Source organism: uncultured Winogradskyella sp. (assembly GCF_947498345.1).
GTDB lineage: Bacteria > Bacteroidota > Bacteroidia > Flavobacteriales > Flavobacteriaceae > Winogradskyella.
The window spans coordinates 57672-115342 of record NZ_CANMJY010000005.1 but is presented as its reverse complement, the minus strand read 5'-3'; the positions used below and the strand labels follow the sequence as shown (position 1 = coordinate 115342).

Here is a 57671-nt window from a genome sequence, read left to right as displayed (position 1 = left end):
CACCTTTTATAAAGTGACCACCATTTTCAATAAAGCCTGAAAATGGTACAGCAAAGTAAAACATGGATAGTGTATAAGGATCATCTCCCCAATAAACAATATGTGCTATGAGATCTAATTTTGCATTTTTATTAGTGATGTACTTATCTAGCCAAGAGCCAACGGTATGTTTAGTAGCCTCTACAAGATTAGGATAAAGTAACGGCATTAGTGGATAAATCAACTTTCGTTTTAATGGTGAACGTGGTAGATTGATGGCTTCCTTACGAGTTCCTGCAATTAACTTCATAAAACGTTTGATCCCTTTTTCGTCTTCAGGATATTTGTCGATAAGTGCTTTTGTAGCTGCATCGTATCCATGTGGCATCACAAAATCTTCTTTATTAGAAACTACTCCGTAGAACTCAGGGACTTTTTCAAACTGAACATGCTTATCCACCTCAAGCATTTTAAAAATTTGCGTGATCGAACCATTTTCAGTTAGTCCACTCATTTCGTGTAAGCCGACTTCAATGACAAAATCTCCACGTTTAAATGTTGTTGCGCAACCACCAGGTTTATGGTGTTGTTCTAATAAAAGAACTTTCTTTCCAAATTTTGAGAGCGTTGCTCCGGCGGTTAATCCGGCCAAGCCTCCACCTATAATTACTGTATTGTATTTCATCTCTCTATTTTTTTATTTTTACATTATGCACAACCAACTTGTAGAATTATAGAGCAATCAATTCAACTCAAAGTAATCTCTTACCCAAGCTTTTATTTGTTTGTCAGTCATACTATCCGCTTTTATGACATCTTTTACTTTAGATACCAATGAGCTGTAGTTATCGTTCAGTTCTTTATTAAATTTTTGATTTGTGCCTGCAGGTCCAAAAATGACCAATGCATCAGTATTTTTTATTTTCAATACGATGTCTTTAAAGTATTGTTTGAATTGATGTTTTTCGCGCTCTAGATATTTACTATCTTTTATAATATCTTGCGGTCCGCTTTTAAACCTCTGTCCAGTTCCGCCTTTTACTTTATAAGGCTCTATGTTAGATTTTATGGTTGTAAAGGTTTCACCATCTTTTTCCAGATGTACTATATGTGCTTTGTCTTTGTCTATCCAGACTCCTGTATGTTTCATAACGATAGATTTTAATTTTTTAAGTCGTGCATTGCTAGTATTGGCACATTTAAATGAAAGGATATTTCCTTTACCATTGGATTGGTAAGAATGCTTCCGAAAAAAGTGTGCTTTCTATTTATAAAGGCCACCATATCGCTATTTCTACTTTCTACAAAAATGTTTATTGCAGTTATTACCGCATTATGCGAAAGCATATGAAATTTGTATTTGGTGTCTTGTAAAATTTCTTCTAATAGTGCTTTGTTTTCCTTTTTTGTTTCGCTTAACTTATCTGATTCTTTAACATGTAATACTACAATCTCGGCATCACTTTTTTTAGCGATATCGGTAAGATGTTTAAGTTCTCTTCTTTTGTAATAAGTCTTAAAACCAGTAGGGAATACTATTTCTTTTGGTAATCTTATTTCAGCTTTGTTAGGCACTACAATCACTGGACAATTACGTACCTTTTCCATAACATAAATTGCTGTACTGCCAAAAGCTGTCGATCTTGAATATGTTTCACCCTTAGTACCCATAATTATTAGTTCAATATCCTTTTTATCAACTACCAGTTTTATAGCTTCAATGGTATTATTAAACATTGAAATAGTCTTAAATCGATGTTTTCTATCACTCTTTTCGCGTAGTATGAGTTTTTCTAAAACTTTAGCTAGTCCGTTTTCTGAATCCCATTTTTTAGTTTCGTATAGCTCACTTCCTGGTTCTAAGTTTATGAAACTTTCTATTAGATTGCTCGTAGCTGAAAAGACGTTTAGTATGTAAAAATCTGTTTCTTGTCCCTTATATAACTCTGTGGCATAATTAATAGCATGCCAAGCGTTATCTGAAAAATCTGTTGGCAGTAAAATTTTATGTCTCATAATATTATATTTTCTGTATGGTGATACTTAACTCTTTAAATACCTATTCATCGACTGAAGGAATTACGAAAAACGGAACAGTTGCATGGAAACCTATTCTTTTTATGACTGGCTCATTAATTATACTTTCAATAAAACTGTGCTTATAATTAACCATTACTAGTATGTTGATATTGAGTTCTTCGATAAAATCGATTATAGCATTTGTTTTTTTTGTGTAATCTGGCATCCAGTGAAAGGAATGTGGATAATTTTCTAAGTAGGCTTTTAACATTGCCAAATTATAATCTTGTATATGACTTAGACTTTCTTCTTCATTAATATGTAATACCCTAATTTTAGAATTATATAAACTAGCTAATTGTTTTAATGGTATTAGTTCCTCTCCATAGAACCTATTAAAATCTGTAGGAAATGCAATTTGCTTAGGTTCTTCAAAATCAAATTCGTGAGGGATCAGTAAGATTGGGCAAGACTTTATATGCTTAATCATTTTTACCGTATTACTCCCAAAGAAAATTCCTTTTGCACCAGTTGCTCCTTTAGTGCCCATTATAATAAGGTCTATGTTATGTTTTTTTATAGCCTTTTCTATGGCATCCCCCAGAGTATGTATACTTAATATAATATCAAAATTATGATTAGCATTAGCATCAGAGGTTTCTGCCATTTTTTTTAATTCTAACAAATCACTTTTAGCTTGATTTGCCATTACATCCAATAATTTATTTGAAATATTTGACATTGCTGATGCCTTCATTTTACTAGAATGCAAAAAGTAAAAATTACATTCTTCTTCTGCGTAGAGTTTTAATGCATATACGGTAGCACACCAAGCATTATCTGAAAAATCTGTTGGTAATAGTATATTTTTTCTCATCGCTAAAAACTTTAATTACTCTAGAAATTTACTGCTAACTTTTAGTGTATGAAATGATATTAATCAGTATAGATCTATAGTTTTGAGGGGATTACCAGAAACGGGACATTTAAATGAAAACCTATTTGATTTAGGTTTGATTTAAAGAATAAATTTTCGAAAAACGAACGTTTATTATTTAGCATTACCAATAAATTGATGCGTGTCTTATGCTGAAACTTGTCTATAGCCTCTGGAACATTTTCGTTCTTTATATTATGAAACAAATGTGTGTGATCTTTAAAGTATGCTTCAAGTATATTTCGATTTTGCTCTTTAACTTTAGTCAGTTGTTCTCCGTAGTTAACATGCAATATATTTATACGTATATTATATAAATTCGCAATGTCTATTATAGGCTCAATATGATTTTTTTTGAAGGCTACTTCGTAATCCGAAGGAAATAAAAGGTCGTGAGGTGTTTCAAAATTAAAACCACTCGGAATAGCCAGAACCGGGCATTTCGAGTTTTTGATTACATGCATCGTGTTAGATCCGAACAAAACTTCTTTTACACCCGATGCGCCTTTGGTACCCATTATTGCGATATCTATCTTTTTCTTACTGCATAATTCATCAATATCTACTGTAAGTGTATTAAAAGATAAACGTTTTACAAATTGATGCTTAGGGTTATCAAAATTAGCTTTTATTTTGTCATAGATTTTGTCTAATTTTTGCTTTAATGTTACCTTAACGGCTTCTATGACCTGAAACTGAGGTGTACTAGACTGCATAAATTCAACCTGATAAATTATAGGTGTATAGGTATGCAGTATTGTAAAATGACATGCTTCGTTTTTATAAAGTTGAAGTGCATACTTTATGGCATTCCATGAATTATCAGAAAAATCAGTTGGCAAGAGTACTTTTTTCATAATAGTTAGGTTTTTAATTATTAACTACGTCTAATATTTTGCAAAGCCAAGAATGGAATATCTACATATAGGCTCATTTTGTCTATAGTTGATTGGAACAATAAACTCTCTAAAAATGATTGTCTGGTGTTTACCATTACCAGCATATCTACATTGTTTTCTTTTATATAAGTATAAATTGCATTTGTTATATTCTTATCGCTGACCGTCTTAAAATTCAATTGATTTTTAGATAATTCAGATTTTATAAAGCTTTGGTTGTCTTTTTGCCGCAGGGATAGCTTATCGAATTTTGAAATGTACAGCATATCTATAACTGCTCTATATGGTGCAGCTAATTCGCATAGAAGTTTGAGTTCTCTTCTTTTGTATGGAATTAAATAATTTGTTGGAAACAATATATGTCTTGGTTGAATACCAACATAATTTTCTGGAATGGCCAAAACTGGACATTGCACATATTTTAATACTTGTAATGTATGGCTACCGAAAGCTAAATTTCTGTCGTTGGTCTTACCACGCGTACCCATTATGATGATGTCTATATTTTCTTCATCAACAATTTTAACTGCTTCATCGACAAGCATATTGTTAGAGCATATAATATTATATTTATGTCTTGGGTTTGGTGAAATGGTTTGCAGTTCTTTTAAAATACTCTCTAATTTTATTTGAGCTCTATTGGCTATAATTTTGGTAACCTCGTCTAGAGTTTCTCTAGACCGTAAGGATTTATCTGCATATACTTCGTCTTGATAGGCATGCATAATAAAAAAGATACTCTTGTCGTATTTAAATAGCTCTACGGCATACTTTAGAGCATTCATAGCATTGTCCGAAAAATCAGTAGGTACTAATACTTTTCTCATAACTCTTATTTTTAATAGAATATCTAAAATATCACGTTCGATAAATTCTATCAATGATATTGGTCAGACAATTAGAATACAAGAGCGTGTTTCGCTTATAAAAAACAGAAACAGGAAGTTTTTACTCCCTGTTTCCTTACATTAAATGTTATTATATGCTTTGTTGCAGTTTAAAGATGTCTTTTTTTACCTCAAGAAAACTGAAAGTGCTCAGAGCAACATTATAATTTTTAATGTATTGTCTATAAAATAGACCCCTCAACATAGTCTTAAATTTAAGTTTTAAATACTAATATTTGAATGATAAAAATCAGTTTTAGGATTATTGTTATATCAAAAGTCTAATTGAGATTTGATTTTCTCAATATTTAATAAGGAATAAGCCCATATACTATGTTTAGTAAAAACAGGCCTATTAAAAAGAGTAGTGTATATATGACCTGAACAAATTTAATATTGGTGATTCTTAACCAAGTTACTGTTGGTTTTGGGAAAACAAAAAGTGCCAAACCTACAAAAAGTGATGTCCAACCAATAAGTGTAATTATCAATTTATAGTTGAGCTCCCAAACATTATGAAACATAATGTTAATTAGGCCAACCATTATTGCCATAAATGAGCTTAAAATTAAAAATTTCTCATCTTGTAAATCATCAAATATTTGTCTGATTCGTTTAGGGTTAATACTAAGTACAAAAAAGAAAATGATGAGATACCAACCCCAAAATTTTGCAAATACTAAAGAATTTTCCATAATACTACTCGTTTTTTTCGTGTAAAACTAAAAATGGTCTATCAGTGTGGTAACTAATTTTTTCTACTCGGGTATGAAATAAGATTTGTTGAAAGTAGTTAAGATTCTTTGCTACCATACATATTATATTTATATCTCTACTCTCTACAAAACATTGAATAGCATCTTCTACTTTTCTGTTTGTTAAGTAATGAAAACTATAAGAATGATTACTAAAATAGTCTTCTAAGAGCTCTTTATTTTTTTGTTGCTCGTCACTTAAAGAGCTATCAGTTTTGGCTATGTGTAATATTTTTAATGAAGCATTAAATTGCTCTAAAATATCTACAATTGGTTCTAAAATTTGAAGATTATGTGTTAATGAGTAATCTGTTGGGAATGCAATTTCATTAGGTGGTTTAAATTCAGCGTTTTCGGGTATTGCTAGAGTATTACATTTTACTTTTGTAATGACATCAGCAGTATTAGTACCTAAAATGATTCGCTCTAATCCTGTAGCTCCTTTAGTACCCATCACTATAAAATCGATATGTTTTTCGTTTACTGTTTTTCGTATAGATTCTATAAAAAAATTATAGTCCGTAAGTGTATAGAATTTTTGATTTTTATGATTGGGAAATAGTTTTGATATACGTTTTAAGATGAGGCGTAATTTTTTCTTTGCAGGTTTTGTATACACCTCTTCTATATGATTATGATCAATATATAGTGCTACTTCTTCTGTAAAGTGGTAATTTAATTTATTGACATGTAATACATAAAAGTTGCACGGAGTGTCTTTAAAAAAGTTGATGGCATATTTGATGGCATTCCAAGAATTATCTGAAAAATCTGTGGGAAGTAATACATTTTTCATGATACAATATATTTAATGTATCAAATGTATAGGTTAAATAAAGTTTCTAAAATGACTAGAGTCATTTAAACGTAGATTTTCTAATTAATTTGTTTTAGAGCTTCTAAATCTAGTACAACTATATTTCTACCTTCAGATTTAACAATTCCTTTATTCTTAAAATTAGTTAATGTTCTAATGAAAGTTTCTGTTGCTATACCAGCCACACTAGCTAGATCATTTCTAGATATCTTAATAGGGTCATCGGGTTTGCGGTTAATTTTTTCTGCAAATTGTATAATGGTATTGGCAGTTCTTTTATTTACAGAGCTATAGGCCATTTCTAAAAGCTGTTCTTTAAAGTTTGATATGTTATCCGTTAAAAGATCTATTAGTGCAATTACCACCTTATGATTGTCATTTAATATTTTGGTGAGCTGTATAATTGAAATACCAACAAGTTTAGTATTCTTTATAGCTTTTGCCGTTTCTCTATGTGGCAGGTTGTGCGTAAAAGATGTATAGCCAAACAGATCATCTTCTTTATACAATCCGGTAGCCAATTCCTTTCCTTGGGTATCTAATTTATGGCATTTTACAGCACCTTCTGTAATGAGGTATATAAAATTAGAATGCTCACCCTCTCTGTAGATAATATCTTCTTTATTAAATCTAAACTCCTCTCCATAATCATCGAAAAAGTTTTTCAAATCATTTAATGAGCATAATTCATCTTCTTCCAAATAGTTATTAACGTTATCTTGGCCTTGCTCTTTTAAAATACTGGCTTTGGCTAATCTACTCTTTATAGCACTTATTAATTCGCCTTCAGTAAAAGGCTTAGTAATGTAGTCGTCTGCACCTAGATTCATACCTTTTCTAACATCGCTGTGTTCTGTTTTTGCAGAAAGAAAAATAAAAGGAATGTGTTTAGTCTTATTGTGTTTAGATAAGCGATTTAATACTTGATAACCATCTAATTCTGGCATCATAATATCGCAAACAATGACATCTGGTAAATGCTTTTTTGCATCTTTTAGCCCTATTTTTCCGTTTGGGGAAGTTATCACGTTGAAGTCTGAGAGTTCCAATAGCTCTGCAGTATTTTCCCTTAACACGGTATCATCTTCTATAAGTAAAACTTTAGTCATTAGATCTTGTTATTTGGAATTTTGAGCATAACCAATGTACCTTTATGTTCCTGGCTTTTTAAAGTTATATGACCGCCTAAATTTTCTAAATGTGTTTTTACAATATTTAAACCTATACCAGTGCCTTGCATGTTTAATACATTTTCTGCTCTATAATATCGTGTAAAAACATTTTCTATATCCTCTTTAGGTATTCCGATACCTTGATCTTCAATTTCAAAAACAGTAAACACTTTATCCTGATTTATACGAATATCAATTTCAGAATTTTCACCTGAATATTTCACGGCATTTTGAATTATGTTAGATAGTATCAACTCTATAATTCTCTCATCTTGATGCATAATGATATCATCTATATTATCAGGGTAATTAATACGTTGTCCTTCTTTAAGTAGCATATTAGCATTATAAACAACCTCATTAATTACTTTACTTAATTTAAAACTAGAATATTTATAGTTGAAAGTACCAGACTCTAATCTTTCAATAGACAAAAAATCATTCAAAATTGTGTTGAGGTAATGGACTTTATCTTTAATAATATTTAAATGTCTATCTCTTTTAGACTGTTCTTCTGTTAGTTTGTATTTTTCTAACAGCATTGCAGATGTTGAAATACCGCTTAAAGGTGTTTTAAACTCATGTGATACCAAAGATAAAAACTTTGTTTTTAGTTCATTTAGTTCTTTTTCTTTGCTTAATGCGATTTGCAATTGCTCTGTTCTTTCATCAACTTCTCTTTCTAATTTAGAGGTATATTCTTTCTGCTCAGTTATATCTAAGATTATGGCGACAAAAACTTGTCTTTCGTCTAAGTTAGATAATTGTAAGTGGACATATACAGGGTAAGTGGATCCATCTTTTCGTTGATGTTTGGTCTCAAACTCTAATCGTTTTTCTGCATTATTTAATAATGGTTTTATATACAATTCATTAAACTGAGTTTTGTTATACGCAACCTTTAAATCTAAAGGAGTCATTGTTTTTAGTTCTTCGATTGAGTAACCAAGATTTTTTTTAGCACCTCTATTTACATTTATGAACTTTAAAGTATTGGCATCAAAAACATAAATTTCATTTAAAGATTCATTAAAAATTGTTGCTAAATGGTTGCGTTCTTCTTCAGCTCTTACACGCTCTGTGACGTCGTTCTGTATACCTATGTAATTGGTAACTATTCCTCTTTTATTTGTTATTGGTGTTATGTATAAATCATTCCAAAATAAGCTACCATCTTTTTTATAGTTTCTTAAAGTAACCAAGCAACTTTCTCCTTTTTTTATAGCAGTTCTTAGCTTATTTAATACTTTTTGATCCCTATCATTACCTTGTAGAAATCTACAGTTTTTATTGAGGATATCTTCATCAGTATATCCAGTAAGCTCGGTAAACGCCTTATTGTAATATATTATGGGATTATCTGGCTTTAGAGCATCCGTTATTAATATTCCATTACTTGCAGACTCTAAAGCTTTACTCCGTAGCATAAAGTCAAATTCGCTTTCCTTTTGTTTTGACATATCTTTGACCAATGCCATTACATAAGTTTTGTTATATATTTTAAAAGGGTTAAGTTCTACCTCGACAGGAATAATATCTCCAGACTTTTTAAGACCATAGAGGTCTGTAGTTCTGCCCATTTTACGACGCTTGTGTTTATCTATAAAGTTTTCTGCATATTTTTTATGTGTTTCGTGATAATTTGATGGTATGAGGATATCTATAGGTCTCCCTTTTATTTCACTTTTATCGTAACCAAACACTTGCTCAGCGACATTATTTATTTCCATAATGTGCTGCTTCTCGTCGATAATTATAACGGCTTCAGAAACGGTTTCTAGTAGAATATTGAATATTTCCTGATCTTGTCTAATCATGGTGGGTAGAAGTAAAGTATTCTATTAAATATACAAAATTTGTATTGATTAATTTATGATTATGATCAATATCATTCTTTAAATTTATTCATTTAAATACTTTAGATAAGTATTAACTTTTTAGACTTTTACTTTTAAAGATGACAGACGAATTACTAGAGCATATTGCTCATCTATTTTATGCCATAGCAAAAGCAGATAAAAAACTTTCCTTTGAAGAATATGTTACGTTAACTGAAGTTTTAGAACGGAATTGGCAACATATAGATGATACCAATATTTTGCTTATACGAAATACATTTAACGCATTGCAAAAACAAAATGCTCTCTCAGAATTATGCTTCAATAAATTTATAGCATACTTGCAACATAATCCAAAATACTTCACTGAAGAATTAAAATCCCTAATATTAAAGACCGCTAATAAAATTGCCTATGCATTTGCTGGCATTAATAAATCGGAGTTAACCTATATGGCTAAATTGAGCTTAGAATTTAAGTAAGCATCATCATAAAATTTGCCCTAATGCAATAATAAATTCTATATAGCTTGTTTTAACAGGTTTTTAGGCATTTATAATTGACCAATATCATTTTATAAAATCTGCTTTGGCGTTAGATTTACCTTACTAATGATTAAAGCTCTATATTATGAAAAAGTTAATAGTTTTTTTAGTGTTTCTTACTGTAATACCTATGATTACAACATCACAGGAACTTGATGATATCGATTTTATTTCACCTTTTAATGATGGGCTTTCTGCTATACAAAAAGGTGGGAAATGGGCTTTTATAAATGAAAATGGTGACATGGTTATTGATTATAGAGATGATCTGGTATTAACTGTTTTTAATGATAATAGCTATCCAATCTTCAATTCTGGTAGATGTATAATTGTAAAGATAGAAGAAGGTATATCTTATTTTGGGTATATAGATAAATCAGGGAAAACGATTATTGAACCACAATATTTAAATGCTACGAATTTTAACAATGGCTTAGCAATAATACTAGAACTTCATAAAAACATTCTCGGTAGAAACGACATTTTAGATAAAAAGATTGTTGATTATAGCTATACAGAATCTGCCATAAATATAGATGGGGAAATTATACATTACTTATCAGATAAGCCAACTCATATTACCTTATCTAAAGATTATATGAGGAAGCCGCCAAAGATTAAAACAAAATTTATATCAGAAAAGCTTGTTGCTACTCAAAACAAGGATAATAGCTGGTCAATTAAGAAAGTATAAATTCAAGATATATGCGGCTGACCAAATTAATCTTAGTATTAGTATGTTGCCTTTCGTGTACAAATTATTCTGAAAAAACTCTACCTAAAGAACAAGAATTAATAGAATCTGTATACGCATCAGCAACTGTACAACCAGATAGTTTATATCAAGTATACGCTTCGGTTTCTGGTATTCTAGACAACACCCTAACAGAAGAAGGAGAATTGGTGAGAAAGAACCAAGCACTTTTTCAAATTATTAACAATGCTCCAAAGTTAAATACATACAATTCAAAACTTTCTTTTGAATTGGCAAAACAAAATTATTATGGTAATGGTACAGTTTTAAATAGTATAAAAGATGAGATTAACGCAACAAAGCTAAAATTCAAAAATGATTCGATTAACTATTATAGACAAGCAAATTTATGGAACCAAAATATAGGTTCTAAAGCCGAGTACGATTCCAAAAAACTAAGCTTCGAATTATCCCAAAGTACACTAAATCAACTTCAAAATAAGTATCAAAGAACTGAACAAGAACTTAGAACAGCTTTAAAACAAGCTCAGAATAATTACCAGTCTTCACTAATTAACACTAAAGATTTTACAGTTAAAAGTAAAATTAAAGGTAAGATCTATGCTATATACAAAGAACCTGGAGAAATTGTCACTACAATAGAGCCGTTAGCTTCAATAGGCAGTTCTATAAATTTTGTTATTGAATTATTAGTGGACGAGGTTGATATTGTTAGAGTTAATAACAATCAAGAGGTTTTAATTACCTTGGATGCCTATAGCGGTAAAACATTTAAAGGAAAAATATCTAAAATATATCCCGACAAAGACAAACAAAATCAAACCTTTAAAGTAGAGGCTATTTTTAAAACCCCTCCAAAAATCTTATATCCTGGGCTTTCTGGCGAAGCCAATATTGTTATCACTAAAAAGAAAAAAGTATTAACCATACCAAAGGCTTATATAATAGATTCTGATAAAGTAAAAACAGACAATGGGGAAATAATAATAACTACAGGTCTACAAAACATGGAGTATGTAGAAGTCCTTTCTGGACTTACAAAAGATACTTATATATATAAACCAAAAAGATGATCAATTGGAAAGTTATATTGCATATTGCCAAAACCCATTTGCTCACCAAAATTAAGCAAACGGCAATAGCCTCATTAGGGGTCACTTTTGGAATAGGATCTTACATTACTTTAGTATGTTTTATGACTGGTCTAAATGGAATGTTAGATGATTTAATTTTAAATCAAACGCCTCATGTTCATATTTACAACGAGATAGAACCTTCAAAGATTCAGCCCGTATCTGTATTTAATAATCTCGAAAACAGCTTCAATATTGTACATTCTATAAAACCAAAATTAAGCCAAAAAAAAATCCATAACGCCATACCTATTATTGATTATTTAAACTCTAATAGCAATGTTCGTGGAGCTTTACCTCAGATAAAAACCCAAATATTTTATATAGCAGGCTCCATAGAATTAGGAGGTAATCTTACGGGTATTAATCCCATTGATGAAGCTCGCCTATTTAATATGGGAGATTACATTGTAGAAGGCTCTGCTGAAGATCTATACAATACCGATAATAGTATTTTGTTAGGGATAGGTATTGCAAACAAGATGGCTTTAAAAATTGGGGATCGTGTTTCTGTAAGCCCTATAAATGGTGGCAATTTTCCTTTAAAAATTGTAGGTTTTTACCAAAGTGGTATTGCAGATTTAGATGATATTCAAAGCTTTGCTAATATTAAAACAGTACAACGTATATTAGGTAAAGCCAACAATTATATTACAGATATTAATGTAAAACTTCACGATATAGAGCATGCTGTTCCTTTAGCCAAAAACATTGAGCAACAATTCAATCTTAAAGCGATTGACATTAAAACCGCCAACGCACAGTTTGAAACAGGTACAACCATTCGAAACCTAATTACTTATGCGGTTTCTATAACACTTTTAATCGTAGCAGGATTTGGTATATATAACATTTTAAATATGCTTATTTATGAAAAAATGAATGATATCGCCATACTAAAAGCTACGGGGTTTTCTGGTCGTGATGTACAGCTGATATTTATGAGTCAAGCCATGATTATTGGCTTTGTTGGAGGTATTTTAGGTTTGCTTATTGGTTTTGGTTTGGCAAGTTTAATTGGTACAGTTCCATTTCAAACGGAAGCATTGCCAACAGTTGAAACTTACCCTATAAACATGAATCCTTTATTTTTTGTTATAGGATTTTCATTTGCTATGTTTTCAACATTTCTTGCAGGGTATTTACCGTCAAAAAAAGCTAAAAAAATTGATCCGGTAAGGATTATAAGGGGACAATAATATGAGCGTAGTTTTAGAAGCAAAATATATAAACAAATATTTTAAGAAACCTGTGTTGTTTCATGTTTTAAAGGATATCTGCTTTAATGTAAAACAAGGTGAATTTACTTCTATTATGGGTAAGTCTGGTTGTGGAAAATCTACCTTGCTATACATTCTATCAACTATGGATACAGATTATGATGGCGAGTTGTATCTTAACAACGAACTTATTACTGGACGAGATAGGCAATATCTATCTTATCTAAGAAATAAGCATATTGGGTTTGTATTTCAGTTTCATTACTTACTTTCGGAGTTTTCGGTCTTAGAAAATGTAATGCTTCCTGCCAAAAAACTGGCAGAAAAGTCATTGCAGGAGATTGAATATGACGCTATGCAAAAATTGAAAATGTTGCATATAGACCATCTATCGAAAAAAAGAGCATCTCGCGTTTCTGGTGGTGAAAAGCAACGTGTGGCTATTGCACGAGCATTAATAAATAACCCTTCAATAATCATGGGAGATGAACCTACAGGGAATTTAGATAGCCATAATGCAGAAAATGTTTTCAATATTTTTAAAGAACTTAGTGAAGAACAAGGTTTGTCATTGCTTATAGTAACGCATGATAAAGATTTTGCGAGTAAAACGGATCGAATTATTCAAATGGGAGATGGCAAAATTTTAGTTTAAAAATCTTTATTAGTAATTTCTTTTACTGATAAAAGTCATTGTGATATTTACTGTTAATAAATACATTCACATTTAACTTTAAAGTATTTAATCATGAAAAATTTAATATTTTTTGTCGTTGTACTATTTGTTTATAGTTGTAATAATGCAAACAAGTTGACAGACATTACACAAAACGAAACAGAGGATGTTTATACTGTACATCCAGGAAAAAAACTAATGGAAAATCAATGTTATGCTTGCCATAATCCAACTACAGAGCACAGCAATAGAATTGCACCACCAATGATTGCAATAAAAAAACATTACATTAATGATAAAATCAGTAAAGATGAATTTATAAAAAGCATGCAATCATGGGTAGAAAACCCTAATAAGGCTGACGCAAAGATGTATGGTGCTGTGAGGCGTTTTGGTATAATGCCAAAAGCTTATTACAAAAAAGAAGATATTAAACTAATAGCAGACTACATCTATGATAATACCATTGAACAACCAGATTGGTTCGAAGCACATTACAAGCAAAAAGGTAGAATGTCTGGGAATTAAGTATTAGATTATATATTAAGCTGATGAGTAATGTTAACCTTTAAGAATTTTAATATTGCCGACTGGTTTTCGTTTTATCGTATATTGGCATCTCCAGTTTTATTGGTACTTATATGGTCGAATCAACAATTAATCTTTTGCCATTTTGTTGTTTGTGAGTTATACTACAGATGCCATTGACGGCTATTTGGCAAGAAAACTCAATATTACAAGTTCAAGAGGTTCTCAACTGGATTCTATTGGTGACCAAATTACATTTACAGTTGGATTAATAGGTTTATTTCGTTTTGAAACAGATTTCATAACAACCAATCTTGTTTTAATCATTATAGCCTTTATGCCATATATTATACAAATGCTAATTGCCTATTTAAAATATGGAAAGGCTACAGCATTTCACACTTATTTAGCCAAAGCATCAGCAGTTTTGCAAAGTGTTTTCATTTTATGGGCCTTATTTATAAACCCTGAGTATTTACTGTTCTATATTATGATTGGTGTAGGATTTTTAGAAACCGCAGAGGAAATTATACTGATTTTTATGCACAAAAACTGGGTGTCAGATGTTAAAGGAATCTATTGGATATATAGAAATAGAAAAAAACAGCAATAGAATCAATTTTGCTTAACTGATTGAAATCATAGTTTTCTCAATACTTTATTAATAGCTTCGTTTTAATATTATACCTAGAGTCATGATTAGAAGTCTAAGTGAAACAGAAAGCTTAAACATATTACAATCTAACTATATTGGTAACCTGTCTTATATCTATAGGAATAGACCTTTTATAGCGCCAATAACTTATTACTTTAATAAAGAAAACGATGAGATTATTGGCTATTCTGCAGAAGGTCATAAGGTTATGGCTATGCGCAAAAACATAAATGTGTGTCTTAATGTTTCTGAAGTAGATTCTGTTAATGACTGGATATCAATATTAGTTCATGGGCGTTTTACTGAAATTAAAGGAAGTGAAGCTAAAGCTAAACTTCATGAATTTTCACTTGGTGTAAAAGACTTAATTATCAATAAGGAACATAGAAAATTAGATTTTATTAGTGAATTTTCGAGCAAGATATATAAAGATGATCTGCCAGTTATTTTTGTAATTAAGGTTGAAGAAGTCACAGGAAGAATGAGGAAAACCTAATTATGATGGAGACACTAAAAATTACCAATGTTACACCAAAAAATGTAACTGAAGAAACGCTTTTTTGTATTAAGGATATTAAAAACCCAGGCTTTGATAGTAAGCGCAAGTGGTTTGAGAAAAGATACAAAGTAGGGTTGAGACTCAAAATACTAAAGGACGAAGTTGATAAAATGATAGGTTTTATTGAATATATACCAGCAAAAGATGCGTGGCGACCTATAGATGTCAGCAACTTTATGTTTATCCATTGCATAGTTGTTTATTCAAAAAAAGATAGGGAATTAGGTTATGGTTCTCAATTAATTAGTGAAGCAGAAAAAGAAGCAAAAACTAAAGGGATGGATGGCTTGTGTGTAATGACCAGCAAAGGCTCTTGGATTGCTGACAAACGCCTTTTTGAAAAAAATGGTTTTAAAGAAATTGATAAGAGAGGAAGATTTGAGCTATTAACAAAAAAATGGAATGAGAACTCAGAAAATCCTAAACTTTTAGATTGGACCATGCAGCAAAAACATTATCAAGGTTGGCATTTAGTTTATGCAGATCAATGCCCCTGGCACGAAAAATCAGCTTATGATCTTTTAAATACGGCGATGGATTTTGGTATTGACTTAAATTTAACCAAGATAGATACTGCAGAAGAAGCTAAAAAAGCACCATCTGGCTTTGGGGTTTTTAGTTTGTTGCACAATGGTAAACTTATAGAAGATCACTATATAAGTGCTACCCGATTTAAAAATATATTGAAAAAGGAGTTAAAAAGGAGAGCTAGGTAAACAAATTTCTCTTTATGAAAAATGTACACCCAAACATCTCAATTTTAAAACAATTTGACCCAGCTAATATTACAGCTAATTCTAATATCATAGCTAAAGATGCAGTCTTCCATTATTTTAATCCGTTACTACCTGATTTTCAAGGAGACTATATAGGTATAAAGGGTTTTGAGGAGTTCTTCAAAAAAATGGCAGTATTAACCAGAGGTACTTTTAAGGTTAATCCAATTTCTATATCACCTGTTGGAAATGAACTTGTTGTTGTGCATACTCAAAATACGCTTGTTATCGAAGACCAGCATATTAACACTGAAGTCGTCGTTGTCTGGCGTATTGTAGAAGGTAAAATTAAGGAAGTGTGGGATATCCCATCAGTTTATACTTAATTTATAAGCTGTGAAATAGTATAGAATTGACTTTAAAGTGATGAATATCATTGTGCTACAGCTCTACTTTATGTTCCTTTGAGGAAAACATTAAGTCATGTTATTAACTATATTTATTGTGCTTTTTGTATCATTTGTTATCTATCTCTTATTGATGCCAATTATTATAGTTATAGATACAATAAGCGGTAAGTATTATATACAGTTAAAAGGCTTAGCTAAAGCGAGTATAGTATATGACGAAAAAGAAATATTAAAAATAAAACTTAGAGCGTTTTTTTTAAACTTCAACTTTTATCCATTTAGAGTAAGGTTATCCCCTAAACAAAGTAAAAAACCAAAAAAATCCATGGATTTTAGAATTGGCTTAAAAATTATAAAGTCCTTTAAAGTAAAGCAGTTCTATTTAAACCTAGATACAGGCAACTGTATTACCAATGCAAAACTGTATCCGTTTTTTGCCTTTTTAAACTATTACAAAGGCGGTTACAATATCAACTTTACAGGACAAAACACATTACAAATAACTATTGAAAATAGACCCATACGCATAATTAAATCATTTATTAATTTTTAAAAAACTATAAATTATGGAATTACATTTAGAAGAATTATTAGGGAAAATCACAGATTTTATGAAAGCCGAAGCCAATGCGAAAACAGTTATTGGCGAAGAATTTCAACTAGGCGAATTTAAATGTGTGCCTGTTATTAAGGTAGGCATGGGATTTGGTTCTGGTGGAGGAGAAGGTTCTGAATCTAAAGGCAAAAAAGGTGAAGGCATAGGTGCAGGGGCTGGAGTTGGTATAGAACCTCTTGGATTTTTAGTAACTAGAGAAGACGAAATTTCTTTTATTGAAGCTGGTAAAGCTCACGGATTATCTGCTGCTTTTGAAAAAGTACCAGACTTAATTGAAAAGCTAGCAGCAAATAAAAATAAAGAAGCTATGGCGAACTAGAAATTGTAATAATTAAAATCTGAATTTCAAAACTGAGCAGCACAAATTATTATTTAGGTTGCTCAGTTTGTTTTTTCAGTCTTTTTTGCTTCTTTCTTTTCTTGACGTTCCAATTTTCTAAAATAGCCACGCGTTAAAAAATTGTGTTTTAAAGCTTCCATATTCTGATTAAATTTATCAGTTCCTTCATTAATGTTTTTTAATGTAGATTTTAGACTATTAACCAAAGAGGTGTCGTTAACAATATAGTTGTATGCCCCATCACTTGTAGCAAATTCGTTAACGACTTTATTTATATTATTTAAAACGCTATCAATTTCATTACTGGAAGCTTCTAAATTACTTACAACGGTTTTTAATTGACTTCCAGAAATAGTATCGTTTAAGATCATCCCTAGAACAGTATCGTCGTTTGATTTGATTGATGAAATAATGGTATTTAATTCATTAATTGTATTAGTAGCACCTCGACTTGCCATTTTCAAGTTATTTACAGATTGTTTAAGGTCTTGTGCCATAATAGTATCATTTAATAACAAACCAACGGTTCCGTCTCCTTCTAACATGGCTGTTGTTATTTTTAGTAAATCTGAGGTTAAAATTGCAGCATTTTCTGAGCTCACACTTAAAGTACTTAATATATCATCAGCCCCAATCTTACTGAAAGATTCAATAATATCTCCATTACTTATTGGGCCTTCAATACCTTTACCAGGTACAATATTTACTATCATATTACCAACCAAACCATCAGAGCCTATTGTAGCTATAGCATCTTTTTTAATATGAGTGATTATCTTCTCATCAATCTTCATATCTATTTTTATAGTAGAATCATTTATCATGGTAATATCCTTAACCGTTCCTATATCAATACCAGAGTAGCGTACGTTATTTCCTTTTTGTAGACCATTTGCATTTTGAAAATAAGAACTTATAGTAAATGTTTTTCTAAACATATCTTGACGCTGACCAATGAGGTAAACAGCCACTATAAATAGAATAGTACTTATAATAACAAAGAGTCCTAAACGAATTTTTTGTGAGTTTGTATTCTTCATAATTAATGTTTAAAAAATGCTTTAATTTTTGGGTCATCTGATGCTGATAGTTCTTTATAAGTACCAACAGCGTAATCTATCCCGTCTATAAGTAATATCATTCTATCCGAAATTACTCTTGCGCAATCCACATCGTGTGTAATAATAAGTGATGAAGTATTGTATTTTGTTTGAATATCTTTCATTAAGATGATGATTTCCTTAGCTGTAATTGGGTCTAAACCACTTGTTGGTTCGTCGTACAAAATAATTTTAGGCTTTAATATCAATGTGCGTGCTAATGCTACACGACGTTTCATACCACCCGAAAGTTCAGAAGGCATTAAATCTATGGCATCTGCTAGCCCAACATTTCCCAAGGCTTCTACAACAAGCTTTTCAGTATCAATGTCTTTGTCAAATTTTTTGGTATGACGTCTTAAAGGAAACTCTAAATTTTCTCTTACGGTCATAGAATCGTATAGAGCACTACCTTGAAACAAAAATCCGATATCTGCTCTAAGAATATCTAAGCTTTCTTGATTTAAGGTCGTAATGTCATTACCCATTACAGTAATTATACCTTTATCAGCTTCCATTAAACCAACCAAACATTTTATCATTACTGATTTTCCAGAGCCCGATTTTCCCATAATGACCAAATTTTCACCTTTATGCAAGATCATGTTGAACCCATTAAGCACATGATTATTGCCAAAGCTCTTATATAAATCTTTAATTTGAAGAACAACAGGTTGTTGTTTCATATTCTTAAAATGGGTCACTATATGTTGTTCATCTTTCATAAATCATAAAAAATATCAGTAACAAAAACGGCAATAAAATCAATAATAAAAAGAAGTAAAGATGTAAAGACCACAGCTGTATTTGCAGCTTTACCGACACCAGCTGTTCCTTTTTTACAATAATACCCTTTAAAGCATCCGACAATACCTATAGCAAATCCAAAGAAAAAGGATTTAATGGTTGCCGGGATTATGTCACCAAACTCTAGAGAGTTAAATACTTGATTAAAGAATAAAGTAAAAGAAACATTCCCTTTTAAATTTTCTACCAGAAAAGAGCCATACAATGCAATAGCATCACCAATAATAACAAGTAAGGGTAGCATTAAGGTTGTTGCCAAAACACGTGTTACCACCAGATATTTAAACGGATTAGTTCCAGATACTTCCATAGCATCAATTTGCTCAGTAACACGCATAGAACCTAATTCTGCACCTATACCCGAACCAATTTTACCAGCACAAACTAAGGCAGTAATTATTGGTCCTATTTCTCTTACTATAGAAATACCAACCATAGACGGCATCCAGGATACTGCGCCAAACTCTATTAGTGTTGGTCTAGTTTGTAAGGTGAGTACCAATCCAATAATAAAACCTGTAACGCCTACTAATAGTAATGAACGGTTGCCCATTAAATAACATTGGCGTAATAGCTCTTTTATTTCAAAGGGACGTTTAAAAGCTTCCTTAAAAAATCTGGATGTAAAATATGATAGTTCACCTATCTCTAATAAAAAGGATTTTAATTGCGTTTTTATGTTTGTTAAGACTAACATTATACATGATGAACTCATTCAAAAGTATGAGATTTTATAGCCGTTAAAAATGATAATCATCACTTATATATACATGATTATATTGTTTAAATTCAGGTAATTATGATTTTAGTTTATTTCTGTAAGTTCATTTTCACTTTCTTTTCCAGAAGCCCAACTATCTAGGTTAATTATGGTTGTTTCAGCTATATTTGTTAAGGCTTCATCCGTTAGAAATGCATGGTGACCAGTTATAAGAACATTGGGCATTGCATTTAAAATCATTAAGTTATTGTCTTTTGGTATGTCTCTTGAATGGTCTTTAAAGAAAATTCCTTTTTCATTTTCATAGACATCAATTCCTAAAGCACTTATTTTTCCATTTTTTAACCCTTCAATAACGGCTTTGGTATTTATAATAGAACCTCTTGCAGTATTAATAAGGATCATTCCATCTTTCATTTTATCAATCAAATCTTTATTAATAAGCTCATGAGTTTCTGTATTTAATGGAACATGTAATGAAATTATATCAGACTCAGCACATAGGTCATTCAGTGAAGCATAAGTCATACCATAGTTTTTTACCAATTCTGCATTATGTTCAATATCATAACCGAGAAGTTTGCAACCAAAACCATGCATTATTTTACTCATCACTGTTCCGATTCTACCAGTACCAATAATGCCTACGGTTTTTTTGTTTAAATCAAACCCAATTAAATGATCCAGGTTAAAGTTGTAGCGATTTATACGATCATTAGATTCTATCAATTTTCTATTCAAAGCTAGTAATAAAGCCACGGCGTGTTCTGCTATTGTATTAGGGGAATACTCAGGAACATTAGCGACTCTAATATCTGATCTTAAAGCAGCTCTTAGATTAACATTATCATACCCTGCTGAGCGGAGAGTGATATATTTTACACCAAACTCTTTGAGTTTTTCAATAGTTATAAAGCAGGCCTCATCAGCCGAAAAAATAGATACGGCATCATAACCTATAGCTTTTATTGCAGTTTTAGAAGATAAAACTTCTTTTGTAAAAGTTAGTTGGTGTTTCTTACGGTTAGCTTCTTCTATATAGGGGATTTCAAAATTTTTAGAACTGTAGACTAGTATTTTCATGGCTTTATATATTATTAGATATTGTAAATCTATCTATTCTACAAAAGCCATGAAATGACATTGCTCATCTTATAATTCACAAGATCTAACTTTTGTTTTCCTTGACCTGTTAACTTTAATTGTACCAAGTTTGTATTTATAGAGTTTTATGTCTTAAGAGCTCTATAATATTATTTTCTGTAACGGGAAGTAACTGTATCCTATTTTGAGTTAGATATGAATTAACAGCTTTCAAGCTATAAAAAGTAAATTTGCTAGATATAATAATGCATGTATAAAGTCTTAGTATACCGAAAAATTAATCTATCAATGGATTTCCGCTGCCTTCTTTTATAGAGTTTAACTCATTAATCGAAACCTTTAAGAAGGTTTCCAATCGTCCTGATGGCCATTTTACTTTTAATTCTTTAACTTTTTTTGCACTATTTAGTCCAAAATGTTGAACCAAAGTATTGTGTCCAAAAAAGGTGTCTGAGGAAGTCACAACTCTTCTTTGCGTTATGCTTTCATCTTTTAGCTTTATGGTTAACCAAATTTTGGCACCAATAGCGCTAGTGTTAGAATCGCTGCCTATTAATTTTAGCTTTATCCAATTATATTTGTTGGACAAGTTATTTTTTAAGAGAGAACTATGTTTTCCTGGCCCAGGAACAAACAAGTCTAGATCGCCATCATTATCATAATCTCCAACAGTTCCTCCACTTTGATGTTTGTCAATATTCCCTAATTCACCAGCCTGTTTTCTAGTGAAGTTTCCTTTACCATCATTTTGATAATACCGTAATGTATATGTTGAATCGCTTACCATTATGGCATCAATATCTGCATCATTATCAAAATCTCCCCATAAAGAAGTTGTAGTCATATCCGAATCTGTTACAATAGGTTGGTTTTTCACTTTTTTAAACTTGCCTCCATCGTTCCTATATAAAAAGTTTGGACTCGGTTGGTTTTTCCCATCTACTACGGTGGCCCAATTAGTGATATGAGCATCCCAGTCTCCATCATTATCAATATCATGAAAACTCCATTGGTTGCCTTCAACAAGAGCCTTAGCGATTTCTATATCTAACCACCTTTTAAAACCAATTTCTCCATTCTGGGAGAATGTGTTTTTGTACATTAAATCTACTTTTGATTTACCACTGCCCATGCCTATAAATATATCCAAATCATTGTCATCGTCTAAGTCAAATAACGTAGGGTGCATGTAAGTGTCCTTTTCAGGGATGCTAATATCTGTTGTCTCAATTTTTTCAAAGTCATAATTAGGAGCACCTTGATTGATTAGCAAATGAGGTGATGTTGGTTTGCCATGCCACGTAGCCGCTTCTAGCCAATTAGGTCTTGTGACTAACAAATCCAAATCACCATCATTGTTAAAGTCTCCAAATCCAGCACAGATCCCAGAGAGTGTTGAATCTGCGAATACTCCATTGTTTATTCTTTCAAACTTTCCGTCACCTAAATTTTTGTATAGAGCACCATGATACCCAGCTACATATATATCTACTAAGCCATCTCGGTTATAATCACCTGAGGTTACGCTAAACCAGTAGCCTTCATCTGATACAAGAGGAGAATTTAATTCTCTCTTTAAAACCCCATTTTCATTTACATAAAGTTTGTTGAATTTTTTCTGTCTACCAGGCATTCTATTTACAATAAACAAATCAAGATCATCATCTTGATCAATATCGATCCATGCAGCTCCTGTCCAAAAATCTTCTATGTTTATCTCCGATATAGATGAGTTTTTTACTTCTTTAAATTTTTGCGCGTCTATTTGATATATTGAGATAGTAGCAATTGTACAAATGATATATGCTTTCGATTTGATTTTCATATTTCTAAATAATTAAAGTATAACATGTACAAACCTAGGAATGTTTCAATTTTTTTATTGAAAAGTTTGAGGCAGTTGAGTCCTAACTTAGGAATTGGTATAAAATCTAGCCTTTTAATGAATCTTATATTGATTTCTGCTTTTTAAATTTAAGCACTAAGATGTTTTGTTGCTAATGCACTTTATTTTTGAATAAAAAAGTCAACCAATTAAATTGAGAGCTTTAATATTTTGGGTAATGGTAATAATTATTTCAACAGAATAATGTAGACTACTTGTGAGGTTTTTTCAAGTTATAAAACAAAATAAACCCTGTTAAGTTGTTTTATTTTTTTTAATAAATTGCTTAGGAGTATCTCCAACATATTTTTTGAAAACCCTGTAAAAAGAACTATTACTTTTAAAGCCCGATTCACGTGCGATTGCAAATAGAGTAAGGTTCTTTTTACTGCCATCAAGAAGGGTGGTCTTCAATTCCTCTATTCTAAGTTTATTGATGTAGTCAAAAAAATTATTACCATTTTGTTGATTTATTGCTGCAGATAGTTGATGCATAGAAACATTCAGTTCTTCAGCCACAGAGATTATTTTTAAGTTAGGATTTCTATAAAGTTTTTTGGTTTCCATCAATTCATTTAAATCTAGCATCAAATTTTTAAACTCTTCCGTCTTTAATACGTGATTGTTATTCAGTTTTTGTTTAGGCAAACTATCAAATTCAATTTCGAGCTTCTCATCATACCCCTTGAATGTAAAGTATACTTGAAGTAAAAGAACCAATAAAACTAATAATGAGATGGTGAACTTATCAACTAAGCCATAATAAACACCATAAAAGTGAGCAATTAGACAAATCAAAAAGCTAATAAGTGAGATAATGGAAATCAGTAAATAAAGGTTTAGCGATCTTTTGTTAAGTTTGTGTTGGGTGTCATCTGAGTCATATGAGCTAAACAAGACTGATTTTCTTTTTAAAATAAAATAGCCTAGCAAACAATAGATGCCAATGTGAAAAACATATAAGTATTGCATGATCTCAGTTTCTGGCCTTTGTCCAGAAACATAAATACTTTTTATAATGTCTAACTTTTCAGATGGGGATTTTATATAGAAAGGCAAAATCCAGATAAATACAATTATAAAAGGAATAAAGTGTATTATTTCTTTCCATGTAACTTTACGTTTTACATGTAAATAGAAAAATGGCCCTATTGTGAATAAAAGAGGACCATTAATCCACATTAATTGAGGGTATTTTATAAATAAGTTTGAGAGTTCGTAATATGAAAACAATAGGCAAACTGAAAATAAAAAGGTTCCTATGGCCATATAACCCCTCGATTTATTTTTAACAGATTTTACAATGTAGTACAACCCAAGATTAAAGCAACTAAAAGCTGCAAAAAGAATTAATAAATTATAAAGGTCAACGCTAGCCATACATATAACATTTTTTCATAGTTAAATTAAAGTTGCTTCCTATGAGTTATAAATATAGATATATTATGTATTGAAATTATTATTAAATGATTTCGTTTTACCGTACAATAAAACGTTTATAGGTAGAATTAGTGTTTTTTTATATCAGCTTATAAATTGAGACAATTCAACTTAATTCTTTTTGATAAATAATAGCTATTTTCAATGTATCATGTTAAACTATTAAGATATCAAATATGAAATACTTCAAACTTGTAGCATTTTTATTTATAAGTGCAATTTTTTATGGTCAAAATAGCATTGTGTATTTATCTAATCAATCTGGTAACTTTGATATTTTCATCATTGATCAAAATGGAGAGAATAAAAAACAACTTACCTCAAATAAAGGCTGGGACTGGTCACCAAAATGGAACGAGAAACTTAACGCCATTATATACAATTCTAATGATACGTTAAAAAAGTTTTCTATTAAGGCCGTTGATAGGAGTGGTATTTCAAAGAAATTGGATACGAAGAAAATGGAAGAGTTTATACTTTCTCCAGATGCTACAAAAGTGCTCTACACACTCAAGGACAATAACAACAGGTATATAGGTGTTTTTGATTTGAATGCGGAAACTAATAAGCTTCTTATATCTAATCCGTCATACAATGGTCGGCCAGATTGGTCACCAGATGGCAAATCTTTCAGTTTTATTTCTGACAGAGAAGGTAATAATGAACTATACGTATATCACATAGATACCAAATCGACACATAGATTGACCAACTCTGAGAAAAGTGAAAAATATACTAGTTGGATGCCAGATTCTAAAACAATTGTTTACACATATCATTATTCTGATGAAAGGGATAATGAGCGCAATGATATTTTTTCAGTAAATATCAACACAAAAAATATAAATCAAATAACAAGCGATATTAATTTTTATCAAGAAATTGATGTGTCCCCAGATGGAAAAAAAATAGTGTTTCATGCTAAGCGAAATGGGAAGCACCATCTTTATACTATAAACATTGATGGTAAAAATGAAGAACAAATTACTACAGTAGAAGCTTATCATGGTGAACCAGAATGGGTACCTTCAAATTGAGATTAAGACTGTTTTATGCAACACTTTTATAGTTTTTTTAACTTCGCTTACTGCAAATTAGTGTTCGTTTATAAGTTAGTGTTGAAAATTCAGTCATAAAAAATATTACTTTTTTTTACATTTAGTTTTCGTTATAAAACTATATATCATGAAATCACTAATCATCATCTGTTTATTGATAAGTCCATTTGTGTTGTCACAAAATGTTCAGTTTGTTAATCAATCAATGGATAGCATCCACGCAAAAGAAATTAGAAGTCTTTTTGAAGACAGTAAACATAACATTTGGTTAAGTACCAAGTCTGATGGTATTTATAGATTAAAAGATGGTCAGCTTCAAAAAATGATTAGCACTAATACATCAGTATTATCAGGGTTTATTTCAGCTTTAGAAGACGAAGATGGTAGTATTTGGTTTTCTGCAAGAGGTGTTATGAAATTTAAGAACGATGCAGTAAACATTTTAACCGAACATGATGGTGTAAGCAGTAGTGTTATTTTTTCAATATCAAAAGCAGATGATGATACCATTTGCTTTTCAGGAAATAGAGGTACCGATTGTATTTCCGAAAAGGGCATAAAAAAGTTTAATGCTACAAACGGATTAAAACATCAGGTGGTTCATGATGCTAAGAAAGATACATTAGGGCAGTTTTGGTTTGCCACCAGAAAAGGCGGATTAAATATGGTTGATGATAAAGGCAAATGGCATTATTTTTTAGAAGGAGTAAACTGCAGAAAGCTCTTAAAACTCAAAAACGGAAACCTATGGATTGGTACCTCTACAGGAGCAATTTTGCTAAATATAAACACACACACATTTACAATTATCGAAAAAGGATTTGCTTTGATTCCACAATTGGAATCTCAAGATGAGTCGGTTGTATTTGCCACAGAAGGTCATGGTGTTTTTGTGTATGCTCAACAAACCTGGAAACAATTCAACGCAGAAAATTCAATATTAAAATGCAATGTGGTGCACACGATCATCGAAGATGTAAACCAAACATTATGGATGGGTTTTGATAAAGGATTTCAAGTTATTAAACCTTCAGAACTCTATGGAAACTAATTTATTCATTAACTATTTAACCTTAACCGACAGGTACAAGACTATTAACAACTGGACTGATGACACACAGCAAATCATAGAAGCTCATGGTACATTTTTAAAGACTTTAGGTGAAGAAGGTGTTTTAATATTTGCAGGCAGAACATTACTACAGCCTAACCATAAAAACCTCTTTGGTATTGCAGTGATTAAAGCATCTTCATTGGATGCTGCAAAACAAATATTTGGTAAAGATCCCGCTATAAAAGCACATATTCAACAATCGCTTGTTTTACCATTTTCAATGGGAATACATTATTTCGATAATCTTAAGGAATAGTAGTTGTATGTAGCATTTTCTATGTTTTATAAGAATAGGCGAGGGGATATTTATAGATTTATATATCGGAGCCCATTTGAAACACCACAGAACATATACCCCATATTCTATATGGTTTAAGAAACGTTCACCATTTCTAAGAATAAGAACAGGCTCTTTTTTAAGAGCCTGTTGAATTTATAAATTGGAAATTATTAATGGGTAGCATTTACTAATTTGCAAAAGCTCCCGTTTGGAACACTACCCAACTTTCGCTGTGGTTTATATTTACCTAAGTCATATCCTAATTTAGAACACTACCATTCTGTACCGTTGTCATAAATCACTAAACCATTAAGGTTAATTGCCTTGTATATATCAGTATTTGCCTCATTACAAAATGTTTCATCATTATAATTGATGCAATCTACGATAGCATGGTTAGGCATCATAACAACCTTTTTTCCATTAATTTCTAGTGTATCACTAGAAGTTTTTGTATGCGTGAGTTTGACTACTTTAAAGTTGTATTCCTTATTAATTTTAATCGTATTTCCACTTGGGTTTTTATTATTCAAAACAGATAAAACTAAGTGCTTTCTTTTATAAATAGTATCCTTAACAGTAATCTTATTGTTTTTTTTAGTTGATTCAATTGAAATTACTCTTCCATAGATACTTTCTATTTTCTCATTTTTATTAAATATTGTATTCTTTGTTTGAGTATTTGTTTTTCTTTTTACATAACAACTTGCTAGAAAAACAAATAAGATTAAAGTTAGAAAATATTTCATTTTAAATGTAATCATGCTCTTTATTATTAAAAACGTTGAGTTTGAATAGTTCTATTATTTGATTTCCATTGTAAACTATATACTGTCCCTGAAAAAACTGGGTTGCCACCAATTCGTTGTATAGGCATAGTTATACCAGGACCACCATTAGAATTTTCATAAACTACATGCTCAGTAATTACTCCACTTGGAGGGGTTGCAGCTTGATGAGCAGTTGGATAAACGCTACCTGGCTGTCCAGCATTGGGTGATGAAACCCCTGAAGCTTGAGATATTTTTGCTCCTTGATAAGCTTCAGTTACTTCATGAAGTGTATCAGCACCTGGATTGCCATTAGCATCGCTAAAATTTTCTAGAACATTAGGGTTTATCTCCTGATTAGCTGTAACAGTATTATTACCCTGTGCATCTTGAGTTACAGTATTTCCCATAAAACTACCACCAACTCTTAAAGAGTTATCAGAATTATAATTATCATTTTGTGCATCAATATTCACGGTAATGCTTCCATCGTCAATTGCATCAACCAATTGTTGCGTATCACTATTTAAAGCAACATTATTTCCGTTTTGATCTTGATTTATTGTATATGTCACTTTACCATTTGCATCTTGTGACAAGGTTAATTGGCCTTGTACAGATGCTTGTAATTCATCAAATGCTTTTAGACTTTCAGTTCCCGTAATAATAACATCGTCAGGTGCCATCCCATCAGGATCAATGAATCGTAAAGGATTATTAAATGCATAATTATATGGTGAGTGTCTACGCATTTGTTCCGCAAGAGGGTCAAGGTTCATCCAGCGACCCAAACTTGCATCATAGTTTCTAGCACCATAATCGTACCAGTCTAAACCTAATTCATTGTTAAGTTCCTTTCCATTGTACTTGTACTTCTGTGCTACACTATTAACATTAGCATTCACAACATTATTGTACCCTTTGTGCTTTAAACCAAAAGGATAGTAATTATTCTCCTCAATGATCTCGAGACGGTTTTGGAAGACTCTAAAGTTATCGACATGGCAGGTGGTGCTTACACCATCATCACTACCTGTGCCTTTTTCAAAATACAAACGTATATGGTCGCCCGTAAAACTTAGATCTGCTTCAAAATGGCCATCTTGTAATACATAGCGATCTCTGTCGGCATTGCTTTCCCAAACCCCATTGATACGCTCTTTAACAAAGAATACCGTAACATCCATATCGCCTTTTTCAAAATCAAATTCTATATGTACAGGGACTCCAGGAATTACATCTCTGTACTTACTTGTACTGTTCCATCTTGGGGTAATACTTACATTAAGTTTTGAGTTGTTATTATTTATAACCACGCTAGAACCATTAGAGGACCAATCGGAGGTATTAGTGGTAAAATCATCATCAGCTAGAGTAGAAGCCACTTCATCTTTTGCATAGTTGAGCCTTATATTTCCTAAATGGTCCTTGTAGTTATATACATAATCATAGACCTGTGTGCTGGTTGGGAAATAAAACGGAGGGCCAGTATCACCAATTTCTTCACTCACATCGACATAACCTTCCGGGTGCGAAAACATTTTGAGAACATTATCACCAGTGCCTGGCTGCGATATATTATCTATATATTCGTATATAAAGTTACCAGCATAAGAGGTGATGGTAAGCGGCGTATGTGTATTGTACACTTTTTTATCTTGCTTTACTCCCGTAGCATCGTAGGTATATTCTATGCGTCTTGCTTGCAAGTTATGAAACACCACTTTTACAGGTAGATTTAAATGGTTATACTCTATGGATGTGATCGCTTTATTTTTATCCTCGGTCATATTACCATTAACATCATATGCATAATCTGTAGTCTGTGTAGTCACTTGAGTGAAGCCCAGATTATTATCTCCATTTTCTTCAACATTGGTCAATTGATTGCCTTGATATTGATAGAGCAGATTATCCATATTAGATACAGGTGAGAGGCCGTTGTGACCACTGCGTCTTAAGGTAAGGATATTTCCGTTTCTATCATAACTCACATCGGTGAGATCGTATTGGTTATTATGGTTGACTCCAGAGTCCTTAATAAAGTTAGCATCCGTTATACGGTTTAGGGCATCATAACTGTAAGCATAACCACGTTTAATTTCCTGTTCTAAGGTTGCGGCATCTACACTTTGCGTGTTCCATAAGGTTTCACTGATGTTACCATTAAACAGCGTTGTATTATTTTGTCCAAGTTCTGTAGTGTTGTAATTGAGTTGAAATCCAAAGAGGTCATTACCTAAACTATTAAGATCATTAATGGTTTTTAGCCACCCACGGATGTTGTAAGTGTAATCTACATCTTGTAAAGGATTGTTAAGGTTAACCAATCTAAAGTCTTTGATCTTACTGTTTTGGTGATGCAATGAAATATCACCATAGAGTGGTGCAGTAGTGGCTTCAGCTTCAGAGGTGTAAAAAGGCTCTCCGTTTTTATAGTAGCGTACTACCGTACCACGACGCTCAACTCTAAATACATCACCAGGCGCCGATAGACTTTTGATGCCTTTGTCTGAGCCATTCTCATAGATCTTTACGCTACCATTCCATAATACATAAATCGTATAGTCTATATTGTTATAATGGGTATTAGGATCATTATAATTAAGCCCTACCATATAGGATTTATATGTGGTTACGGGAGTAAACTCCACATAGCCATCTCCAATAATGGATTGTAGTGTAGATAAACCTTCGTTCCAACCATTAGCTGTGGTTTTTTCTATCGTATTATCTATGAGGGTGATCCCGGCAGAAACATTAACATAATCTGTATCTGTAACTAATGGACCACCAACACTTTTCTTGTGCAATTGACCTACTTCATCATAAAAATGATTAAGGATGAGCTCTTCATGGTTATCATTTATAATTTGTGTTTGTCGAAGCATTCTCCCAGTATGGTCATAAGTAAACTTATCTAAGGTATTTACGGGTACTGCGCTTTTACCGCCTGCATCATCTATATGTGAGCTAAAGGTTTTAATGACCTTACCATTAAAGTCCAACAAACTGGTAACGATATCACTCTTTTCAAGGTATTCGTTTTTGGAAGCTGTAGTTACAGGTCGACCTTTAACATCATAATAGGTTTCGTTATGTGTCCAATCGGTCGTTTCTAAAGTACGTATCTTAGATCCTGTAGGCAATCCAGTAACATCTTGCGCATAGTTTTGCCCGCAACCAGAAAAGCCAATATGTACGTCTTCTATGGCTGTAGTTGTGTCTAAAAACGAACTATCTCCTATTAAGGTTTCTGTGGTGGTTACAGCCGATATGTGAAATACCTCATTGTTGTGTTTATAATAAATAGTATTACCAATACGCTCAACCTTAAATATATCGCCAGGTACAAAGTTGGTAACGGCAATATTTTGAAATACACCTTTTTCATAGACAAAGACTCTGGAATCTGTGCCACTTCCTGTATATATGGCATAATCGATACTAACATAACCATTACCCTGTGTAGAAGTGGTTTCAGACAAACCTACCATGACACGTTTATCTGATTGTGTTACTTTCCATTGAATATAACCATCGCTGGCTATGGTTTTAGCACTGGTAAATCCAGCATTCCAACTACCGCTTGCTACTTTACTGATAACATTATCCAATTGACTAAGTCCTAAGGACAAATCCATTTCATACGACGCTCCATAATTATTAAGCGTATCCCAAATATAGTCATCATAGTAGTTAACAATATGTAATTCATAGATATCACTGGTAGGATAAGCTACATTTTTATAATAAATACGTTTGCCGTCAATAGTAATCCCTCTATTAGACCTTACTTCATGCATTACGGTTTCTCCGTCCAATACGCCTTGCAGGTCATTTCTGGAAAGGTTGTAACTGTGAAGGCCAGTAAATGCGACACGGTCAAAAGCATCATACTTGGTAAAAAGCCATTGCTTGCTTATTCTTAATTTGGCATCCTGAGTGAGCACTGGTCGATCTAATTTGTCATAGACGATGTATTCCCAACCTTTGCCTGGAATTTTCTTTTCAATAAGTCGGTTACGCTGATCATAACGGTATTGGTAGCATAACTGATCGAGTTCAGTACTTGTAGGAAGTGTACCGCTATCACTAACCTTTGGTGGCAATACATAGGTTAAATTTCCAAAATCATCATATGCATAATAGGTATCGTGTGTTATTAAAGCACTATTGTCTTCACTGAAGGTGCGTTTAAGTACCACACGTCCTAAAGCATCTTTAAATTCTTCGGTAGTATATAACTGTGCTAGGGTTTGTCCTGGTTGCCAGTTTTCGTCTTTAGTGATGGTTTTATGTAGTTCATTTGAACTGTAATTGTTATCGAACCCCAAAACAGGATCTATGGTATTACCACCATTAAAGCTTACAGTAAAGCGTAGTACATTGTCCTTGGTAGGATCTGTTGGATTACCTGAGTTGAATGAATTTGCCTGATAATCGAGCTTTATAGTATGGTCGGTATCGGCACTGGTATTTAGTAGCCAATCATTTCCTGGAGCAGCTTGTTCTAACACACGATTGAGCGGTGAGGTTTCAAAATGCTGCTCCGAATAGGCATTAATAGTGTTCGTGCTAATTTGATCGTCAGAATATTTATTGGCATAGTATAACTCCAGATCACCGAGTAAGGTACTCATGGTTCTAAAGTTTAGGTTAGCCGTTCCGAAGGCCTGAGAAGCATTAGCATAAGGTAGATACTCCTGAGCTTGTCGTCCATAACCATCGTATACCACAGGAGTAATGATATCTTGTCTGTTGCCTCCAGCCTGCTTAATTATACTTTGTTCGGCACGCCCTAAACCGTCAAGGTATGTAATACTTTCAATCTTATCATCATCTTGTAACGGTGCTAAAGATTCAGCTTTGACAACACCATCAGTGGTCTCTACCTGATAAGCTGTAGTTTTTACATGGCTTGGTGAACCAAGTATATATTCATATTTATTGAGTAAATACCCATCCTGATCTTTGATATACTCTAATCGGTTAAAATCATCATATTCATAATTCATTGTATAACCCCTAACATCAATCTCTTTTGTAATGCCATTGATAAGGCTATAATCATAAATACTGATGTGAGCATTAAGCAATCCTGTTTTAAGATCATCAATCTCTAATCCTGTTAGTGCACCTGTCCCTGCATGGAAATCGCCACCTAAAAGGCCATCTATATCACTTCGGCTGGCATTAACAACCTTAGCCAAAGGTAGAGTACGATTATAACCCCAAATATAACTGATTGACGTACCATCAGCTTTACGAACTTCTAAGGGGTTACCATAATCATCATAATCTTCAAAAACGATTCGGTCTTCCATATCTACCAAAATGGTCCATGGAGATCCGTCATTTGGTGGATTGCCTTCCCCTTTGAGGGATTGTATTTTTTCAATCTGTATTAAATCGTCACTCGAAATACCTGGATTTCCAACATCAAACGTGGCATATCGGTTTACGGTTGTAAACATGCGATCACTATTTTTAAACTGTTCGGTAGCTATAATCGCATCAATTTTATTTTGCGATGTCAAAGTAAGAGCACTTCCTACACCATAGCCTCCTGGAGATACTGGATAATAATACTTGGTTTGGTAATGTTCATCTACCCCTTTTTCCTTATAATAAATGTTTTTTTCACTGACCTGATAGTTTTCAGGGACATAGCTGTAGGCTTGGCGAATCTCTACAGCTTCACCACTGGTATCTTGGGTATCTTCATAATAATAATTTGTGGTTTCGGTCTCAGTGAGGAGCACCTTATAGTAAAATTCATCCATATAATTTGCTACGCCTATAGTGAGTGGAGATACCGTTGCCATTGAGTTTGGATAATTGGTTGCCAGACTTGATAAGTATGAAGAGAGGAGTCCACTACATTGGTACTCATACTGTAACCTTACATCTGCTGAGGCATCATTGTTAAGATAGTCGTCATAATTGTCGTACAGTGTCCTTTTTATCTGGGCATGTAGATTATTAGCCAGAATATTGTCATCCACCGAAAAATATAAGGTCTGAGCCACATTATTTTCAATATTGGCTCCAGGTTGTTGGTAATTATAAGTGTTCTCTGTTTTTTGGATGAGCTGGTTATTATCATTGTATACCAGTTGCGTTGTTAAGTTACCACGTTTATAGTCGGTGTCCTTTATTGGGTCAAAAGGATAATCGTAGTTTTCTGGAAAAGTCGGAGTATCTAATGGTGAATCAAAGATATACTTGGTTACTGGTCGATTGCTTGTTACTTCTCCATAAAACAATTGTGTCGAATTGTTAACATCCTGTTTATGTGCAGCTACAGTTTTATAGCCTATAAAATTACCTTGAGTCATCTGAGCTGCCAAAGTATTTTGATATTCTTTAACTTGATAAAGTACTGGGTCGTTTGGTGTCCCTGAAATATTATATATTGGTCTTACCCTTTTTTCATATTCTCTGATTAGATTAGCATCACCATCAAAAGAACCGCTTGAGTAATAATGGTCAAGTAATATCATTGGTGGAGATAAAATATCTGTCTCTAAAGCATAATTATATCTGGTTTTAGTTTTTGTATTACCATCTTCTACGGCTTCTATGCTTGATATTCTTGGCCCTCCACCATGCAAAAACCAATGAAGTTTTCCTTTTTTTAAGTTTTTTGAAGTTATGGTCAATCTAATTTCAACATTATAATTAGAATAGTCATTCTCAAATGGAGGTAATGGGCTTGAAAAAGGGCTTCTATTTATACGAAACCAGTACGAACCAGTAGCTAAAGGAAAGCTTATACCATCTGGAGCACTTGTGGTGGTTGCACTTGTAACAGGGAAAGAGCCAGAAACAGTATTTGAACCATTAAGACCATATTCAACTATAAAGTGGTAAGGTTCTATATATATTTGCCCACTTATGATGTGACATTTTACATTGACATCATAATCGTCTCCATTGACTGAAAAAGGAGAGCCTAAATGTGTGCTGGGAACATTATTAGTAGAAGTTACATGTGTTGGTGCTATTTGATTAATTACATAGTTATCAGGATTTGCTTTAATTTCTTCATGTGTTAATAAACGGTCACCTTTAAAACTATAGGTGTTACTTTCCCAGTTAAACTTACGATGACCTCCAGTAGGATAGGTAATACTTTCCAAAGCTCCTGAAGTTACATCAAGATGTGCTGTCTGTTCATTACCACTATTATAGTATCCGAAGTCATCACTTATGTTTTGATCATAGGCGGATAGGTCTTCTTCATTAATATATTCTAGAGTATATTTATGTGTTGTTGAGTTGTTCTTTTTGATTTCCTCCAAAAACAACAAATCTTTTGCATTCTCCATATAGTTATTATATGTAAAACTAAAGGTATTTGTGGACGATATGTCTGTAGGGTCAAATATGCTTAGGCTACCAAGTACGGCACCATCATATTCTGGATGCCCTGTTGTCCTAAGACCGAACATGAGCTTAACACCATCATTAAAAACAATCTCGTTAACCTTCTGTGATTTGATTTCTACAGATGATGATGATGATATTGAGCGTGGTAGCAATGCATTACGTTTTGATTGCGTACATTGTGTGGTGTTTCCAGTAATAGAATTTAGAGCAGGGACATAATTGGTTACTAGGCTTCCAGGGTAAGATGGAGTCTCAGTAATAGGTGTGTAACTGATTGATAAAATTGGTAGTCTGTTGTGTGTTTCTACTTTGCTGAGCTTCCATGCAGATCTATACCAGCGCCAATCTTCAGATATGTTTGGTGATATACCTCCGCTTCCTGCTTGAGGAACTGCTACCGAATAGGCTATCTTTTCTGTTTCTTCTACCACATCAAAAGTATACACAAAACCATTAGTATCCGTAACTTCAAACTTACTAATCACATCTGGGTAGTATAAATTTCCCGTTACATATGTTGCAGTGATTTTCAATTTTGAATCATCACCAATAATCTTTGGCTTTAAGACACCACCATCTTTGATGAAGACAAAACGTCCCGTATGCCCGAAGAAATTGAACTGATAGACATCCCGCTGATAATCGAAACGCTGCTGGTTGGCGTGTTGAGCATTAAAAAGAAAGTTATGCAGATCATAACTGTTTTGCGAATACGATTGATGGTCATGGAATCCATTATAATCGGAACCTAAAAACTCATTAGCGATGTCGATGTTATCTGGCAAGCCAACTACAGATCGTGAGATAACCCCTCCCGTTTCTAAAGCCCAACCTTTACCAACCCAACCCGACTGCTCATCTACACGAATACCGCTTACCTGGTATTGTAGGGCTAAGTTATAATTGAGACCATGAATATTTTTACTAAATAAAGGAATGTTAATATTGGGTTGCCCAGTGTAATAACTGACATCTACCTCTTCAAATTTCATGAGTTGAGCCACTGTAGGTGAAGGGCGTGTAATTTCTGGTAAGGTAAATTCTGAATTGTCTTGTTGTGCGGTAACCATATTAATATGGATAAACACCATTGCTACGATAAATCTGATGGTTTGTTTCATGATACTAGTTACGTTTTTGGTTATTATAGCTTAAGAAATTTTGACTTAAAATTTCGATTACTAAAATAAGCTCTACATGTATCTTTTCACAGAGCATTTAGCTTCAAAAAAGAAAGCAATATGCTTAGTTTACAGCTTATTATAAGGGTTTTTTACCGTTCAATTAGGAGGCTTTAAGACTCAAAACAATCAAGATTTATCATATAATTTTGCAGAAATAGCCGAAGTTTTATTAGCTATTTCTGCTAATATTAAGGAGGATAGAATATAGGTGAAAGTGTACTTCAGTAACTATGTTATAAAGAGGAACAGTCGATAGATATGAGTGGCGTTATGAAGAGGGTATATATCGTACAGGTATTAGCAATGAATCTGATTCAATTAGCTATTTGCATTGTTGTAGGTAGTTTTTATTTCGCTTATTCTAGCCAAATGATGATCATCATGTTCTGCTACAAATAAGAACAAGTCCATTATTCGCATTGGTTTTTCCAGTCTTGGATGTAATGAGGTTTTGTATATGTCTTCTTCTGTTAAATGAGATAATTTATCTAATGTTATTTCCCGCAATTTTTGAAACTCTAAAAGTAAACTATCAATGTCTTTTTCGTTATGTTGGGCGAAATCTGTTTTTCGGTTTTCTAAATCAGCGGGTCTTAGATATTGTTTGTTTTCTAATATATCATTAAGACGCTCGTGCCACAAAGGCTCTAAATCAGTTAAGTGTCCTATATTTTCTTTTATAGACCATTTATCATCTGGTTTGATGCTCAATAATTTTGGTGAAGTCTTTTCAGTTTTTGTTTTTAATCTTATGAGGGTTCCATTAAGCCGTTCAATAATTGAAGGAAAAATATTTTGTTGGAATGAAAAATCAAATTTTCTTTCAAACCATTTTATCTGTTGCATAATATTAGTTTTAGTAGCTTGTAAAAAATACATCAAAATATATTTATAATGATGCTTTCTGTTTAAATATTTTTTGAAATGTATTAGAAACCTTACTTGTTTTTCTCTCGATTTTTAAAATCAGGAGAGTTATTTATGAATATTTTAACTCAAAGAGGATTTTTGAGCTTTACGTATAACTTTGATAAAACTAAGAGTTATTAACGATTTTCCCTTAACCGTCGCTTAAAGTACCAGCACTAATCAACACTTTTATTTTTTCTTAATCTGATATTTATCATATTTCTAAAGTAATCCTTATTGTAATTTTACGGTTAGAAATTAAATATAGATATAATGATTAGTAATTTAATAGCATTAGTTTATGATTGGTCAATGGGTGTAATAATGATTGGTGTGTTTGCCTTGGTATGTATAATTTTAATTGGTGTGCTTGTTAATTTTATGGCAAGCGGTAAAAAGAGGGACGATATACAAGAAGATTAAGTCGCTTATTTATCCTTTTTAGGATTACAAAAATATTTTTACGCTTTTGTAACATTTTTAAACAATTTGCGTCACATTAAGTGTAAACAAAAAATAATCATGGAATCAAATTATCATACACTGAAGCGTACAGACAATCAATTATTGATGATTACGCATTTGGCACAATTACTAACTTATGTTACTGGTTTTGGTGGTCTAATAGTACCATTAATTATTTGGGCAACACAAAAAGATAAAGTAGATGGTATGGATGCTCACGGTAAATCGATTTTGAATTTTCAGTTAAGTATAATAGTATATTGTATATTAAGTATTCCTTTAATTATAGTATTTGGATTAGGTATATTGCTACTTATACTAATAGGAATCTTGGCATTTGTAATGCCAATTATAAACGCCATTAAAGCTAGTAATGGAGAATTACCTAGCTATCCATTATCTCTTAATTTTGTTAGTTAGTTATTAAAGAAATGGAATTAAAAGGCTCACCATTGGTGAGCCTTTTTTATTTAATATGGTTTTTATAATATTCTAATTATTCAACATCACAGGCATTACAAGCATAGTTACGTGCTCACCTTCATCTAATCCATCAATTGGAGTTAAAATACCTGCTCTATTTGGTAAGCTCATTTCTAACTGTACGTCATCAGAGTTTAAATTGTTTATCATTTCAGTTAAGAAACGTGAGTTAAAACCAATTTGCATATCGTCTCCTTGATAATCGCAAGTTAAACGTTCTTCTGCCTTATTGCTGTAATCGATATCTTCTGCAGATATGTTTAATTCTGCACCTGCAATTTTTAAACGAATTTGATGTGTCGTTTTGTTAGAGAAAATACTAACACGTCGCACAGAGTTTAAAAACTGTGTTCTGGCAATAACTAATTTATTCGGATTCTCTTTAGGAATAACCGCTTCATAGTTAGGATACTTACCATCAATTAATCTACAAACTAAAACAGAATTGTCAAATGTAAATTTTGCATTAGACTCATTGTATTCAACTAAAACATCATCATCACTTCCTGCCAAAATACCTTTAAGTAAATTTAATGGTTTCTTAGGCATAATAAATTCTGCAGACTCTGTAGCGCTTACGTCAGCTCTTGTGTACTTAACTAATTTGTGGGCATCTGTAGCAACAAAGGTTAAGTTGTCTTGAGAAAATTGAAAGAACACACCACTCATTACAGGTCTTAAATCATCATTACCAGCAGCAAAAATGGTTTTACTTATAGCTGTAGCTAATATATCTCCCATGATGGTTGTTTTACTGGCATCTTCAACCGAAACAGCATTAGGAAACTCAGCACCATCAGCATAAGCTAAGGCATATTTACCATGATTAGAACTAATCTCTACGGTGTTGTTATCCTCAACAACAAAAGTTAGTGGCTGTTCTGGAAATGTTTTTAAAGTATCTAATAATAAACGTGCTGGTAAAGCAATACTGCCTTCAGAATCACTTTCTACATCAATCGTTGAAGACATTGTAGTCTCTAAGTCACTTGCAGAAACGGTTAATTTTGATTGACTTAATTCAAATAAAAAATTATCTAAAATAGGTAATGTATTACTGTTATTGATAACACCTCCTAATACCTGAAGTTGCTTTAATAAATAAGTACTTGAAACAATAAATTTCATGCTAAATATATATAGTTTATTACGTTTTAATTCGTCTTACAAATATATCTCAATGTAAGGGTTTTATAAAACAAACTTATTAACAAATTCTAGGTATATTTTTTCTTTCTGAAGTAGTTGAAAATAAACCCAAATAAAGCCAAAAACAATAGGGGGAAGGCAATGTTTATGAGTTGCCATTTACCTTTATTGTCTTTAACCTTGTCCGAATCTAGATAGGCAATATTAATTTCTTTGGCTCTAATGTTTATAAGTCCTGTATCGTCCAAGAGGTAATTGATAGTGTTTAAGAGAAATTCCTTGTTACCATATTCAAAACCTCTATAATCAACACCAAGTTCTAAAGGTCTATTTCTTCGCACATCGTTCTTTACAACATCTCCATCAGAAATAACGACCATTTTTGTAGGTTTACCTTTAGATTTAAAGTTCCTTATTTTAAATGGTAGTATACGTTTGTCATAAACAGAAGCAAATTCACCTTCTAAAAGCACTGCTAAATTTTGCGAGCCCGCAATATAAGTTGCTTCATTAGGTATCTTGGTGACATCTGCTAAAGAAATTTGGGCAGGTGCACCTTCTAATTTAGAGCGTGATGAGCTTTGCAATAAGATTATTTTATCAATATCGTTTTTTAAAGTGTCAATAGGGCTTGCAAAATCGTATTTTACTAACTCAAGATTTTTTGTTACTGGGTGGTTTTGGTTAGATGTAGCCAATGGAGAATATTGCCATTGCACAGGTTGTAATTGTGCTTGACTACCCTCGCCAATAGCTAACATAATTGGCGCAGAATACAAATCTTTTACTAAGCTGGGATTTACTCTAATACCGTATTTGAAGAAAAAATCATTCAGATTTAAATCGCGCATTATAGAAACAGCAGTACCACCATTGTATAGACTATCCTTATCCATAATTACAGATTCTGTTAACCATAAACTTTTTCCTCCATTCATGGTAAACTGATCTAATACTAATTTTTCTTCTTCAGAAAATGCTTCGCTTGGCTTTGCAGCTACAATTAAATCATAAGCTTTTAGATTGTCTAAAGTGCCTTGAGGATTAGTGGCTACACTATCTAAAGTGAATTGCGCCAGATTGTAATAAGGTTGTATGGTTTTTAGAAAATCCGCAATATAAATATCATTTAATTCCCCATTACCTTTTAAAATAGCTATTTTCTTTTGTTTGGGCTTAATCAATTTACTAAACCCATCAGCAAAGGCATACTCTAAAGATTGTACAGAGTTATTGATTTGCTCTTGTAGACCTTGAGTAATGCTTCTTTTTAAAAGTGGAATTTTAACCCTTTTGTCTTTATAACTTGCATAAGCCCACGGAAAGATAAGTTCTTGAGTAACCTTACCTGTGCTGTTATCTGTATTTACATAAGGCTCTAAACCCGATTTAGTAAGCTGTTCAATAATTTGTTCTCTGGTGGCTTCATCTTCAGTTGGATTGATATAATTAATCTTAATGTTATTAGTTTCTAACTGAAATTCTTCAGTAATCTGTCGTACTTCTGTTTGAAGTAAACGAAATTCCGAGGGAAAATCACCTTCTAAGAACACATCAATAATTAAAGGAGAGTCTATACTAGTAATCAATTGTTTTGAAGCTTCTGAAAGCGTGTAACGTTTATCTTTGGTTAAATCAAAACGACCATAGAGCATACTCGAAACGGCATTAATGATAACAAGCCCAATTATAATAGCGAGTATGTAAATAAGTGTTTTATTCTTTTTCATTCTCGTATGTAATTTCTTCTTGATAGTGTGTTAAGGTTGCAACAATGTCTTTTTCAAATGTAATTTCCACACATTCTTTTTTGTCATTAAAAGCACCTGGCTCAATGCCCAAGCCATAATTCCATTTATTGGAGTCAAAATCCTTTTTAGTGTTATTCCACGATAACCATTCATGTTTACCTAACAGGTTTTTGATCTTTTGTTTTGAAAGACCAATAAGGGTGTCCGACTCAATTGTGTTGTCGATCATTTCATAACGCAAAGCAGGTTTTTCAACCCAGGCTTCACTATTAAAATATTTTTGATGATGATAATTACTCACAATATTTACAAATGGGTAAAACATGTAGAAATACACAAATGGTGTTAGTATTATACTTATTAATGCTGATAACCATTTACGTTTATCTACAGTATTCAAAAACAAAAAGAGTAGTGCAAAAACTACTAGCATAAAAATGATTAAATAAGGGGTAATAACCATAACTACTATTTTTGAATTCTAAGCTTTGTGAATATTAAAAACGCCAAAGAGATACTAATAAAATAGATCAAATCCCTTGTATCTATGACACCACGACTCATACTATTGTAATGGGCTGACATACCCAAATTTTCCATATATACTAAGTTACCAAATACATTATAATTAGAAAGCCCTTCGAAGCCAAAGTAAAAAAAGAAACATATAAAAACGGCAATAATAAATGCTACAATTTGATTGTCGGACAGAGTAGAAGCAAACACACCTATCGATGTGTAAGCTGCAATTAAAAATAAGAGCCCAAAATACGAACCGATGGTACTTCCTATATCTAGGTTACCTTCTGGGTTTCCTAATTGATAGATTGTATATACATATAATAAGGTTGGAATCAAAGCCAGAAGAATCAAAACAAAGGCGCCAAAATATTTTCCTAAAACAACCTGAAAGTGAGAAATAGGTTTCGTTACCAATAGTTCTAATGTGCCTTGTTTTTTCTCATCACTAAAGCTTCGCATGGTTACAGCTGGCACCAAAAAAATAAGGATCCAAGGTGCTAATAAAAAGAAAGACGATAGGCTAGCTTCACCATTATTAAGAATATTAAATTCACCTTTAAAGATCCAAAGAAATAAACCATTTAGTACTAAAAATACACCAATGACCAAGTAGCCTATTAGTGAGGCAAAGAAGGTGTTTATTTCTTTTTTTAAGATTGCTAACATTAGTAAACTATTTTAAACTTTCTAACTTCTCTACACTCCAAGCTTCAGGTTTTTCGTTAAATAAAGGCTTAGTATTAGCCCAAACCCCTTTAAACAATTCTGAATGTCTGTAATTATTTAAATCGTCTTCTGAGTTCCAATAACTATACGTAAAAAAGATGCTGGTATTGTTCTGATCGCGATATAATTCTAAAAAATTACAGCCTTCAAAATTTCTAATCTTTTCTTTGTTGCGTTCAAAATTAGTCAGGAATTCTTCAATCCCAGAAGGTTCAAAACTCATTTTTACAATTCTTACTAACAAAGCTTATGATTTTAAAAAGTTAACTGTAACAGTATCCATGGTCTTTAATCCCATTAAAGTAGAGGCACTACCCACTGTACTGCAATTACTTTTGTAGACTGCTATTTCTAAATACCCAGACGAATTAATAACGACCAATCCTTTGCCTTCGTCATTTCGTTTAGATTCTTCGATTTCAAAATTCACAATATCACTGTATTTACTATAAATTTTTCTGAACTTATGATTACGTGCCGATATTTCATAAGCTCTGGTTTTTTGAATATCCTCAAAAAACTTTTGCTTAATATTGGTAACTACATTACCATAATTATCAATGTAAATAACACTACCGATTATTTGATTTTTTTCGTCGTTAACAAAAGGAATTAAATTTTTAATCGGCTTAATGGTGTTAATAACTTTTCCAATAATTTCAAGAGTTCCGCCACGAGCAATATGACAAGCTACTTTTACAAAGACATCTAAAACCGGAAAGCTGGTTTCAATTTTATCATGAATATTGATCTCTACAATTTTCTCAGGGGCAATTTCTGCACAAATCATGCTCATGATTCCATTATTTGCACATATAAAGTAATGGTCATCTAATTTAATTGCAATGTGCTTATTTTCAGGGCTTAACTCAGAATCAATTCCTATGATATGAATTGTTCCTTTAGGAAAACTACTGTAGGCATTTAATATAATATATGCAGCTTCAGAAATATTAAAAGGAGACACAGAATGCGATACATCTACAATTCTAATATCAGACAATTCGCTATAAATTGCTCCTTTTATGGCACCAGCAAAGTGATCTTTTTCTCCAAAATCAGTCGTTAAAGTGATTATTGCCATGGATTGATTGTTGATATTTTTTTTAGAATTGAGGTTGTAAAATTGCTAGATTTGTGTGTACACAAAACTAATAAAAGAAAACAGATTAACACACTAAATTTAGTAGCCTTTTGAACGAACTTATTCTAGAACTCGAAGAAATTACTCCAAAAGAATTCTTCGGAGCACAAAATGCCAATATTGAACTTCTAAAAAAATATTTTCCAAAACTTAAAATTGTAGCCCGAGGTAATAAAATTAAGGCTTATGGAGATGAAGATTTACTTGAAGAGTTTGATACCAGAATTATGATGCTAATGAAACATTTTGGCAAGTACAATAAGTTAGATGAAAATGTTATCGAACGTGTACTAACGAGCAATAGCAGTGATGATTATACAACCTCTGCTAAAAGTGGTGAAGTCATAGTACATGGTGTAGGTGGTAAATTAATAAAAGCGCAAACAGCAAATCAACGTAAACTGGTTGAGAGTATGCGAAAAAACGATATGGTGTTTGCAATAGGGCCTGCTGGTACTGGTAAAACCTATACAGGAGTAGCTTTAGCTGTACAAGCGTTAAAGCGTAAAGAGGTAAAACGTATTATACTTACAAGACCTGCTGTAGAAGCAGGTGAAAATCTTGGATTTTTACCTGGTGACTTAAAAGAAAAGCTAGATCCTTACATGCAACCACTTTATGATGCATTACGGGATATGATTCCGCATGAGAAATTAGAAAGTTATATTGAAAAAGGTGTGATTCAAATTGCACCATTAGCTTTTATGCGTGGTAGAACTTTAGATAATGCTTTTGTTATCTTAGATGAAGGGCAAAACACAACACATGCACAAATGAAAATGTTTTTAACACGTATGGGTAAGAATGCAAAATTCTTATTAACGGGTGATCCTGGTCAGGTAGATTTGCCACGTCGTACCATTTCTGGTTTAAAGGAGGCATTATTAGTACTAAAAAATATAGATGGTATTGGGATGATCTATCTAGATGATAAAGATGTAATTCGTCATAAATTAGTTAAGAAAGTAATTTCTGCATACAAGAGTATAGAGAATAGAGATTAGACATGAGTAATACAATAATCGATACCAACTTTCATTTCCCAAACCAAAAAAGCGTATACAAAGGTAAGGTAAGGGAGGTGTATAATATCAGTGATGAGCAACTGGTTATGGTTGCAACGGATAGATTAAGTGCTTTTGATGTGGTAATGCCTAAAGGAATTCCTTATAAAGGACAAATCCTAAATCAGATAGCTACTAAAATGATGAAAGATACCGAAGACATAGTGCCTAATTGGTTAGTTGCTACTCCAGATCCTAATGTGGCTGTTGGTCATCTTTGCGAACCTTTTAAAGTAGAAATGGTGATTAGAGGTTATATGTCTGGGCATGCAGCACGTGAGTATAAAGCGGGTAAACGATTGCTCTGTGGTGTATCTATGCCTGAAGGTATGAAGGAAAATGACAAATTTCCTGAGCCTATTATTACACCAGCAACAAAAGCTGAAAAAGGTGATCACGATGAAGATATCTCTAGAGAAGCTATTCTAAAGCGTGGTATTGTTTCTGAAGAGGATTATGTTGTCCTCGAGGATTATACTAGAAAATTGTTTCAGCGAGGAACAGAAATAGCTGCCAGTAGAGGGTTGATTTTAGTTGATACTAAATACGAATTTGGTAAAACTAAAGATGGTAAAATTGTACTGATTGATGAGATTCATACACCAGATTCTTCACGTTATTTCTATGCAGATGGTTACCAAGAACGCCAAGACAATGAAGAGCCACAAAAACAGTTATCAAAAGAGTTTGTACGTCAATGGTTAATCTCTAATGGATTTCAAGGTTTAGAAGGGCAGACTGTGCCTTTTATGAGTGATGATTATATTGAATCTGTAAGTGAGCGTTACATAGAGCTTTATGAAAATATTACTGGCGAAACTTTTGTAAAAGCAGACCTTTCGGATATTCAGGGTAGGATAGAGGCTAATGTTTTAGAGTATTTAAAGTAAACTTTTATTTACACAAAATATTCAAGGCTTCACTTGCTGCATTAAGTCCAAGTATACTAGCCTCTTTGTAATTAATACAAGCATTTATCGTGTCATTTTTTGCTAAGTTAGATTCTCCAATTAAAAAATAACAATCTATTATCTGATTGTTTGAATTTAAGGATTTTTGAAAATCAGAAATGGCATTGTTATAATCCTCTAGCCAATAATATTCTAAACCTCTATCAAAATAAATTTCACATTTTGGCATAGTGAATTCCATATCGCTATCAAATCTCTTTGTATCAAACTTTGTATTAAATAGCATATATCCTCTTGAGTTGGCATTACAATTAAGAGCACCTTTAGTTTTCAGGGCTTTAGAGTAAAAAAATAATGCTAAATCAGTATTCTCTAAATTGCTGTAGCTTGTGGCCATATTAAAAAGGGCTAAGGTATTATTTGAATCAAATTCAAGAATTTTTTTATAGTCTTCAATGCCTCCAAGGTCATCACCTATCTTTGATTTATAATATCCTCGATTTAGCAAAGCAGATCTGCAAAATTTATCTTTTTCAATTGCTTTATTCAAGTTTCTGATTGCAGTTTCATAATCCTCAATTTTTTCAAATTCAATTGCTCTGTTATAATATTCTTCAACTGTTGTGTTATCACAATTTATGAGGATTACTGCTGTATATAAACCAATTAGATATTTTTTCAATCCTTAATATTTAGATTTTAAAGTCTCAGTATGATGCTCTACATGATAAGCCGTCCACATAATAATTTCTCTAACTGGCATTTTACCCATTAAGGGATGTGGCAGTATTAATGTATCAAGATTCTTGTTACTTATTTTTTTGGTCTTGTATTGTAGTTTTTTATTCTCGGTTTGTAGTCTGTTAAGTATGTATTGTTTTTCCTTTAAAGTAGGAACTTTCATATTTTGAGAACCTTTATAGGTTTTTCCTTTAGCATCTTCTAAACGTTCTTGGTAACGTTTTACGATAGTATTAAAGTTTCTGACGGGTCTGTTAGCTTTGCCAAACTTATAGCGCAATAAAAATTTAGGCATACTCAAGGCATTATTCAGTGGTTTTATACTTTGTAATAAATGCAGAACTTGTTGTCCTTGTGTCCATTTTCCTTTAGGACCTTCAGTCCAGGATTCTTCAGGTTGTTGCTTTAGCCAGTGAATCAATTCAGAATGTTTGACTTCAATTAAATCTACAATAGCTTCTTTATCCATAAACAATGGTTTTGATAAAGAAAAGATAAGGTTTTTTTTGAAAATTAGCTTAGTATTTCTTCTACAGCTCTTTTAGCGGATCTTGCTGCTGCATGTACGCTACTCCAATCATTACCTGTAGTATAGGCGTCTCCTGCAAAAAATAGTTTATTGTTTACTGATTGTCCTAATCTATTTATACGATTAGAATTTTCATAATCAAAAATATAGGCACCATTAGCATAAGGCTCACTATTCCAATTCTGAAACGTATGCCTTATATAACTAGAAGATGCAATATTACTACCAAATACATCATCTAACTCATTTAATATAAAATCTCTTAAATTATTATCTGAGCTGAGATTATTATAGGTGTCTGCTTCTGTCCCAACAGCAAATAGTCCCAAAATATTTTGCATAGTATTTTGTCCATACGACGCATCATAATATAATTTTTGTCCAGCTGTTTCGGGTGTAGTTATATAAGCAATAAAGGTTGGATAGAACTTATTAGTAAACTCAACAAATGCCTTGCAACCATTCCAAACCGTTACATCATTTATTGCCTGTTGCTTGTTATTAGATAAGGAGGGTGTAAAATTTACAGACCCGTTTTGCAAAATTTTTACTGGTATTGTTACTATTACCTTACTAGCGTTATATGTTTGGCCATTAGTATCAGTTACCATAACTTGATTACCAGAATAATCAATTGAATTTATTGGGCTATTATAAATAATTTTTGATTCTACACTTGGCAGAATATAAGTTTCAAAAAAATCAAACCAAGTAGAATTAACAAACTTTCTATCAATCGTAAAGCCAATATCAGAAAGCGATATTTGTTGTCCATTACTAGCTAAAATTCCAAAATCTGTATTTTGATCATACCCAACAGTTGTTGTACTTATTTGTATAGAGTCATCATTAACGATTTCTGAAAATACTGAGGGTTGGACATGAAGCCATTCTGCACCTAAAGGAATTGGGAAATTGGCGAAGCTTGTATTTTGCTTCATCCTACCTCCATAAGTAGAAGAGGCCTCTAAAATTTGAAAATCTATATTTCGTTGAGCTAATAGATGACCTGCAGCCATACCTGCTGCACCTGCACCAATTATAATCACAGATTCAGGTATGTTATTTCCAGAATTTGGATTGCCGTCAGAACTACTGCATGATGCCATCATTGACTGAAAAGGCAATGAAATACCTAATAATCCACATAATTTTAAAAACTCATTTCTTTCCATGATGCTATTATTTTATCCAAAAATATTATGAAGATATATATTATACTACAAAATTCAATAAGAGGTAATTTTAATTCTATTAGTGGTATACTATTATGGTACAAACGTTTATACTCATTTTTTAATTACTAAAAATAGAATTAATTGTTACACTTATCGGATAAGTGATATCACTTATAAGATTTCTTGTCTGAGTTAAATAAAAATATATAAACTTGTAATGGAATATATTGAAAAGATTTGGCAATTAAACACTTCAAAAAATACAGTATTATAGCTCAAGTTGCTCTATGGCTTATTTATTTAAGCTCTACAATTGTGTTTGATGCTAGTGCTATTGGGTTTTGGACTTCTTTTGCATTTAGTTTAAGCAATGTAATGGCTATCGCTACTATTGTATATTTTCACTATTTTAAATTATTGCCTTTACTAGTTGATAAGAATTATTTTTGGTATTTGATATTTACAATACTTACCATTCTTATTGTTGGTTTTACCTTTGCTGTTCTTGATAATAATTTACCTTTTGATTATCCTATAACACATAGTTTTTGGGATTCTATTATATTTAATGTTCTTCAGCTTTCATTGTTTATTATTATATCGAGTATGTTTTATTTTGTGCACAATTGGTATTTAAAGCGAGAAAAAGAAGATGAACTTAAACTAGAGAAACTGAGGGCTGAACTTAATTTTTTACGCTCGCAAATTAACCCTCATTTTTTATTTAACACATTGAACAACATCTATTCTTATGCTCAAACCGGGAATGAAAAAACAGCGCCTATGTTGGAGAAACTCTCAGGAATTTTGCGTTTTATGGTTTATGATTGTAATAACGCCACTGTAGAATTGAATAAAGAAATTGAAGCTATAGAGAACTTGCTGGAAATCCATCGCATGAAAAACTCAACTCAAAATAATATTATATTTAATTATCAATCTAATAAAGGGTTTCATTTAGTGGCTCCATTGATTTTGATAAACTTGGTTGAAAATGCATGCAAGCATTCAGATACTGTGAGTAACAGAAGCGGTTTTATAAAGATTGTGGCATCAGTTTTAAAAGACAATAAGTTAGTGTTTTCTATATCAAATTCAATAAAGAAAAAATCTAATAGTACAACATTAAAATATGGAGGTATGGGGTTAGAAAATATTACAAAGCGATTAGAGCTTTTGTATGAAAATGATTATTTTATGGAAGAAGATATTAAAAATAATGTTTACCACTTGCAATTAGAAATCCCTTTAATGCGTAAAGGATAAATATTCATAATCGTTAAATGGAATTATTAAATGTATTAATATTAGATGATGAAGAACCAGCACGAGTGCTTCTAGAATCGTACTGCAATAAAATTGAATCACTCAAAGTTATAGGTAAAGCTAGTAATGTACTTGAAGCAAAATCTATTATAGATAATGAACATGTAGATATTTTATTAAGTGATATTCAAATGGATGACCTTACAGGTATTGATCTTCAAAAAATGCTTAAAGATAATCTTGTTACCATTTTTACTACAGCTTATTCAGAATATGCTTTGGAGAGTTATAATCTTGATGTAGTGGATTATTTGGTAAAACCTTTCTCTTTTCAACGATTTTATCAAGCTATAGATAAAGCTAAGGGGCTAATTAAATTTAATAATAGTAGTGGAGAGAGTATAGATTCCCAAAGTCAATACATCTTTGTGAAAACGAATCGTAAAATGGTGAAAGTCAATTTTGATGATATATTATTTACAGAGAGTTATGGCGAATATGTAAAGATTTATACTAGTGAAGATATAATTCTGGCTTTGCAAACTACAGCATTTATGGAAACCCTTTTACCTGACGAAAATTTTATTCGTATTCATAGATCTCATATTGTTAATTTAAATCACATTAGGGAAATAGATGGAAACCAAATTAAAATTGAAAACCATAAACTTATAATAAGTAAGCGTATGAAAGACAATTTTATGAAGAGGATAAGAGAAAAAGGGGTTATTTGAAATCTAATTTATTCAGCTTCTTTTTCCTGAACCACTACTTTATCTTTTTTAAAGATAGGGACTAGATAAGATACATTAAATCCAAAACCTACACCAAAACTACCACTGTCGTACGTTCTATTAAACCCAGGAATATAGAGGTTCTCGAAATTGTTTGGAGCAGTTTCTGAGACTAAAAACTTAAGTTGCGTATTTATACCTGCAAATAAATTATTAAATAGTTCTGCTTTAATGCCTATTAATATTTCTCCCCAAATTGCTGTTAAACCATCAAATTCGGTACCTTCTTCTACTGAGAATTGCTGGTTCCAATATTGGTTATTTACATTGTAGATATCGTAACTGTTCAACGTTTGGCTAAAGGTACTTGCACCAACCCTAAAACCAACATAGATCATATTTTCCATATCCAGCCAATTTTTGTAAAAATTAAGGTCAATACCACCTTTAAAATAGCTTCCTTTAGTGGTATTATTTAAGACATCATTATCTATAGTGCGTTCTTCATTGCCAATCTCACCAGCCAAATAGATTTTTTTAGTGAGACGATAATCACCCATAATTTCAAAGCCTGTATAATTATCGTCTAAAAACGTACGTGCTATTTTGCTTAAATCCGCACCCAAACGCAATCCATATTTTTGCTTATAGACCAACGTATCCTTCACGGTTTTCTTTTCTTCTTGCGCAAATGCCATTGTAGATAACAATAACATAACGACAATAACTCTAATGGAAGATGCGAACATGTACTGTGTTTTCATTTTCTATACTTACTACGTCTATTTCTATATCATTAATCCAATCATCGCCATCACTATCTATAATTATATCTAACTCGGTAAAAATGCTTTTATACCCACAGGCTCTCGAGACATATTCAAATTGTGGCAAATATGAAATTTCAATGATGTCTATATTAGATGTCTCAGAATCATCATCATCTATGCGCAAATTGGTGTCTTTTTCTAATACAAAACGGGTTGTAGTAAGTTCATTTTCATTGCCAATTAACAACGGTAAACCAATGTTGTTACTGTTTACATTAAATAAAAAATTATTATCATACTCCACGATAGCATCAGACACCTCAGTCGGAGGAGTAAAAACCCCACTTTCATCAATAAATAAATCTTCACCATATGCAGATAATCTAGGTACATTTTTTAAGTCATCAGGACTGTCTGCATCATAAAATTCAATGATAAGTCGTGGCGTAGTAGAAGTACTCTCTGCACAAATATCGTCGCGTTCGCAACCTATTATGATAGTAGCTACTACTAAAATGAATATATTTAATTTTTTCATGTGTTATTTCTCAAACAAAACTACAGTTTCGATATGCGCTGTATGTGGAAATTGATCTACTAAACTTAACTTTTTTATTTCATATCCTACTTGCATTAAATGCTCTGTATCTCTAGCTTGCGTAGCAGGATTACAAGATACATAAACCAAACGTTCTGCGTTAAGGTTTATTATTTTTTTAAGGGTTTTGGGAGCTATACCAGCTCTTGCTGGATCTAAAATAATGGTTCTTATTTTGTGAGTATACTCTGGGTGCTCGTTTAAAAATTTACCCACATCAGCAGCATAAAATTGCAAACCTTTTATATGGTTGCGTTTAGCATTTTCTTTAGCATCCTCAATAGCAGAAGCTACAATATCAACACCTACAATTTTAGTGTTATTAGCTTTACTAGCTAAGATTTGTCCTATTGTACCAGTACCGCAAAACAAATCCAAAACAACAGTATTATCTACAGCTTCTTTATTTTCTATAGCGTAGTCTACGACTTTAGAATATAATTTTTCTGCACATTTAGGATTGGTTTGAAAAAAACTTTTCATGCTAATTTCAAAACTTAATCCTAATAATTCCTCAACAATTTTATCTTCACCATAAACAAGATTAATACTTCCGGTGGTAGCTATAGTGCGATCACCAACTTCGTCATTAATAGTATGAAGCAATCCAGCGACTCTATCTCCAAATAACTTAACCAAATAATTTGCAAATTCATCTAAATCAAATTTTGGTAAGTCATAAGATGTGGTTACTAAATTGAATAATAGTTTATTAGTCTTATAAGATTTACGTACCACAAAATATCTAAAAAAACCTTCCTTTTTTGGCCCATGCCAAGGTGCCAGACCAGTTGCTTCGCAATATTGTCTTATGGCTTTTAAGCGATTCTCTAATTCTGCATCAAATAATCCTGAGTCTTTGTTTAGGTTTTCACCACACCACCATAGCCCTCGTCTTTTAAATCCTAACGTAAATTCGTCAACATCTGTTTTTTGTACAGAATCATAACCAATAGCTGAAAAACCATATTCCATTTTATTACGATAATGGAAAGTGTTAGGAGATTTTACAAATTCATCAAATTTAGCTTCTACATCTGCGACTTTACCAATACGTTTAAAGAGCTCTAATGTACTTTGCTTTTTATATAGATGCTGTTTTTCTATTGGTAATTGAATATAAGGTGCACCAGGAATATCTTGGTAAGAGACTTCAACTTCATCTTCCGAAGGTTTTAAAACATCAAGTAATTTGCATTCCGCATATTTTTTACTCGATTTTTTTACCTGAGCTTTTACCGTTTGACCAGGAAGTGTATTGGGAACAAAAACAACAAATTCACCATGCTCATTACGAATACGACCAATACCTTTGCCTCCAAAGGCATAATCTTCGATTAAAATCTCAATGATTTGTCCGCGTTTAACAAACTTGTTGCGCTCTCTTCGTGGCATCTATTGCAAATTAGAGTGCAAATATATATAGATAGCCTAAATTTAGCAGATATATTTGGGGTTATCTTTATAGAAGTAATTAATAAAATTTTCCCTTTTGTGAGAAATAATTTGAACCTTTTCAACACTTCTCCGTCTTTATAATATGAGAGTGATTAATATTCATAAAAGAACAATCTATCAACCTAAAGAAAAGGTGTCCCAGATATTTAAAACTTTGACTAGTAAAGATGATTTAGTTTGGCCTTATGAAAATTGGCCAGCTATACGATTCAAAGATGGACTTAATATAGGTAGCAAAGGAGGTCATGGTAGAATACGTTATACAATAGTTCAATTTATTGAAGGTGAATATATAAAGTTTCAATTCACTAAACCTAAAGGCTTTAATGGTACACATGAGTTACGAATTAATACTATTAATGATTCTTGCACTGAGATAACTCATAAGATTAATACAAAAACAACCTTTAAAGCTTCTCTTTTATGGGTTTTTGTAATACGTTGGCTTCATGATGCTTTAATTGAAGAGGCTTTCGATAAGGTTGAAAATCATTTTACAACGCAAGCGAAAGTATCTAAGTATAATCCTTGGGTTAGGTTTTTGAGAGAGGCATACAAGAGACAATCATTTCAAACTAAAAAACATGCATAATTGAAAACGGATTATAGCATAGATGAAAAATTAGTAAATGCTTACAAAGCTGGTGATAAAAATGCTCTTGCGATTTTGGTGAAACGATGGCACAAGTTATTTTGTAATAAAGCGTATTGGTTGGTAAAGGATAAAGATGTTGCAAAGGATATAGCACAAGATAGTTGGACATTAATTATCGCTAAGATAGAAACACTTAAAGAACCAAACCGTTTTAAATATTGGGCATATAGAATTGTGTGCAATAAATCAGCAGATTGGTTGCGATTACAAGCTAAGAGAAGAAATGACATTATTAGTTATGATGTTGAAATAAAAGATGATAATACCCAATATTCGGAGAACGAATTATTAAAAAGAAGGCTGATTAAATCTATTAATGAGTTACCTGCAAATCAAAAAACGGTAATTAGACTTTTTTATTTAGAATCCTATAGCGTAAAGCAAATGAGTGATTTACTTGAAATTTCTGAAGGAACAGCAAAATCAAGGTTATTTCACGCGAGAGAGAAATTAAAAACAATTTTAAAACATAGAAATTATGAAAACTAATATGGAAGACATAGACCAATTAATTAAAGAAACACTAACAGAAGAAGAGGCTAAGTTTTATGATGATTTAGAAGAACAAAATCTATTACAGATGGTATCTGGCATATTCTCGGGTAAAAACAGCTGGATTGTTTATCTTATGAGTGTTGTACAGGTTATTTTCTTTGGACTATTCATTTATTGTGCAATTCACTTTTTTGAAGTTGAAACTACAAATGACCTTATAAAATGGGGAATATTTGGCACCTTATCCTTAATGGCATCTAGCATGCTTAAATTATTTTCATGGATGCAAATGGATAAGAAAGCCATTATTAGAGAAATAAAACGACTTGAGCTACAGGTATCCTCTTTATCAGGGAAAATTTCTGAGTAAATTTTTTAGAGACAAGATTATTTATTAATTTGCGGTCTCTCAGGGATGATTTCTTTCCCACGCTGCTTTTTCGGACTCTTCGAAAGAATAAAGGTAGATAAGGAATGGTTATTTTTTTAATTTAAAAACAATATTAAAATGGCTGTTTTAGACCACATTTCATCGCAAGAGGCGATGGCACTAGAAAACAAGTATGGAGCACAAAATTACCACCCATTGCCAGTTGTACTGAGTAAAGGCGACGGTGTTTTTGTCTGGGATGTAGAAGGTAAAAAGTATTATGACTTTTTATCGGCATATTCTTCTTTGAACCAAGGGCATTGTCACCCTAAAATTGTGAATGCTATGATTGAGCAAGCACAACGATTAACATTAACTTCAAGAGCATTTTATAATGATATGCTTGGGCGTTACGAAAAGTATGCGACTGAGTTTTTTAAATTCGATAAGATGTTGCCAATGAACTCAGGAGCAGAAGCTGTAGAGACGGCACTTAAACTTTGTAGAAAATGGGCTTATGAGGTTAAAGGTATTGACTTAAATAAGGCAGAGATTATTGTTTGTAAAAACAATTTTCATGGAAGAACAACAACAATAATTTCATTTTCTAATGATCCAGTAGCACGTAAAAATTTTGGACCTTATACAGATGGGTTTATAAAAGTAGAATATGATAACCTAGAAGAATTAGAAGCTGTTTTAAGCTCTAATCCTAATGTTGCAGGATTTATGGTTGAACCTATTCAGGGTGAGGCTGGTGTTTATGTACCAAGTGAAAACTATTTAAGAGAAGCTAAAGCGTTATGTGAAAAGTATAATGTATTGTTTATAGCTGATGAAGTACAGACAGGAATTGCACGTACTGGACGTTTATTAGCAAGTTGCGGGAATTGTAGTTGTGCTGATAAGAATTGTTCTGATACTCCAGATGTTAAACCAGATGTATTAATTTTAGGAAAAGCATTGAGTGGTGGATTATATCCTGTGTCTGCCGTAATGGCCAATAATGAAATAATGAATGTAATCCAACCAGGAAATCATGGTAGTACATTTGGAGGAAACCCTGTAGCAGCAGCTGTTGCTATTGCTGCATTAGAAGTTGTGAAGGATGAAAAACTAGCTGAAAATGCTGATTACCTTGGTAAAGTATTTAGAGCCGAAATGAATAAGTTTATAGAAACATCTTCTATTGTAAACTTAGTTAGAGGTAGAGGTTTGCTAAATGCTATTGTTATTAATGATGATGAAGACAGCGATACAGCATGGAATATTTGTTTAAAGCTGAGGGATAATGGTTTATTGGCAAAACCGACCCATGGTAATATCATTCGTTTTGCACCACCTCTTGTAATGACTGAAGATCAATTGCTAGATTGTGTATCTATTATTATTAAGACATTAAAAGAGTTTGAAGATTAATAAGTCTTTATATATTTGATATAAAAAAAGCGATTCTATATTTAGAATCGCTTTTTTATTATATTAAAAACTAGTTATTTTTAAACATCATTCTTACCTTCTTGTAATCCTCTCATAAATTCATCAATGAATTGTTTTCTTTCTTCGAAGCCACCTGTTGATAAATCATATATGTTGTATAATAAAGTAATAGCACAAATGATTGTAATTATTAAAGCTACAATTTTGGCTGTATTCATTGAATTTACACTGGTTTGGTCATAATCATCTGGGTTTTCACTAGCTTTTTTAAGACCATTTTTTGCCATAAAAAATGCAGGTCCAGAAAGAAAAACACCAAGCCCACCAAAACAGCAACATAATAACCCTACTATAGATAAGACATAGACCATTGCTGGATTTAATTTTTGTTGTTCCATAATTAATTTATTTAAGATAAAGTTTAAGTAAATAACTGCCTATGATGGTGACCACATTCAGAATAGCCAAGATAGTAATTATTTTAGTTCCGTTTTTAAAATTCCTAAAACTGTTTATGATTATAAACCCAAACAAAGCAATGAGGCTATATACTGCTGGGTACATAAAAAAGGCATCAATAAACTGACCTTTAATTAAAAGCGTAATAGAACGTTGAAGTCCACAACCCATACAGTCAAAACCAAAGAGTTTTTTATTCAGGCATGGTAGCATATAATCTTCAAGTCCTTTAAGCACTAAAAACATAATGCTAAAATAAGATTTTGTTGAATAACTTTATAATTGCTATTGTAAATTGTTCAAAACCGTATTTTTGTATGCGCAATCTTATTTAATAATGAATTATTCTAGAATTATAAATGTCTCATGCATATTAATAGGTGGTGTCATCGCTATCTATGCACAGGCCGAAGAACAACAAAATACTTATTTGTTAATGGGTGGTATTGTATTATTGATGTTTGGTATCTATAGAACATCGCGAAATATTCCAAGTAAATATGATAAACAAGAAGAAGAGACTTTTGTTAAAAGTGAAGAGGTAGATGAAGATTAAAATTGGTGATACTGTAGAGACCATTGATGATAATATCTTTGGCACTGTTATTAAAATTTCTGAGAATACAATCACTATTGAAGATGTTAATGGTTTTGAATTTGAGTTTAATACCAACGAACTGATGGTTGTAACTTCTACCAGTACTTTGGAAAATGCAATTTATAATTCGGATATAGAAGCTGTAAAAAAGGAAAAAGAGACTACAAAACGAAAAAATACACCTACAGTAAAACCCAAAGAACGTCATACTCCAAAATTTGAAGTTGATTTACATATTCATCACCTAACAGATTCTACAAAAGGGATGACAAATTTCGATATGCTTAATCTCCAGCTCGATACTGCTAGGCGGCAATTGGAGTTTGCAATAAAAAAACGAATTCCTAAAATGGTACTTATTCACGGAGTAGGTGAAGGTGTGCTAAGACAAGAATTAGAAACCTTGCTCAGTAGATACAACAATGTAAAATTCTATGATGCCGATTATAAAACGTATAGTCTAGGTGCTACCGAAGTAAGAATATTTCAGAATAAGGAGGCTTAATTTTCGTCTTCTGGTAATGTAAAAGAGTAGGTTAAAGTCCCAAGATTTATTTCTTCTGATGATAGTATTTGTAAGTTAACTCCATTAACAAGAAAGTTAACAGTAACTGTTCTTGTATATTCATTATCATCCGTTACTCCTTGATCTGTAAAAGGATCATCGACTTCATTATATAAATACCTAAATATATCCATGCCATTAGTATCTACCACTTCATTGATATTAGCTCTCGGATTTTTTTCACCACTTTCGTCTTCTAATCGCGTGTTAACACCATCATTATCATCATCCTGATCTAAATAATCCGGATCTCCATCTCCATCGGTATCTAATGGGTTAGTTGTTGGGTCATCATCCTCGTCAGCGTTTTCCATGTCAATTTCAAGACTTGTTAGTACATTATCATTATCATCATCCTGATCTTGATAATCAGGAATACCATCTCCATCCCAATCTTGTGCATCTGGGTAATCCCCA

The 57671-nt window shown here is 32.2% G+C and carries 60 protein-coding genes and 2 pseudogenes (2 of these 62 cut by a window edge); 27 read left to right on the top strand and 35 right to left on the bottom strand.

Going from position 1 to position 57671, the window contains the following annotated elements; translation table 11 throughout:
- The 10 genes from Q0912_RS08315 to Q0912_RS08270 form a co-directional block, all read right to left on the bottom strand.
- Positions 1-664, bottom strand: partial view of an NAD(P)/FAD-dependent oxidoreductase gene (locus Q0912_RS08315; protein ID WP_299113960.1) — the 5' end (the start) only. The gene continues 1169 nt to the left of window position 1, outside the view; 664 of the gene's 1833 nt are visible here — the first part of the coding sequence; its start codon is at positions 662-664; its stop codon lies beyond the left edge, outside the window.
- A gap of 57 nt (positions 665-721) precedes the next feature.
- Complete coding sequence (locus tag Q0912_RS08310; protein WP_299113958.1) at positions 722-1129, bottom strand: hypothetical protein; 408 nt, start codon at positions 1127-1129, stop codon at positions 722-724.
- Positions 1130-1140: 11 nt separating this feature from the next.
- Complete coding sequence (locus Q0912_RS08305) at positions 1141-1995, bottom strand: universal stress protein (RefSeq protein ID WP_299113956.1); 855 nt, start codon at positions 1993-1995, stop codon at positions 1141-1143.
- A 43-nt stretch (positions 1996-2038) separates the two neighbouring features.
- Complete coding sequence (locus tag Q0912_RS08300; protein WP_299113954.1) at positions 2039-2875, bottom strand: universal stress protein; 837 nt, start codon at positions 2873-2875, stop codon at positions 2039-2041.
- Positions 2876-2949: 74 nt separating this feature from the next.
- A complete protein-coding gene (locus tag Q0912_RS08295; RefSeq protein ID WP_299113952.1) occupies positions 2950-3792 on the bottom strand; it encodes a universal stress protein in 843 nt (280 codons plus the stop codon).
- 20 nt (positions 3793-3812) lie between these two features.
- Positions 3813-4661: a universal stress protein gene (locus tag Q0912_RS08290; RefSeq protein WP_299113950.1), complete on the bottom strand. Its 849-nt coding sequence runs from the start codon at positions 4659-4661 to the stop codon at positions 3813-3815.
- 368 nt (positions 4662-5029) lie between these two features.
- Positions 5030-5416: a hypothetical protein gene (locus Q0912_RS08285; RefSeq protein ID WP_299113948.1), complete on the bottom strand. Its 387-nt coding sequence runs from the start codon at positions 5414-5416 to the stop codon at positions 5030-5032.
- Between the two features lie 4 nt (positions 5417-5420).
- Positions 5421-6272, bottom strand: a complete 852-nt coding sequence (locus Q0912_RS08280; RefSeq protein ID WP_299113946.1) for a universal stress protein — start codon at positions 6270-6272, stop codon at positions 5421-5423.
- An 80-nt stretch (positions 6273-6352) separates the two neighbouring features.
- Positions 6353-7402: a response regulator gene (locus Q0912_RS08275; RefSeq protein WP_299113945.1), complete on the bottom strand. Its 1050-nt coding sequence runs from the start codon at positions 7400-7402 to the stop codon at positions 6353-6355.
- Complete coding sequence (locus Q0912_RS08270; protein ID WP_299113942.1) at positions 7402-9282, bottom strand: PAS domain S-box protein; 1881 nt, start codon at positions 9280-9282, stop codon at positions 7402-7404. Before Q0912_RS08270 ends, Q0912_RS08275 begins: the two co-directional genes overlap by 1 nt.
- 140 nt (positions 9283-9422) lie before the next feature.
- Between Q0912_RS08270 and Q0912_RS08265 the strand changes: the two genes are divergently transcribed.
- From Q0912_RS08265 to Q0912_RS08210, 12 genes are all read left to right on the top strand, one after another.
- A complete protein-coding gene (locus Q0912_RS08265; RefSeq protein ID WP_299113940.1) occupies positions 9423-9785 on the top strand; it encodes a hypothetical protein in 363 nt (120 codons plus the stop codon).
- Positions 9786-9933: 148 nt separating this feature from the next.
- Complete coding sequence (locus tag Q0912_RS08260; RefSeq protein WP_299113938.1) at positions 9934-10542, top strand: WG repeat-containing protein; 609 nt, start codon at positions 9934-9936, stop codon at positions 10540-10542.
- Positions 10543-10553: 11 nt separating this feature from the next.
- Positions 10554-11636, top strand: coding sequence for an HlyD family efflux transporter periplasmic adaptor subunit (locus tag Q0912_RS08255; RefSeq protein WP_299113936.1), 1083 nt, complete (start codon positions 10554-10556; stop codon positions 11634-11636).
- A complete protein-coding gene (locus Q0912_RS08250; protein ID WP_299113934.1) occupies positions 11633-12895 on the top strand; it encodes an FtsX-like permease family protein in 1263 nt (420 codons plus the stop codon). Before Q0912_RS08255 ends, Q0912_RS08250 begins: the two co-directional genes overlap by 4 nt.
- A 1-nt stretch (position 12896) precedes the next feature.
- Positions 12897-13571, top strand: a complete 675-nt coding sequence (locus Q0912_RS08245; RefSeq protein ID WP_299113932.1) for an ABC transporter ATP-binding protein — start codon at positions 12897-12899, stop codon at positions 13569-13571.
- Between the two features lie 93 nt (positions 13572-13664).
- A complete protein-coding gene (locus tag Q0912_RS08240) occupies positions 13665-14120 on the top strand; it encodes a c-type cytochrome (RefSeq protein ID WP_299113929.1) in 456 nt (151 codons plus the stop codon).
- A gap of 154 nt (positions 14121-14274) precedes the next feature.
- Positions 14275-14733 carry a CDP-alcohol phosphatidyltransferase family protein gene (locus Q0912_RS08235; RefSeq protein ID WP_299113927.1) on the top strand — a complete coding sequence of 153 codons (459 nt, stop codon included), beginning with the start codon at positions 14275-14277 and terminating at the stop codon, positions 14731-14733.
- Positions 14734-14815: 82 nt separating this feature from the next.
- Positions 14816-15271, top strand: a complete 456-nt coding sequence (locus Q0912_RS08230) for a pyridoxamine 5'-phosphate oxidase family protein (protein WP_299113925.1) — start codon at positions 14816-14818, stop codon at positions 15269-15271.
- A 5-nt stretch (positions 15272-15276) separates the two neighbouring features.
- On the top strand, positions 15277-16050 hold the full coding sequence (locus Q0912_RS08225; RefSeq protein ID WP_299113923.1) for a GNAT family N-acetyltransferase: 774 nt from the start codon (positions 15277-15279) through the stop codon (positions 16048-16050).
- A gap of 14 nt (positions 16051-16064) precedes the next feature.
- Positions 16065-16436 (top strand): nuclear transport factor 2 family protein, encoded by a 372-nt coding sequence (locus Q0912_RS08220; protein WP_299113921.1) that lies wholly within the window; start codon positions 16065-16067, stop codon positions 16434-16436.
- A 97-nt stretch (positions 16437-16533) separates the two neighbouring features.
- Positions 16534-17013, top strand: a complete 480-nt coding sequence (locus Q0912_RS08215) for a hypothetical protein (RefSeq protein WP_299113919.1) — start codon at positions 16534-16536, stop codon at positions 17011-17013.
- Positions 17014-17026: 13 nt separating this feature from the next.
- Positions 17027-17395, top strand: coding sequence for a spore germination protein GerW family protein (locus Q0912_RS08210; RefSeq protein WP_299113917.1), 369 nt, complete (start codon positions 17027-17029; stop codon positions 17393-17395).
- A 62-nt stretch (positions 17396-17457) separates the two neighbouring features.
- On the opposite strand, the gene Q0912_RS08205 is transcribed toward Q0912_RS08210, so the two are convergent.
- The 6 genes from Q0912_RS08205 to Q0912_RS08180 form a co-directional block, all read right to left on the bottom strand.
- The gene (locus tag Q0912_RS08205; protein WP_299113916.1) at positions 17458-18456 is read right to left on the bottom strand and encodes an MlaD family protein; all 999 of its coding nucleotides are present in this window, start codon (positions 18454-18456) and stop codon (positions 17458-17460) included.
- A gap of 2 nt (positions 18457-18458) precedes the next feature.
- Positions 18459-19202: an ATP-binding cassette domain-containing protein gene (locus Q0912_RS08200; RefSeq protein WP_299113914.1), complete on the bottom strand. Its 744-nt coding sequence runs from the start codon at positions 19200-19202 to the stop codon at positions 18459-18461.
- Positions 19203-19237: 35 nt separating this feature from the next.
- Positions 19238-20038: an ABC transporter permease gene (locus tag Q0912_RS08195; RefSeq protein WP_299113912.1), complete on the bottom strand. Its 801-nt coding sequence runs from the start codon at positions 20036-20038 to the stop codon at positions 19238-19240.
- Between the two features lie 90 nt (positions 20039-20128).
- A complete protein-coding gene (locus tag Q0912_RS08190) occupies positions 20129-21127 on the bottom strand; it encodes a 2-hydroxyacid dehydrogenase (RefSeq protein WP_299113910.1) in 999 nt (332 codons plus the stop codon).
- Positions 21128-21425: 298 nt separating this feature from the next.
- The gene (locus tag Q0912_RS08185) at positions 21426-22973 is read right to left on the bottom strand and encodes a CRTAC1 family protein (protein ID WP_299113908.1); all 1548 of its coding nucleotides are present in this window, start codon (positions 22971-22973) and stop codon (positions 21426-21428) included.
- 315 nt (positions 22974-23288) lie between these two features.
- Positions 23289-24215 (bottom strand): helix-turn-helix domain-containing protein, encoded by a 927-nt coding sequence (locus Q0912_RS08180; RefSeq protein WP_299113906.1) that lies wholly within the window; start codon positions 24213-24215, stop codon positions 23289-23291.
- A 434-nt stretch (positions 24216-24649) separates the two neighbouring features.
- Between Q0912_RS08180 and Q0912_RS08175 the strand changes: the two genes are divergently transcribed.
- The 3 genes from Q0912_RS08175 (at position 24650) to Q0912_RS08165 (ending at position 26901) form a co-directional block, all read left to right on the top strand.
- On the top strand, positions 24650-25510 hold the full coding sequence (locus tag Q0912_RS08175) for a DPP IV N-terminal domain-containing protein (RefSeq protein WP_299113904.1): 861 nt from the start codon (positions 24650-24652) through the stop codon (positions 25508-25510).
- 148 nt (positions 25511-25658) lie between these two features.
- Entirely contained in the window at positions 25659-26582 is a 924-nt protein-coding gene (locus tag Q0912_RS08170) for a hypothetical protein (protein ID WP_299113903.1), read from the top strand.
- Positions 26572-26901, top strand: coding sequence for a YciI family protein (locus Q0912_RS08165; protein ID WP_299113901.1), 330 nt, complete (start codon positions 26572-26574; stop codon positions 26899-26901). Before Q0912_RS08170 ends, Q0912_RS08165 begins: the two co-directional genes overlap by 11 nt.
- Before the next feature lie 296 nt (positions 26902-27197).
- Here Q0912_RS08165 and Q0912_RS08160 read toward each other — a convergent pair whose 3' ends face one another.
- The 4 genes and pseudogenes from Q0912_RS08160 to Q0912_RS08145 all read right to left on the bottom strand — a co-directional run bounded on the left by Q0912_RS08160 (position 27198) and on the right by Q0912_RS08145 (position 37120).
- Positions 27198-27674: a hypothetical protein gene (locus Q0912_RS08160; RefSeq protein WP_299113899.1), complete on the bottom strand. Its 477-nt coding sequence runs from the start codon at positions 27672-27674 to the stop codon at positions 27198-27200.
- A gap of 704 nt (positions 27675-28378) precedes the next feature.
- Positions 28379-28663: pseudogene (locus tag Q0912_RS08155) on the bottom strand (RHS repeat-associated core domain-containing protein); the annotation flags it as partial.
- Between the two features lie 3531 nt (positions 28664-32194).
- A pseudogene (locus tag Q0912_RS08150) lies at positions 32195-32713 on the bottom strand (DUF6443 domain-containing protein); the annotation flags it as partial.
- A gap of 3879 nt (positions 32714-36592) precedes the next feature.
- Complete coding sequence (locus tag Q0912_RS08145; protein ID WP_299113897.1) at positions 36593-37120, bottom strand: DinB family protein; 528 nt, start codon at positions 37118-37120, stop codon at positions 36593-36595.
- 336 nt (positions 37121-37456) lie between these two features.
- On the opposite strand from Q0912_RS08145, the gene Q0912_RS08140 reads away from it, so the two are divergent.
- A complete protein-coding gene (locus Q0912_RS08140) occupies positions 37457-37606 on the top strand; it encodes a hypothetical protein (protein WP_299113895.1) in 150 nt (49 codons plus the stop codon).
- 99 nt (positions 37607-37705) lie between these two features.
- A complete protein-coding gene (locus Q0912_RS08135; RefSeq protein WP_299113893.1) occupies positions 37706-38068 on the top strand; it encodes a DUF4870 domain-containing protein in 363 nt (120 codons plus the stop codon).
- A 72-nt stretch (positions 38069-38140) separates the two neighbouring features.
- Here the strand turns inward: Q0912_RS08135 and dnaN are convergent, their stop codons facing one another.
- The 6 genes from dnaN to Q0912_RS08105 all read right to left on the bottom strand — a co-directional run bounded on the left by dnaN (position 38141) and on the right by Q0912_RS08105 (position 43363).
- Positions 38141-39259, bottom strand: a complete 1119-nt coding sequence (dnaN, locus tag Q0912_RS08130) for a DNA polymerase III subunit beta (RefSeq protein WP_299113891.1) — start codon at positions 39257-39259, stop codon at positions 38141-38143.
- A gap of 89 nt (positions 39260-39348) precedes the next feature.
- Complete coding sequence (gene gldG / locus Q0912_RS08125) at positions 39349-41010, bottom strand: gliding motility-associated ABC transporter substrate-binding protein GldG (protein WP_299113889.1); 1662 nt, start codon at positions 41008-41010, stop codon at positions 39349-39351.
- Positions 40997-41464: a hypothetical protein gene (locus Q0912_RS08120; RefSeq protein ID WP_299113886.1), complete on the bottom strand. Its 468-nt coding sequence runs from the start codon at positions 41462-41464 to the stop codon at positions 40997-40999. Before Q0912_RS08120 ends, gldG begins: the two co-directional genes overlap by 14 nt.
- A gap of 35 nt (positions 41465-41499) precedes the next feature.
- Positions 41500-42219 (bottom strand): gliding motility-associated ABC transporter permease subunit GldF, encoded by a 720-nt coding sequence (gldF, locus tag Q0912_RS08115; protein WP_299113884.1) that lies wholly within the window; start codon positions 42217-42219, stop codon positions 41500-41502.
- A 7-nt stretch (positions 42220-42226) separates the two neighbouring features.
- A complete protein-coding gene (locus Q0912_RS08110) occupies positions 42227-42523 on the bottom strand; it encodes an antibiotic biosynthesis monooxygenase family protein (RefSeq protein ID WP_299113882.1) in 297 nt (98 codons plus the stop codon).
- Between the two features lie 3 nt (positions 42524-42526).
- On the bottom strand, positions 42527-43363 hold the full coding sequence (locus Q0912_RS08105; RefSeq protein ID WP_299113880.1) for an SAM-dependent chlorinase/fluorinase: 837 nt from the start codon (positions 43361-43363) through the stop codon (positions 42527-42529).
- 110 nt (positions 43364-43473) lie between these two features.
- On the opposite strand from Q0912_RS08105, the gene Q0912_RS08100 reads away from it, so the two are divergent.
- Positions 43474-44427 carry a PhoH family protein gene (locus tag Q0912_RS08100; protein ID WP_299113878.1) on the top strand — a complete coding sequence of 318 codons (954 nt, stop codon included), beginning with the start codon at positions 43474-43476 and terminating at the stop codon, positions 44425-44427.
- 2 nt (positions 44428-44429) lie between these two features.
- Positions 44430-45377 (top strand): phosphoribosylaminoimidazolesuccinocarboxamide synthase, encoded by a 948-nt coding sequence (locus Q0912_RS08095; protein ID WP_299113875.1) that lies wholly within the window; start codon positions 44430-44432, stop codon positions 45375-45377.
- Positions 45378-45381: 4 nt separating this feature from the next.
- On the opposite strand, the gene Q0912_RS08090 is transcribed toward Q0912_RS08095, so the two are convergent.
- Genes Q0912_RS08090 through Q0912_RS08080 form a run of 3 tightly spaced genes read right to left on the bottom strand, consistent with a single transcriptional unit; the run spans position 45382 to position 47843 of the window.
- Positions 45382-46080 (bottom strand): hypothetical protein, encoded by a 699-nt coding sequence (locus Q0912_RS08090; protein WP_299113873.1) that lies wholly within the window; start codon positions 46078-46080, stop codon positions 45382-45384.
- A 3-nt stretch (positions 46081-46083) separates the two neighbouring features.
- A complete protein-coding gene (locus tag Q0912_RS08085; protein WP_299113871.1) occupies positions 46084-46608 on the bottom strand; it encodes a DinB family protein in 525 nt (174 codons plus the stop codon).
- Between the two features lie 44 nt (positions 46609-46652).
- Positions 46653-47843, bottom strand: coding sequence for an FAD-dependent oxidoreductase (locus Q0912_RS08080; RefSeq protein ID WP_299113869.1), 1191 nt, complete (start codon positions 47841-47843; stop codon positions 46653-46655).
- Between the two features lie 240 nt (positions 47844-48083).
- Here Q0912_RS08080 and Q0912_RS08075 point away from each other — a divergent pair, with 240 nt between their 5' ends.
- A complete protein-coding gene (locus Q0912_RS08075; protein WP_299113867.1) occupies positions 48084-49112 on the top strand; it encodes a sensor histidine kinase in 1029 nt (342 codons plus the stop codon).
- Between the two features lie 17 nt (positions 49113-49129).
- On the top strand, positions 49130-49846 hold the full coding sequence (locus Q0912_RS08070) for a LytTR family DNA-binding domain-containing protein (protein ID WP_299113865.1): 717 nt from the start codon (positions 49130-49132) through the stop codon (positions 49844-49846).
- Positions 49847-49854: 8 nt separating this feature from the next.
- Here Q0912_RS08070 and Q0912_RS08065 read toward each other — a convergent pair whose 3' ends face one another.
- Genes Q0912_RS08065 through rlmD form a run of 3 tightly spaced genes read right to left on the bottom strand, consistent with a single transcriptional unit; the run spans position 49855 to position 52609 of the window.
- Complete coding sequence (locus Q0912_RS08065) at positions 49855-50610, bottom strand: DUF6048 family protein (RefSeq protein ID WP_299113863.1); 756 nt, start codon at positions 50608-50610, stop codon at positions 49855-49857.
- A complete protein-coding gene (locus Q0912_RS08060) occupies positions 50576-51154 on the bottom strand; it encodes a DUF6452 family protein (RefSeq protein WP_299113861.1) in 579 nt (192 codons plus the stop codon). Before Q0912_RS08060 ends, Q0912_RS08065 begins: the two co-directional genes overlap by 35 nt.
- A 3-nt stretch (positions 51155-51157) precedes the next feature.
- Positions 51158-52609 carry a 23S rRNA (uracil(1939)-C(5))-methyltransferase RlmD gene (rlmD, locus tag Q0912_RS08055; protein WP_299113859.1) on the bottom strand — a complete coding sequence of 484 codons (1452 nt, stop codon included), beginning with the start codon at positions 52607-52609 and terminating at the stop codon, positions 51158-51160.
- Positions 52610-52826: 217 nt separating this feature from the next.
- Here rlmD and Q0912_RS08050 point away from each other — a divergent pair, with 217 nt between their 5' ends.
- The 4 genes from Q0912_RS08050 (at position 52827) to rocD (ending at position 55611) form a co-directional block, all read left to right on the top strand.
- Positions 52827-53264, top strand: a complete 438-nt coding sequence (locus Q0912_RS08050) for a hypothetical protein (protein ID WP_299113857.1) — start codon at positions 52827-52829, stop codon at positions 53262-53264.
- A complete protein-coding gene (locus Q0912_RS08045; protein WP_299113855.1) occupies positions 53265-53816 on the top strand; it encodes an RNA polymerase sigma factor in 552 nt (183 codons plus the stop codon).
- The gene (locus Q0912_RS08040; protein ID WP_299113850.1) at positions 53806-54192 is read left to right on the top strand and encodes a DUF6768 family protein; all 387 of its coding nucleotides are present in this window, start codon (positions 53806-53808) and stop codon (positions 54190-54192) included. The genes Q0912_RS08045 and Q0912_RS08040 overlap by 11 nt, the downstream gene beginning before the upstream one ends.
- A gap of 138 nt (positions 54193-54330) precedes the next feature.
- Entirely contained in the window at positions 54331-55611 is a 1281-nt protein-coding gene (gene rocD / locus Q0912_RS08035; protein ID WP_299113848.1) for an ornithine--oxo-acid transaminase, read from the top strand.
- Between the two features lie 80 nt (positions 55612-55691).
- On the opposite strand, the gene Q0912_RS08030 is transcribed toward rocD, so the two are convergent.
- Positions 55692-56030, bottom strand: coding sequence for a CCC motif membrane protein (locus Q0912_RS08030; protein WP_299113846.1), 339 nt, complete (start codon positions 56028-56030; stop codon positions 55692-55694).
- Positions 56031-56037: 7 nt separating this feature from the next.
- Positions 56038-56337 (bottom strand): DUF2752 domain-containing protein, encoded by a 300-nt coding sequence (locus Q0912_RS08025; RefSeq protein ID WP_299113844.1) that lies wholly within the window; start codon positions 56335-56337, stop codon positions 56038-56040.
- A gap of 91 nt (positions 56338-56428) precedes the next feature.
- Between Q0912_RS08025 and Q0912_RS08020 the strand changes: the two genes are divergently transcribed.
- Positions 56429-56647, top strand: coding sequence for a hypothetical protein (locus tag Q0912_RS08020; protein WP_299113842.1), 219 nt, complete (start codon positions 56429-56431; stop codon positions 56645-56647).
- Positions 56637-57194: a Smr/MutS family protein gene (locus tag Q0912_RS08015; RefSeq protein WP_299113841.1), complete on the top strand. Its 558-nt coding sequence runs from the start codon at positions 56637-56639 to the stop codon at positions 57192-57194. The genes Q0912_RS08020 and Q0912_RS08015 overlap by 11 nt, the downstream gene beginning before the upstream one ends.
- Here Q0912_RS08015 and Q0912_RS08010 read toward each other — a convergent pair.
- Positions 57191-57671 carry the 3' portion of a hypothetical protein gene (locus Q0912_RS08010; RefSeq protein WP_299113839.1) on the bottom strand. The gene runs 461 nt beyond the window's last position, so only the last 481 of its 942 coding nucleotides appear in the window; its start codon lies beyond the right edge, outside the window; its stop codon occupies positions 57191-57193. The genes Q0912_RS08015 and Q0912_RS08010 overlap by 4 nt on opposite strands.

What these genes read in the sequence shown, in the direction of transcription:
- Q0912_RS08225 (WP_299113923.1), top strand. Translation starts at nt 15,277, where the DNA reads ATGGAGACACTAAAAATTACCAATGTTACACCAAAAAATGTAACTGAA.
- Q0912_RS08065 (WP_299113863.1), bottom strand. Translation starts at nt 50,610, where the DNA reads ATGAAAACACAGTACATGTTCGCATCTTCCATTAGAGTTATTGTCGTT.
- Q0912_RS08220 (WP_299113921.1), top strand. Translation starts at nt 16,065, where the DNA reads ATGAAAAATGTACACCCAAACATCTCAATTTTAAAACAATTTGACCCA.
- Q0912_RS08250 (WP_299113934.1), top strand. Translation starts at nt 11,633, where the DNA reads ATGATCAATTGGAAAGTTATATTGCATATTGCCAAAACCCATTTGCTC.
- Q0912_RS08280 (WP_299113946.1), bottom strand. Translation starts at nt 6,272, where the DNA reads ATGAAAAATGTATTACTTCCCACAGATTTTTCAGATAATTCTTGGAAT.
- Q0912_RS08015 (WP_299113841.1), top strand. Translation starts at nt 56,637, where the DNA reads ATGAAGATTAAAATTGGTGATACTGTAGAGACCATTGATGATAATATC.
- Q0912_RS08140 (WP_299113895.1), top strand. Translation starts at nt 37,457, where the DNA reads ATGATTAGTAATTTAATAGCATTAGTTTATGATTGGTCAATGGGTGTA.
- Q0912_RS08255 (WP_299113936.1), top strand. Translation starts at nt 10,554, where the DNA reads ATGCGGCTGACCAAATTAATCTTAGTATTAGTATGTTGCCTTTCGTGT.
- Q0912_RS08095 (WP_299113875.1), top strand. Translation starts at nt 44,430, where the DNA reads ATGAGTAATACAATAATCGATACCAACTTTCATTTCCCAAACCAAAAA.
- Q0912_RS08070 (WP_299113865.1), top strand. Translation starts at nt 49,130, where the DNA reads ATGGAATTATTAAATGTATTAATATTAGATGATGAAGAACCAGCACGA.
- Q0912_RS08180 (WP_299113906.1), bottom strand. Translation starts at nt 24,215, where the DNA reads ATGTGGATTAATGGTCCTCTTTTATTCACAATAGGGCCATTTTTCTAT.
- Q0912_RS08060 (WP_299113861.1), bottom strand. Translation starts at nt 51,154, where the DNA reads ATGAAAAAATTAAATATATTCATTTTAGTAGTAGCTACTATCATAATA.
- Q0912_RS08205 (WP_299113916.1), bottom strand. Translation starts at nt 18,456, where the DNA reads ATGAAGAATACAAACTCACAAAAAATTCGTTTAGGACTCTTTGTTATT.
- Q0912_RS08195 (WP_299113912.1), bottom strand. Translation starts at nt 20,038, where the DNA reads ATGAGTTCATCATGTATAATGTTAGTCTTAACAAACATAAAAACGCAA.
- Q0912_RS08020 (WP_299113842.1), top strand. Translation starts at nt 56,429, where the DNA reads ATGAATTATTCTAGAATTATAAATGTCTCATGCATATTAATAGGTGGT.
- Q0912_RS08215 (WP_299113919.1), top strand. Translation starts at nt 16,534, where the DNA reads ATGTTATTAACTATATTTATTGTGCTTTTTGTATCATTTGTTATCTAT.
- Q0912_RS08210 (WP_299113917.1), top strand. Translation starts at nt 17,027, where the DNA reads ATGGAATTACATTTAGAAGAATTATTAGGGAAAATCACAGATTTTATG.
- Q0912_RS08305 (WP_299113956.1), bottom strand. Translation starts at nt 1,995, where the DNA reads ATGAGACATAAAATTTTACTGCCAACAGATTTTTCAGATAACGCTTGG.
- Q0912_RS08080 (WP_299113869.1), bottom strand. Translation starts at nt 47,843, where the DNA reads ATGGAAAGAAATGAGTTTTTAAAATTATGTGGATTATTAGGTATTTCA.
- Q0912_RS08170 (WP_299113903.1), top strand. Translation starts at nt 25,659, where the DNA reads ATGAAATCACTAATCATCATCTGTTTATTGATAAGTCCATTTGTGTTG.
- Q0912_RS08165 (WP_299113901.1), top strand. Translation starts at nt 26,572, where the DNA reads ATGGAAACTAATTTATTCATTAACTATTTAACCTTAACCGACAGGTAC.
- gldF (WP_299113884.1), bottom strand. Translation starts at nt 42,219, where the DNA reads ATGTTAGCAATCTTAAAAAAAGAAATAAACACCTTCTTTGCCTCACTA.
- Q0912_RS08145 (WP_299113897.1), bottom strand. Translation starts at nt 37,120, where the DNA reads ATGCAACAGATAAAATGGTTTGAAAGAAAATTTGATTTTTCATTCCAA.
- Q0912_RS08260 (WP_299113938.1), top strand. Translation starts at nt 9,934, where the DNA reads ATGAAAAAGTTAATAGTTTTTTTAGTGTTTCTTACTGTAATACCTATG.
- Q0912_RS08085 (WP_299113871.1), bottom strand. Translation starts at nt 46,608, where the DNA reads ATGGATAAAGAAGCTATTGTAGATTTAATTGAAGTCAAACATTCTGAA.
- Q0912_RS08265 (WP_299113940.1), top strand. Translation starts at nt 9,423, where the DNA reads ATGACAGACGAATTACTAGAGCATATTGCTCATCTATTTTATGCCATA.
- Q0912_RS08200 (WP_299113914.1), bottom strand. Translation starts at nt 19,202, where the DNA reads ATGAAACAACAACCTGTTGTTCTTCAAATTAAAGATTTATATAAGAGC.
- Q0912_RS08190 (WP_299113910.1), bottom strand. Translation starts at nt 21,127, where the DNA reads ATGAAAATACTAGTCTACAGTTCTAAAAATTTTGAAATCCCCTATATA.
- Q0912_RS08270 (WP_299113942.1), bottom strand. Translation starts at nt 9,282, where the DNA reads ATGATTAGACAAGATCAGGAAATATTCAATATTCTACTAGAAACCGTT.
- Q0912_RS08135 (WP_299113893.1), top strand. Translation starts at nt 37,706, where the DNA reads ATGGAATCAAATTATCATACACTGAAGCGTACAGACAATCAATTATTG.
- dnaN (WP_299113891.1), bottom strand. Translation starts at nt 39,259, where the DNA reads ATGAAATTTATTGTTTCAAGTACTTATTTATTAAAGCAACTTCAGGTA.
- Q0912_RS08310 (WP_299113958.1), bottom strand. Translation starts at nt 1,129, where the DNA reads ATGAAACATACAGGAGTCTGGATAGACAAAGACAAAGCACATATAGTA.
- Q0912_RS08025 (WP_299113844.1), bottom strand. Translation starts at nt 56,337, where the DNA reads ATGTTTTTAGTGCTTAAAGGACTTGAAGATTATATGCTACCATGCCTG.
- Q0912_RS08120 (WP_299113886.1), bottom strand. Translation starts at nt 41,464, where the DNA reads ATGCTAGTAGTTTTTGCACTACTCTTTTTGTTTTTGAATACTGTAGAT.
- Q0912_RS08185 (WP_299113908.1), bottom strand. Translation starts at nt 22,973, where the DNA reads ATGAAAATCAAATCGAAAGCATATATCATTTGTACAATTGCTACTATC.
- Q0912_RS08105 (WP_299113880.1), bottom strand. Translation starts at nt 43,363, where the DNA reads ATGGCAATAATCACTTTAACGACTGATTTTGGAGAAAAAGATCACTTT.
- Q0912_RS08290 (WP_299113950.1), bottom strand. Translation starts at nt 4,661, where the DNA reads ATGAGAAAAGTATTAGTACCTACTGATTTTTCGGACAATGCTATGAAT.
- Q0912_RS08245 (WP_299113932.1), top strand. Translation starts at nt 12,897, where the DNA reads ATGAGCGTAGTTTTAGAAGCAAAATATATAAACAAATATTTTAAGAAA.
- Q0912_RS08175 (WP_299113904.1), top strand. Translation starts at nt 24,650, where the DNA reads ATGAAATACTTCAAACTTGTAGCATTTTTATTTATAAGTGCAATTTTT.
- rlmD (WP_299113859.1), bottom strand. Translation starts at nt 52,609, where the DNA reads ATGCCACGAAGAGAGCGCAACAAGTTTGTTAAACGCGGACAAATCATT.
- Q0912_RS08300 (WP_299113954.1), bottom strand. Translation starts at nt 2,875, where the DNA reads ATGAGAAAAAATATACTATTACCAACAGATTTTTCAGATAATGCTTGG.
- Q0912_RS08230 (WP_299113925.1), top strand. Translation starts at nt 14,816, where the DNA reads ATGATTAGAAGTCTAAGTGAAACAGAAAGCTTAAACATATTACAATCT.
- rocD (WP_299113848.1), top strand. Translation starts at nt 54,331, where the DNA reads ATGGCTGTTTTAGACCACATTTCATCGCAAGAGGCGATGGCACTAGAA.
- Q0912_RS08295 (WP_299113952.1), bottom strand. Translation starts at nt 3,792, where the DNA reads ATGAAAAAAGTACTCTTGCCAACTGATTTTTCTGATAATTCATGGAAT.
- Q0912_RS08030 (WP_299113846.1), bottom strand. Translation starts at nt 56,030, where the DNA reads ATGGAACAACAAAAATTAAATCCAGCAATGGTCTATGTCTTATCTATA.
- Q0912_RS08040 (WP_299113850.1), top strand. Translation starts at nt 53,806, where the DNA reads ATGAAAACTAATATGGAAGACATAGACCAATTAATTAAAGAAACACTA.
- Q0912_RS08160 (WP_299113899.1), bottom strand. Translation starts at nt 27,674, where the DNA reads ATGAAATATTTTCTAACTTTAATCTTATTTGTTTTTCTAGCAAGTTGT.
- gldG (WP_299113889.1), bottom strand. Translation starts at nt 41,010, where the DNA reads ATGAAAAAGAATAAAACACTTATTTACATACTCGCTATTATAATTGGG.
- Q0912_RS08240 (WP_299113929.1), top strand. Translation starts at nt 13,665, where the DNA reads ATGAAAAATTTAATATTTTTTGTCGTTGTACTATTTGTTTATAGTTGT.
- Q0912_RS08275 (WP_299113945.1), bottom strand. Translation starts at nt 7,402, where the DNA reads ATGACTAAAGTTTTACTTATAGAAGATGATACCGTGTTAAGGGAAAAT.
- Q0912_RS08285 (WP_299113948.1), bottom strand. Translation starts at nt 5,416, where the DNA reads ATGGAAAATTCTTTAGTATTTGCAAAATTTTGGGGTTGGTATCTCATC.